This window comes from Pseudomonas sp. PS01300 (genome assembly GCF_029960155.1).
GTDB classification, from domain to species: domain Bacteria; phylum Pseudomonadota; class Gammaproteobacteria; order Pseudomonadales; family Pseudomonadaceae; genus Aquipseudomonas; species Aquipseudomonas palmensis.
This window is the reverse complement of the sequence record NZ_JASCPN010000004.1, coordinates 1-57,671: the sequence shown is the minus strand read 5'-3', so window position 1 is coordinate 57,671 and position 57,671 is coordinate 1. Positions and strand designations below refer to the sequence as shown.

General features: G+C 64.5%; 47 protein-coding genes and 3 pseudogenes (1 of these 50 running past the window's edge). 21 read left to right on the top strand and 29 right to left on the bottom strand.

Translation table 11 applies throughout. From position 1 onward, the window contains the following. Positions 1–69, bottom strand: partial view of a glutathione S-transferase gene (locus tag QMX96_RS03560; RefSeq protein WP_282361191.1) — the 5' end (the start) only. The gene continues 594 nt to the left of window position 1, outside the view; the window shows 69 of its 663 coding nt (coding positions 1–69); it begins with the start codon at positions 67–69; its stop codon lies beyond the left edge, outside the window. 145 nt (positions 70–214) lie between these two features. Here QMX96_RS03560 and QMX96_RS03555 point away from each other — a divergent pair, with 145 nt between their 5' ends. From QMX96_RS03555 to QMX96_RS03545, 3 genes are all read left to right on the top strand, one after another. Further along, a complete protein-coding gene (locus tag QMX96_RS03555) occupies positions 215–499 on the top strand; it encodes a hypothetical protein (RefSeq protein ID WP_043863366.1) in 285 nt (94 codons plus the stop codon). A gap of 88 nt (positions 500–587) precedes the next feature. Continuing rightward, a complete protein-coding gene (locus QMX96_RS03550; RefSeq protein ID WP_043863365.1) occupies positions 588–836 on the top strand; it encodes a TIGR02647 family protein in 249 nt (82 codons plus the stop codon). Positions 837–1,033: 197 nt separating this feature from the next. Continuing rightward, a complete protein-coding gene (locus QMX96_RS03545; protein ID WP_282361190.1) occupies positions 1,034–3,883 on the top strand; it encodes a class I adenylate cyclase in 2,850 nt (949 codons plus the stop codon). On the opposite strand, the gene rnk is transcribed toward QMX96_RS03545, so the two are convergent. The 3 genes from rnk to cyaY all read right to left on the bottom strand — a co-directional run bounded on the left by rnk (position 3,884) and on the right by cyaY (position 5,006). Then, complete coding sequence (gene rnk / locus QMX96_RS03540) at positions 3,884–4,303, bottom strand: nucleoside diphosphate kinase regulator (RefSeq protein WP_043863363.1); 420 nt, start codon at positions 4,301–4,303, stop codon at positions 3,884–3,886. It lies immediately after the preceding gene. Between the two features lie 153 nt (positions 4,304–4,456). After that, entirely contained in the window at positions 4,457–4,672 is a 216-nt protein-coding gene (locus QMX96_RS03535) for a DUF1289 domain-containing protein (protein ID WP_054915485.1), read from the bottom strand. A 1-nt stretch (position 4,673) separates the two neighbouring features. Then, on the bottom strand, positions 4,674–5,006 hold the full coding sequence (gene cyaY / locus QMX96_RS03530) for an iron donor protein CyaY (protein WP_043863361.1): 333 nt from the start codon (positions 5,004–5,006) through the stop codon (positions 4,674–4,676). Positions 5,007–5,201: 195 nt separating this feature from the next. On the opposite strand from cyaY, the pseudogene QMX96_RS03525 reads away from it, so the two are divergent. The 6 genes and pseudogenes from QMX96_RS03525 to QMX96_RS03500 all read left to right on the top strand — a co-directional run. After that, positions 5,202–5,333 (top strand): annotated as a pseudogene (locus QMX96_RS03525) (lipoprotein); the annotation flags it as partial. A 16-nt stretch (positions 5,334–5,349) separates the two neighbouring features. Further along, entirely contained in the window at positions 5,350–6,597 is a 1,248-nt protein-coding gene (gene lysA / locus QMX96_RS03520) for a diaminopimelate decarboxylase (RefSeq protein ID WP_210014705.1), read from the top strand. A 4-nt stretch (positions 6,598–6,601) separates the two neighbouring features. Further along, positions 6,602–7,432 carry a diaminopimelate epimerase gene (gene dapF / locus QMX96_RS03515; protein ID WP_058541735.1) on the top strand — a complete coding sequence of 277 codons (831 nt, stop codon included), beginning with the start codon at positions 6,602–6,604 and terminating at the stop codon, positions 7,430–7,432. A gap of 13 nt (positions 7,433–7,445) precedes the next feature. Beyond that, complete coding sequence (locus QMX96_RS03510; RefSeq protein WP_282361189.1) at positions 7,446–8,183, top strand: DUF484 family protein; 738 nt, start codon at positions 7,446–7,448, stop codon at positions 8,181–8,183. Beyond that, positions 8,183–9,082 (top strand): tyrosine recombinase XerC, encoded by a 900-nt coding sequence (xerC, locus tag QMX96_RS03505; RefSeq protein ID WP_078480655.1) that lies wholly within the window; start codon positions 8,183–8,185, stop codon positions 9,080–9,082. Before QMX96_RS03510 ends, xerC begins: the two co-directional genes overlap by 1 nt. After that, positions 9,079–9,774 (top strand): HAD-IA family hydrolase, encoded by a 696-nt coding sequence (locus QMX96_RS03500; RefSeq protein WP_043863355.1) that lies wholly within the window; start codon positions 9,079–9,081, stop codon positions 9,772–9,774. Before xerC ends, QMX96_RS03500 begins: the two co-directional genes overlap by 4 nt. Positions 9,775–9,934: 160 nt before the next feature. Here QMX96_RS03500 and sutA read toward each other — a convergent pair whose 3' ends face one another. The 3 genes from sutA to glnK all read right to left on the bottom strand — a co-directional run bounded on the left by sutA (position 9,935) and on the right by glnK (position 12,429). After that, positions 9,935–10,258 carry a transcriptional regulator SutA gene (gene sutA / locus QMX96_RS03495; RefSeq protein WP_043863351.1) on the bottom strand — a complete coding sequence of 108 codons (324 nt, stop codon included), beginning with the start codon at positions 10,256–10,258 and terminating at the stop codon, positions 9,935–9,937. 465 nt (positions 10,259–10,723) lie between these two features. Then, positions 10,724–12,049 (bottom strand): ammonium transporter, encoded by a 1,326-nt coding sequence (locus QMX96_RS03490; protein ID WP_043863350.1) that lies wholly within the window; start codon positions 12,047–12,049, stop codon positions 10,724–10,726. 41 nt (positions 12,050–12,090) lie between these two features. Then, a complete protein-coding gene (glnK, locus tag QMX96_RS03485) occupies positions 12,091–12,429 on the bottom strand; it encodes a P-II family nitrogen regulator (protein ID WP_002555808.1) in 339 nt (112 codons plus the stop codon). A 341-nt stretch (positions 12,430–12,770) separates the two neighbouring features. Between glnK and QMX96_RS03480 the strand changes: the two genes are divergently transcribed. Continuing rightward, the gene (locus QMX96_RS03480; protein WP_282361188.1) at positions 12,771–13,034 is read left to right on the top strand and encodes an accessory factor UbiK family protein; all 264 of its coding nucleotides are present in this window, start codon (positions 12,771–12,773) and stop codon (positions 13,032–13,034) included. A gap of 42 nt (positions 13,035–13,076) precedes the next feature. Here QMX96_RS03480 and QMX96_RS03475 read toward each other — a convergent pair. Continuing rightward, positions 13,077–13,190: pseudogene (locus tag QMX96_RS03475) on the bottom strand (GNAT family N-acetyltransferase); the annotation flags it as partial. A gap of 156 nt (positions 13,191–13,346) precedes the next feature. Between QMX96_RS03475 and QMX96_RS03470 the strand changes: the two are divergent. Further along, positions 13,347–14,837 (top strand): YifB family Mg chelatase-like AAA ATPase, encoded by a 1,491-nt coding sequence (locus QMX96_RS03470; protein ID WP_088514611.1) that lies wholly within the window; start codon positions 13,347–13,349, stop codon positions 14,835–14,837. 100 nt (positions 14,838–14,937) lie between these two features. Beyond that, positions 14,938–16,722: a monovalent cation:proton antiporter-2 (CPA2) family protein gene (locus QMX96_RS03465; protein ID WP_123753390.1), complete on the top strand. Its 1,785-nt coding sequence runs from the start codon at positions 14,938–14,940 to the stop codon at positions 16,720–16,722. Between the two features lie 3 nt (positions 16,723–16,725). Here QMX96_RS03465 and QMX96_RS03460 read toward each other — a convergent pair whose 3' ends face one another. From QMX96_RS03460 to QMX96_RS03445, 4 genes are all read right to left on the bottom strand, one after another. After that, positions 16,726–18,540 carry a M48 family metalloprotease gene (locus tag QMX96_RS03460; RefSeq protein ID WP_282361187.1) on the bottom strand — a complete coding sequence of 605 codons (1,815 nt, stop codon included), beginning with the start codon at positions 18,538–18,540 and terminating at the stop codon, positions 16,726–16,728. A gap of 5 nt (positions 18,541–18,545) precedes the next feature. Beyond that, positions 18,546–20,546: a DUF4034 domain-containing protein gene (locus QMX96_RS03455; protein WP_043863345.1), complete on the bottom strand. Its 2,001-nt coding sequence runs from the start codon at positions 20,544–20,546 to the stop codon at positions 18,546–18,548. Positions 20,547–20,791: 245 nt separating this feature from the next. Further along, positions 20,792–22,078 (bottom strand): FAD-binding oxidoreductase, encoded by a 1,287-nt coding sequence (locus QMX96_RS03450; RefSeq protein ID WP_255001351.1) that lies wholly within the window; start codon positions 22,076–22,078, stop codon positions 20,792–20,794. A 112-nt stretch (positions 22,079–22,190) separates the two neighbouring features. Next, on the bottom strand, positions 22,191–23,681 hold the full coding sequence (locus tag QMX96_RS03445; RefSeq protein WP_043863343.1) for an aldehyde dehydrogenase family protein: 1,491 nt from the start codon (positions 23,679–23,681) through the stop codon (positions 22,191–22,193). Between the two features lie 139 nt (positions 23,682–23,820). Here QMX96_RS03445 and QMX96_RS03440 point away from each other — a divergent pair, with 139 nt between their 5' ends. Then, positions 23,821–24,720 carry a LysR family transcriptional regulator gene (locus QMX96_RS03440; protein WP_282361186.1) on the top strand — a complete coding sequence of 300 codons (900 nt, stop codon included), beginning with the start codon at positions 23,821–23,823 and terminating at the stop codon, positions 24,718–24,720. Between the two features lie 95 nt (positions 24,721–24,815). Beyond that, entirely contained in the window at positions 24,816–26,216 is a 1,401-nt protein-coding gene (locus tag QMX96_RS03435; protein ID WP_088514606.1) for a VOC family protein, read from the top strand. A 62-nt stretch (positions 26,217–26,278) separates the two neighbouring features. On the opposite strand, the gene QMX96_RS03430 is transcribed toward QMX96_RS03435, so the two are convergent. Next, complete coding sequence (locus QMX96_RS03430; RefSeq protein ID WP_282361185.1) at positions 26,279–28,264, bottom strand: methyl-accepting chemotaxis protein; 1,986 nt, start codon at positions 28,262–28,264, stop codon at positions 26,279–26,281. Positions 28,265–28,417: 153 nt separating this feature from the next. Beyond that, the gene (locus QMX96_RS03425; protein ID WP_043863339.1) at positions 28,418–29,362 is read right to left on the bottom strand and encodes a LysR substrate-binding domain-containing protein; all 945 of its coding nucleotides are present in this window, start codon (positions 29,360–29,362) and stop codon (positions 28,418–28,420) included. Positions 29,363–29,512: 150 nt separating this feature from the next. Between QMX96_RS03425 and QMX96_RS03420 the strand changes: the two genes are divergently transcribed. Beyond that, positions 29,513–30,898: a NorM family multidrug efflux MATE transporter gene (locus tag QMX96_RS03420; protein WP_058541723.1), complete on the top strand. Its 1,386-nt coding sequence runs from the start codon at positions 29,513–29,515 to the stop codon at positions 30,896–30,898. Positions 30,899–30,957: 59 nt separating this feature from the next. On the opposite strand, the gene QMX96_RS03415 is transcribed toward QMX96_RS03420, so the two are convergent. Beyond that, on the bottom strand, positions 30,958–32,622 hold the full coding sequence (locus QMX96_RS03415) for a bifunctional diguanylate cyclase/phosphodiesterase (protein ID WP_058541722.1): 1,665 nt from the start codon (positions 32,620–32,622) through the stop codon (positions 30,958–30,960). A 265-nt stretch (positions 32,623–32,887) separates the two neighbouring features. Between QMX96_RS03415 and rep the strand changes: the two genes are divergently transcribed. Both rep and QMX96_RS03405 read left to right on the top strand, forming a co-directional pair. Next, positions 32,888–34,897 (top strand): DNA helicase Rep, encoded by a 2,010-nt coding sequence (gene rep, locus QMX96_RS03410; RefSeq protein ID WP_043863336.1) that lies wholly within the window; start codon positions 32,888–32,890, stop codon positions 34,895–34,897. 62 nt (positions 34,898–34,959) lie between these two features. Then, the gene (locus tag QMX96_RS03405; RefSeq protein WP_043863335.1) at positions 34,960–35,532 is read left to right on the top strand and encodes a xanthine phosphoribosyltransferase; all 573 of its coding nucleotides are present in this window, start codon (positions 34,960–34,962) and stop codon (positions 35,530–35,532) included. Positions 35,533–35,616: 84 nt separating this feature from the next. Here the strand turns inward: QMX96_RS03405 and QMX96_RS03400 are convergent, their stop codons facing one another. The 6 genes from QMX96_RS03400 to dadA form a co-directional block, all read right to left on the bottom strand. Further along, positions 35,617–37,476, bottom strand: a complete 1,860-nt coding sequence (locus tag QMX96_RS03400) for an acetyl-CoA hydrolase/transferase C-terminal domain-containing protein (protein WP_282361184.1) — start codon at positions 37,474–37,476, stop codon at positions 35,617–35,619. Between the two features lie 123 nt (positions 37,477–37,599). Then, positions 37,600–38,007 carry a c-type cytochrome gene (locus QMX96_RS03395; protein ID WP_043863333.1) on the bottom strand — a complete coding sequence of 136 codons (408 nt, stop codon included), beginning with the start codon at positions 38,005–38,007 and terminating at the stop codon, positions 37,600–37,602. A gap of 168 nt (positions 38,008–38,175) precedes the next feature. After that, on the bottom strand, positions 38,176–38,724 hold the full coding sequence (locus tag QMX96_RS03390; protein WP_043863332.1) for a cupin domain-containing protein: 549 nt from the start codon (positions 38,722–38,724) through the stop codon (positions 38,176–38,178). Between the two features lie 108 nt (positions 38,725–38,832). Then, positions 38,833–39,906: an alanine racemase gene (gene alr, locus QMX96_RS03385; protein WP_088514602.1), complete on the bottom strand. Its 1,074-nt coding sequence runs from the start codon at positions 39,904–39,906 to the stop codon at positions 38,833–38,835. A gap of 40 nt (positions 39,907–39,946) precedes the next feature. Continuing rightward, positions 39,947–40,300, bottom strand: a complete 354-nt coding sequence (locus QMX96_RS03380; RefSeq protein WP_043863330.1) for a RidA family protein — start codon at positions 40,298–40,300, stop codon at positions 39,947–39,949. Continuing rightward, a complete protein-coding gene (gene dadA / locus QMX96_RS03375) occupies positions 40,272–41,573 on the bottom strand; it encodes a D-amino acid dehydrogenase (RefSeq protein ID WP_043863329.1) in 1,302 nt (433 codons plus the stop codon). The genes QMX96_RS03380 and dadA overlap by 29 nt, the downstream gene beginning before the upstream one ends. Before the next feature lie 156 nt (positions 41,574–41,729). Here dadA and dadR point away from each other — a divergent pair, with 156 nt between their 5' ends. After that, positions 41,730–42,218, top strand: coding sequence for a transcriptional regulator DadR (gene dadR, locus QMX96_RS03370; RefSeq protein ID WP_042121505.1), 489 nt, complete (start codon positions 41,730–41,732; stop codon positions 42,216–42,218). 3 nt (positions 42,219–42,221) lie between these two features. On the opposite strand, the gene QMX96_RS03365 is transcribed toward dadR, so the two are convergent. Continuing rightward, positions 42,222–42,575: a YkgJ family cysteine cluster protein gene (locus tag QMX96_RS03365; RefSeq protein ID WP_043863328.1), complete on the bottom strand. Its 354-nt coding sequence runs from the start codon at positions 42,573–42,575 to the stop codon at positions 42,222–42,224. Between the two features lie 117 nt (positions 42,576–42,692). Between QMX96_RS03365 and QMX96_RS03360 the strand changes: the two genes are divergently transcribed. Continuing rightward, positions 42,693–43,970 carry an FAD-binding oxidoreductase gene (locus QMX96_RS03360; protein WP_043863327.1) on the top strand — a complete coding sequence of 426 codons (1,278 nt, stop codon included), beginning with the start codon at positions 42,693–42,695 and terminating at the stop codon, positions 43,968–43,970. Here the strand turns inward: QMX96_RS03360 and QMX96_RS03355 are convergent. Continuing rightward, positions 43,967–44,182 carry a DUF1127 domain-containing protein gene (locus QMX96_RS03355; RefSeq protein WP_282361183.1) on the bottom strand — a complete coding sequence of 72 codons (216 nt, stop codon included), beginning with the start codon at positions 44,180–44,182 and terminating at the stop codon, positions 43,967–43,969. The genes QMX96_RS03360 and QMX96_RS03355 overlap by 4 nt on opposite strands. Positions 44,183–44,359: 177 nt before the next feature. On the opposite strand from QMX96_RS03355, the gene QMX96_RS03350 reads away from it, so the two are divergent. Together QMX96_RS03350 and QMX96_RS03345 are read left to right on the top strand one after the other, a co-directional pair. Then, a complete protein-coding gene (locus QMX96_RS03350; RefSeq protein WP_054915471.1) occupies positions 44,360–45,790 on the top strand; it encodes a PLP-dependent aminotransferase family protein in 1,431 nt (476 codons plus the stop codon). Positions 45,791–45,883: 93 nt separating this feature from the next. Continuing rightward, positions 45,884–47,407: a phospholipase D family protein gene (locus QMX96_RS03345; RefSeq protein ID WP_058541849.1), complete on the top strand. Its 1,524-nt coding sequence runs from the start codon at positions 45,884–45,886 to the stop codon at positions 47,405–47,407. Between the two features lie 514 nt (positions 47,408–47,921). Here QMX96_RS03345 and QMX96_RS03340 read toward each other — a convergent pair. From QMX96_RS03340 to tssI, 6 genes and pseudogenes are all read right to left on the bottom strand, one after another. Next, positions 47,922–48,419 carry a hypothetical protein gene (locus QMX96_RS03340; protein ID WP_146095032.1) on the bottom strand — a complete coding sequence of 166 codons (498 nt, stop codon included), beginning with the start codon at positions 48,417–48,419 and terminating at the stop codon, positions 47,922–47,924. Positions 48,420–48,566: 147 nt separating this feature from the next. Next, positions 48,567–49,016, bottom strand: a complete 450-nt coding sequence (locus QMX96_RS03335) for a hypothetical protein (RefSeq protein ID WP_282361182.1) — start codon at positions 49,014–49,016, stop codon at positions 48,567–48,569. Positions 49,017–49,308: 292 nt separating this feature from the next. Next, positions 49,309–49,506 (bottom strand): annotated as a pseudogene (locus QMX96_RS26935) (RHS repeat-associated core domain-containing protein); the annotation flags it as partial. Positions 49,507–49,673: 167 nt separating this feature from the next. Beyond that, positions 49,674–50,291, bottom strand: coding sequence for a hypothetical protein (locus QMX96_RS03325; protein WP_146095031.1), 618 nt, complete (start codon positions 50,289–50,291; stop codon positions 49,674–49,676). Beyond that, entirely contained in the window at positions 50,288–54,934 is a 4,647-nt protein-coding gene (locus QMX96_RS03320; protein WP_282361181.1) for an RHS repeat-associated core domain-containing protein, read from the bottom strand. Before QMX96_RS03320 ends, QMX96_RS03325 begins: the two co-directional genes overlap by 4 nt. After that, on the bottom strand, positions 54,931–57,671 hold a 2,741-nt coding region (gene tssI / locus QMX96_RS03315), incomplete at its 5' end, for a type VI secretion system Vgr family protein (protein WP_282361180.1). The genes tssI and QMX96_RS03320, both read right to left, overlap by 4 nt.

Genomic DNA, 57,671 nt, shown 5'->3' with positions numbered 1-57,671 from the left:
CTTTTCCAGCAGCGCCAGTTTGACCATGTTGTAGTAGTTGCTGACTGCAAATTCGTGAAGCTTGAGCATGAAACATGCCTCCAGGCCGAAAGGGGTTGGCCTGGCCTTTATAGACGCTACCGCAGGCACTGACCAGCATCATGCAGTTGCTCGATAGCCAGGCATTGGCGTGCACTGCGTGGCAAACTGGATGCCCATTCCGAGGAGAGCGCCCATGAGCGAGCCCACCGATATCGACAATGACGAAGAAGCGTTCGCCGAATCGACCCTGATCCAGGCCATCGAGAACCAGATCGAGAACGACAACCCGCCAGCGGCCAAGGCCACGTTCAACAAGCTGACGCTGGTGGGCTACGAGCGCGAGGACATCCTCAACCTGATGGCCCACGTGCTGGCCTGCGAGATCGACGCCATGCTCGAGGACGACCGAGCGTTCGATACGCAGTGGTACGAAACCGCCCTGCGTGCGCTGCCTGAGTTGCCACCCGAAAAGGACTGAAGCAATTACCGGCTGGCGTGGCTACACTGCAACTTCATGTACCCCTGCAAGGGTGCTGCCCTCCACTTCAGGAAAGTCCGGAGTATCTATGTCGTTTACCCCCGAGCTGATTGCCGAACTGGAAATACTCGCGCTGTTCAACCTGGACAGCACGCAGGAAGGACTGAAAGTCCATGCCACCGCAGCACCCCAGGCGATTGCCGCCGCCAAGCGCCTGTTCTCCAAGGAACTGATCACCCAGGAAGACGGCGGCTACCTGACCCCGCTGGGCCGCGATGCGGCGCAGAACGTACAGCAGTTGCTGATCATCCTGAACACGGTCGCCGAGCCGGCTTGAGAGCTTCGCTGAAGCCTTCGCCGGCAAGGCCGGCTCCTGCAGATCGATACAGGAGCCGGCCTTGCCGGCGAAGGCCACACCCGGTCAATACGTCAGGCGCTGACAAAATGGCGCCAGAAATCAAATAGATTTCAGCCCCTCGCCCTGTAGCGGCTAAACTCGCCATTGCTCCCGTGATGGCCAGTTAGAGCCCTGCAATGAACCACCCCCACGAAATTCGACCCGACCTCGACGAAGGCATCGATCGCAAGGTGCTCAGCCAGTTGCGCAAGCGCTTCCTGGCCATCAACCAGGGTCGACTGGCACGCGCCATGGAAGGGTTGTCGAGCCGCCAGCAGCAGGTGCTCAACCTGCTGGCGCTGTTCTTCCACGTCAATCACCCGCTGCTGCCCGGCTACGTATCGGGCACCACTCCGGCGGGCATCTCGTGCTACGAGCCCGACGACGAGGCGCTGGCCGAGGCCCAACGCCTCACCCGCTCGTTCACCTACCGCAAGCGCCACGGCCAGCCACCGCGCCCGCTGCTGGGGCTGTACCTGATGGGCAGCCTGGGCACCCTGGCCCAGGCCGATGAAAGCGACATGGACGTGTGGCTGTGCCACGCCCCCGGGCTCAGCGAGGCCGAGCTGAGCGAGCTGCGCAGAAAGTGCGTGTTGCTGGAGGTCTGGGCCGCGTCCCAGGGCGCCGAACTGCACCTGTTCCTGATCGAGCCGGAGCGCTTCGTCACCGGCGAGCGCAATACCGCACTGAGTTCCGACGACTGCGGCACCACCCAGCACTACCTGCTGCTGGACGAGTTCTACCGCACCGCGCTGTGGCTGGCCGGGCGCACGCCGCTGTGGTGGCTGGTGCCAGTCTACGAGGAAGGCAGCTACGCGCATTACACCCAGACCCTGCTGTCCAAGCGCTTCATCCGCGCCGACGAGAACCTGGACCTCGGCCACCTGGCCCACATCCCGCCCGGCGAGTTCGTGGGCGCCGGGTTGTGGCAGCTGTTCAAGGGCATCGAGTCACCCTACAAGTCGCTGCTCAAGCTGCTGCTGACCGAGGTGTATGCCAGCGAACATCCGCACGTGCAGTGCCTGAGCCTGCAGTTCAAGCAGGCAGTGTTCGCCAACCGCCTCGACCTCGACGAGCTGGACCCGTACATGATGGTGTACCGGCGTATCGAGCAGTACCTGCTGCACCGCGGCGAGGCCCAGCGCCTGGAACTGGTACGACGCAGCCTGTACCTGAAGGTGAACAAGAAGATCAGCCTGCTGGCGCGCCAGCGCAGCGGCGGCTGGCAGCGCGACCTGCTCGAGCGCCTGACCCGCGAGTGGGGCTGGGACGAGCGCCAGCTGATGCTGCTGGACAGCCGCAGCCAGTGGAAGGTGCGCCAGGTGGAAGCCGAACGGCGCATCCTGGTGGCCGAACTCAACCACAGCTACCGTTTTCTCGGCCAGTTCGCACGCAACCCTCAAGCTGCCACGCGCCTCGACCAGCGCGACCTCAACGTGCTGGGCCGACGCCTCTACGCCGCCTTCGAGCGGCGCGCCGGCAAGGTCGAGTTCATCAACCCGGGCATCGCCCCGGACCTGGCCGAAGACACCCTGACCCTGGTCCAGGCACCCAATCGCCAGGAGCCTGGGCAAACCCACTGGAGCCTGTACAGCGGCAACCTGAACGCCCATGAGTGGGAGCAGTTCGTGCCGTTCAAGCGCTGCCGCGAATTGCTCGAACTGCTGGCCTGGGCGCACCGCAACGGGGTGATCGACAGCACCACGCGCCTGGCGCTCAACCCCGGCAGCAGCGACCTGAGCGAGTACGAGCTGTTCAACCTGCTGGGCAGCCTGCAGCAGAGCGTGGCCCTGCCGTTCAAGGAAGTCAGCGAGGCGCGCCTGCTGCAACCGAGCGTGGCGGACGAGATCCTGCTGCTGGTCAACGTCGGCATCGACCCGCTGCAGCATCACCGCGACCTCAACATCCTGATGACCACCGAGCGCACCGACTCGCTGAGCTACGCCGGGGTGCGCGAGAACCTGGTGCTGACCCTGGACCAGGTGACCCTCAACAGCTGGAACGAAGTGCTGGTGCAGCGGTATGACGGCGAGCACGCCCTGATGCGCAACCTGCGCGACTACCTCAACAGCCTGGGCAGCAAGGGCCACCTGCCTACGCTGAACGTGCGCTGCTTCTGCCACAACCGCGCCCAGGCCATCGCCCAGCGGGTCGAAGAGGTGTTCGCCACCGCTCAGGCGCTGCTTGCCGAAGGCCTGGGGCATCGCTACCTGATACAGGTGCAGCAACACACCCATGTACTGGAATTGCACCACGGGGCGGTCAACCTGGTCAGCCTGGACAGTCAGGATGCACTGTTGGCGTACCTGGGCGAGGAACGTGCCGAGTACACCCCGCTGCACCTGGACGCCAACGTGCTGGAAGACCACGACCTTGCGCTGGTGCTGCCCCAGGGCCAGCCGCAGTGCCTGCAGGTGTTCTACCGGGTGCAGGAGAACTGGGCCGACGTCTACGTGCTGGATGAATTCAATGCGCTGTGGCAGCAACGCCTGCCCTACCACGACGACAGCAGCCTGTTGCTGCCGCTGCAGCGCTTTCTGCAATCGGTGGTGTTCCGGCACAACGCACGGCTGCCGCTGGAAGAGCTGCCGGCACAGGGCGCGCTGGACATCCTCTACTATCAGCTGTCGCCCCCCGGTATCGGCCGGGCACGCCAGCTGGAGCCGCGCCAGGCACCGCCCACCACGCTGGGCAGCACCGCCTACGAAGTGCAGGCGATCATCCAGGCAGGCGTCGAAGACGCCCTGCAGGTGACGTTGTACTGCAACCAGAAGGAGTTTTCGGAGCTCGAGTATGGCGACCAGCTGTATGCGGTGGTCGCCCGCGAGATCGTCGGCCAGCGCCGTGACGCCCAGCGCTACCGCTGCTACATCACCGACCTGGACCTGTCCGACCTGCTTGCCGAAGGCCAGGGCTCGAGCATCCTGTACCTGCGCTACAAGCAGGAACTGGAGCGGGTGCTCAACCAGGCGCTGGAAGCGGCCTGATCAGAGGTCGAAGTCGCCTGCGGCTTCGGGCTGGTACTCGACTTCGAGCAGCTTGAGCTTGAGGGTCTTGCCGCCGGGCACCGGCCAGTCGATCTGCTCGCCCACCGACAGGCCGAGCAATGCGCTGCCCATCGGCGCCAGGATCGAGACCGTGCCTTCGGCGCCGGCGTCCTTCGGGTACACCAGGGTCAGGTGGTAGTCCTTGCCGCTGACTTCATCGCGGCAATGCACGCGCGAGTTCATGGTCACGACACCGGCCGGAACCTCCTCGTGGCTCACTACCTGCTCGGCGCGGTCCAGCTCGTCCTGCAGGGCGAGCACACCCGGCGAGTCCTGCGTCTTTTCATCGAGGCCATCGATCAGACGCTCGAGACGCTGTACGTCCAATCGGGTGAGGATAAGGGAAGGCTTGGTGCTCATGATCCAGTCAGACTCCTTGTTCATGGGTAAAAGTGCTGGGCGTTATAAAGCAAAACCCCGCCCAAGGGCGGGGTTTGCATGTTTTTCGGCCAGGCCGATCAACCTCGACACTACCACAGCACAATAAATACACAAGAGGCTCGCCGTCGCAGCCTAGCCGGCCGCCTGGCGTCGTGCCTGTGCCTGGGCGCAGATCTCGCGGCGGCGCTGGTCGTCGGCGCTGCGCCACTGGCGAATGTCCTCGACATGGCGAAAGCAGCCCAGGCACACCTTGGCCTCGTCCAGCCGGCAGAGGCTGATGCAGGGCGACGGCACCGCCGGGCTGACATTGCTGTACAGCGGCTTGGCCGGTTTGGCAGCAGTGCTCATCTCAGATCTCGTCGAAGTCGAGCTTTTCGCCGACCCGCTCCCAGACGATGCGCTCGAGCATCTCGCCGAGCAGTTCCTCGGTCTTCTCACAGGTCCATTTGCCGCTGGCTTCGTCATAGTCGAAATGGAAACCACCCGACTTGTCGGCCAGCCACAGCTGGCGCAGCGGCTCCTGGCGGCTGAAGATCAACTGGCTGCCGTTGTCGAACTTGATGGTCAGAACGCCCGCCGAGTTCTCCATGTCCAGGTCCAGGTCGGTTTCATCGAACAGGTCTTCCAGGGCCTGTTGGGTCGCGTCGACCAGGTCGTGAAAACGCGCTTCGCTCAAACTCATTGCAAGAACCTCGAAAATGTCTGCACACACGCAAGCCGGGCAAGATACGAGCGCCGCGCCACGAATGCAAAGGTTAACGCCCGCAGCCGACACCCTGCACGGGCGCCTGTCCGACGGCGCAGCGGCTACATAGGCAAGGCGCCGGGCGCTCGGTATACTCGGGCGCAATACTGCTTAAATTCAAAGGATTTCGCCATGAAGCGCCTGATTTCCTCCCTCGCGGCGCTAGTCGCGATTGCCTGCCTCGTCTCCGCTTGCGGTCAGAAAGGCCCACTGTACCTGCCTGAAGACGGTAAAGACGGCAAAAAGTCGCAATCGCACCAGCACTGATTAAGGGATCCCCATGGACGCTTTCAACTACCGCGACGGCGAGCTGTTCGCGGAAGGCGTGGCGCTGTCGGCGATTGCCGAACGCTTCGGCACGCCTACCTACGTGTACTCGCGGGCGCATATCGAAGCCCAGTACCGTAGCTACTCCGATGCATTGCAGGGTGTTTCGCACCTGGTGTGCTTCGCCGTAAAAGCCAACTCCAACCTCGGCGTGCTGAACGTGCTGGCACGACTGGGCGCAGGCTTCGACATCGTCTCGGGCGGTGAACTGGAGCGTGTGCTGGCCGCCGGCGGGCGCGCCGACCGTGTGGTGTTCTCCGGCGTGGGCAAGACCCGCGACGACATGCGCCGCGCCCTCGAAGTGGGCGTGCACTGCTTCAACGTCGAGTCCACCGACGAGCTGGAGCGCCTGCAGGTGGTTGCCGCCGAAATGGGCGTACGCGCGCCGATCTCGCTGCGGGTCAACCCGGATGTCGATGCCGGCACCCACCCGTACATTTCCACCGGCCTCAAAGAGAACAAGTTCGGTATCGCCATTGCCGATGCCGAAGAAGTCTACGTGCGCGCCGCGCAGCTGCCGAACCTGGAAATCGTCGGCGTCGACTGCCACATCGGTTCGCAGCTGACGACGCTGGAGCCCTTCCTCGATGCCCTCGACCGCCTGCTGGCGCTGATCGACCGCCTCGGCGAGTGCGGCATCTACCTGCGCCACCTGGACCTGGGCGGCGGCGTGGGCGTGCGCTATCGCGACGAAGAGCCGCCACTGGCCGGCGACTACATCAAGGCCATCCGCGAGCGCGTGGGCGACCGCGACCTGGCGCTGGTATTCGAACCGGGCCGCTACATCGTGGCCAATGCCGGCGTGCTGCTGACCCGCGTCGAGTACCTCAAGCACACCGAGCACAAGGACTTCGCCATCGTCGACGCGGCGATGAACGACCTGATCCGCCCGGCGCTGTACCAGGCCTGGATGGACGTGACCGCCGTGCAGCCGCGTGATGGCGAGCCGCGCAGCTATGACGTGGTCGGCCCGATCTGCGAGACCGGCGACTTCCTGGCCAAGGACCGTGCGCTGAACCTGGCCGAGGGCGACCTGCTGGCCGTGCATTCGGCCGGTGCCTACGGTTTCGTCATGAGTTCGAACTACAACACCCGTGGTCGCTGCGCCGAAGTACTGGTGGATGCCGATCAGGCCTTCGAAGTGCGCCGTCGCGAAACCGTGGCCGAGCTGTTTGCCGGCGAAAGCCTGCTGCCGGAGTGACCCCATGCTGCTGCGTTTTACCAAGATGCACGGCCTGGGCAACGACTTCATGGTCCTCGACCTGGTCAGCCAGCACGCGCACATCCTGCCCAAGCACGCCAAGCAATGGGGTGACCGGCACACCGGCATCGGTTTCGACCAACTGCTAATCGTCGAGGCGCCGAGCAATCCGGACGTGGACTTTCGCTACCGGATCTTCAACGCCGACGGGTCCGAGGTCGAGCAATGCGGCAACGGTGCGCGCTGCTTCGCGCGCTTCGTGCTGGACAAGCGCCTGACGGCGAAAAAGCGCATCCGCGTCGAGACCAAGAGCGGCATCATCGAACTCGATGTGCGCGGCGACGGGCAGATCAGCGTCGACATGGGCCCACCGCGCCTGGTGCCGTCCGAGATCCCCTTCGACGCCCCCGCCCAGGCCCTGAGCTACCCGCTGGAAGTGGCCGGTCGCACGGTCAACCTGGCTGCCGTGTCGATGGGCAACCCCCATGCGGTGCTGCGCGTCGACGACATCAATAGCGCCCCGGTGCACGACCTCGGCCCGCAGATCGAGAACCACCCGCGCTTCCCGCAGCGGGTCAACGTCGGCTTCCTCCAGGTCATCGACCGCCACCGCGCCCAGTTGCGCGTGTGGGAGCGCGGCGCCGGGGAAACCCAGGCCTGCGGCACCGGTGCCTGCGCCGCGGCGGTGGCTGCCATCAGCCAGGGCTGGATGGATTCGCCGCTGCTGATCGACCTGCCCGGAGGGCGCCTGTCCATCGAATGGGGCGGCCCGGGCCGGCCTGTAGTGATGACAGGCCCTGCCGTACGCGTGTATGAAGGACAGGTTCGCCTATGAGTGAGTACCAGCCATGACCGACCAGCCCCACACGCCCACCGCAGAGCCCGAAGCCTCCGACGCCCAGGGCTCGACGCCCAGCGTCGGGGCCCAGGACGTGGTGGCTTACCTGCGCGCCAACCCGGCGTTCTTCGCCGAGCATGACGACTTGCTGCTGGAGTTGCAGGTCCCTCACCAGCGCGGCGACAGCGTGTCGCTGGTGGAGCGCCAGCTCAAGCTGCTGCGCGACCGCAACATCGAGATGCGCCACCGCCTCTCGCACCTGATGGACGTGGCCCGCGACAACGACCGGCTGTTCGAGAAGACCCGCCGGTTGATCCTCGACCTGCTCGACGCCGATAGCCTCGAGGCCGTGGTGATGGCCGTCGAGGACAGCCTGCGCCAGGAGTTCAAGGTGCCGTTCGTGAGCCTGATCCTGTTCGGCGATACCGTGGCCCCCGTGGGCCGCTGGGTCAACCCGACCGAAGCGCAACAGGCCATCGGCGGCCTGCTGTGCGCGGGCAAGACGGTCAGCGGCACCCTGCGCGACCACGAGCTGGACTTCCTGTTCGGCGAGGCCCAGCGTCCCGAAGTCGGCTCCAGTGCCGTCGCCGCGCTCGACTATCAGGGCCTGCATGGCGTGCTCGCCATCGCCAGCCACGACCCGCAGCACTACAAGAGCAGCGTCGGCACCCTGTTCCTGAGCTACATCGCCGAAGTGCTCGGCCGCGTGCTACCGCGCTTTATCCAGACCCTGCGCCCGGTACGCTGATGGAGCGCCAGCTGGACGCGTTCATCGCGCACCTGCGCAACGAGCGCCAGGTGTCGGAGCATACCCAGCTGGCCTACCGGCGTGACCTGGCCAACGTGCTGGCCTACTGCGAGAAAACCGGCATCGCCAGCTGGAGCGCCCTGCAGATCCAGCACCTGCGCCAGTTCGTGGCGCGCCAGCACCATGCCGGGCAGTCGTCGCGCAGCCTGGCGCGCATGCTTTCGGCGGTGCGCGGCCTGTACCGCTACCTGAACCGCGAAGGCCTGTGCGACCACGACCCGGCCAACGGCCTGGCCGCGCCCAAGGGCGAGCGCCGGCTGCCCAAGACCCTCGATACCGACCGCGCGCTGCAATTGCTCGAAGGCGCGGTGGACGACGACTTTCTCGCCCGCCGCGACCAGGCCATGCTCGAGCTGTTCTACTCCTCGGGCCTGCGCCTGTCGGAGCTGACCAGCCTCGATCTCGATCAGCTCGACCTGCCAGCCGGCCTGGTGCAGGTGCATGGCAAGGGCAGCAAGACCCGCGTGCTGCCGGTAGGCCGCAAAGCCCGAGAGGCATTGGAAAAGTGGCTGGCGCTGCGCGGCATCAGCGCCCCGCAGGACAACGCGGTGTTCGTCAGCCAGCAAGGCCGGCGCCTGGGCCCGCGGGCGATCCAGCTGCGGGTCCAGGCGGCGGGCAGCCGTGAGCTGGGGCAGAACCTGCACCCGCACATGCTGCGCCACTCCTTCGCCAGCCACCTGCTCGAATCGTCCCAGGACCTGCGTGCGGTACAGGAAATGCTCGGGCATGCCGACATCGCCACCACGCAGATCTACACTCACCTGGACTTCCAGCACCTGGCGAGCGTCTATGACAGCGCCCACCCAAGGGCCAAACGCAGCAAGGACAGTGACTCATGAGCATTCAGCTGATCACCTTCGACCTGGACGACACCCTGTGGGACACCGCCCCGGTCATTGTCAGTGCCGAGGCCGTGCTGCGCGACTGGCTGGCGGCGAATGCACCCGACCTGGGCGCGGTGCCGGTGGAGCACCTGTATGCCATTCGCGAGCGCCTGGTGCAGGCCGAGCCGGGCCTGCGGCATCGCATCAGCGCCTTGCGGCGCAAGGTGCTGTTCCATGCCATGAGCGACGTCGGCTACAGCGAAGCCAGGGCCCACGCCCTGGCCAACGAGGGCTTTGAAGTGTTCCTGCATGCGCGCCACCAGGTGGATATCTTCCCCGAGGTGCAGCCAGTGCTGGAGGTGCTGCGCCATCGCTACACCCTGGGCGTGGTCACCAATGGCAATGCCGACGTGAGGCGCCTGGGGCTGGCCGACTATTTCAGGTTCGCCCTGTGCGCCGAGGACCTGGGCATCGGCAAGCCCGACCCGCAACCGTTTCTCGAAGCATTGCGCCAGGGCCAGGCCGAGGCCGGCAATGCCGTGCATATCGGCGACCACCCGGGCGACGACATCGCCGGGGCCCAGCAGGCCGGCCTGCGCGCGATATGGTTCAACCCGCAGGGCAAGGCGTGGACGGCCGAGGGGCAGCCGGATGCCGAGATCCAGCGCCTGTCGCAGTTGCCTGAGCTGTTGCTCAGTTGGCGTTAGCCCCGCTGGCCCCATCGCGGGTCAAGCCCGCTCCCACAAGGGTTGCGGTGATCGTTGTAGGAGCGGGCCTGCCCCACCATAGCGCCAGCAGCGGCAACCCGTAACGCCACCCACAAAAAAGCCCGCAGCGACGGCGGGCTCTTCTGTTCGACGGCACCCCTCAGATAGGACGGCTACCGTACTTGTTGTCTGGCTTCTTGGGCGGATCGGCGACCACGTTGGCCTCCACTTCCTGCACCTTGCCGCCACGCGACAGGAACTCTTCCATCGCCTTGGCGAGCGCGTCGCGCTCCTTCTGCTTGGCTTCCATGCTGGGCATTTCGTCGACCGAGACCGCAGCCTTGGACTTGCCCTTGGCTACCGGTGCGGGGCTGTCGTCACCGCTGTCATCGGCAACGTCGTCGGCAGCCGCTTCCAGGCCTTCATCGGTATCGTCTTCGTCGCCCACTTCGAGGTCGTCGTTTTCCAGATCATCGTCGCTCATGTTCTACCTCATGACTTGCGAAAAGCAGATAAGTTATAGACCAACAGCGCCAGGTGCGGCCACTGCCGGAAAAATCCAGGGCCACGGGTAGCCCGCGGCCAGCGGCGCCCGCCCTACCACCTGGCGAGCACCGTGCGGGCCCGTGCAGGGCCCGACAAAAAGAAAGAGCTGCCGGCATTGCTTCACCAGCTGACCCCGCCGTGAGCGGCCTGTTCAATGCCAAGCCTAGCAAAGGGTATCGAAGTGCGCGGACAGGTCATCCGCACCCTACGGCGCGCATTCTAGCGTGATGTGTGAAAAAGCAAAGTGCCTAAATATCCTTGTTCGCTGTAAGTTTTATGCTTGATGGCCATTACAGCGTCAAGCGCCTGCAAATGCCCCCGTGGAAACCGTTTGCGTGCCCTTGGATGGACAAAATCCAGGCAAAAAAATGCCCGGCAAGCCGGGCATGTTTTTTCGAGCATGTTACAGGTTGTAGCCACGCTCGTTGTGCTGCGCGAGGTCGAGGCCGACCGCTTCTTCCTCTTCGTTGACCCGCAGGCCCATCACCAGGTCCAGCACCTTCAGAATCACGTAGGTGACGATGGCGGTGTAGATCACCGTGAAGCCCACGCCCTTGGCCTGCACCCAGACCTGTGCGCCGATATCTTCGACGGTACCGAAGCCGCCCAGTGCAGGGGCCGCGAACACGCCGGTGAGAATCGCGCCGACGATGCCGCCGATGCCATGCACGCCGAAGGCGTCCAGGGAGTCGTCATAGCCCATCTTGCGCTTGAGGCTGGTGGCGCAGAAGAAGCACACCACACCCGATACCAGGCCGATCACCAGCGCGCCCATCGGGCCTACGGTGCCCGCAGCCGGGGTGATCGCCACCAGGCCCGCCACCACACCGGAGGCGATGCCCAGGGCGCTGGGTTTGCCGTGGGTGATCCACTCGGCGAACATCCAGCCCAGCGCAGCGGCGGCCGTGGCGATCTGGGTCACCAGCATGGCCATGCCGGCGGTGCCGTTGGCAGCGGCTGCGGAGCCGGCGTTGAAGCCGAACCAGCCGATCCACAGCATGGCCGCGCCCATCAGGGTGTAGCCCAGGTTGTGCGGGGCCATCGGGGTGGTCGGGAAACCCTTGCGCTTGCCCAGCACCAGGCACGCCACCAGGCCCGCGATACCCGCATTGATATGCACCACGGTGCCACCGGCAAAGTCCAGTACGCCCCAGTCCCACATCAGGCCGCCGGCACCGGACCAGACCATGTGCGCGATCGGTGCGTAGACCAGGGTGAACCACACGGCCATGAAGATCAGCATGGCCGAGAACTTCATGCGCTCGGCAAAGGCACCGACGATCAGGGCCGGAGTGATGATGGCGAAGGTCATCTGGAAGGTGATGAACACCGCCTCGGGGAACAACGAGGTCAGGCTTGCGGGGGTGACGCCGGCCAGGAAGGCCTTGGAGAACCCGCCGACGAAGGAATTGAAGTTGACCACGCCCTCTTCCATACCCGTGGTATCGAACGCCAGGCTGTAGCCGTAGACCATCCACAGAATGCTGATCAGGCCGGTGATGGCGAAACACTGCATCATCACCGAAAGCACGTTCTTGGAACGCACCATGCCGCCGTAGAACAACGCCAGGCCCGGGATGGTCATGAACAGCACCAGCGCGGTGGCGGTCAACATCCAGGCGGTGTCGCCGGAGTTGAGCACGGGGGCGGCTGCCTCCTCTGCCATGGCCATGCCAGGCATTACGAGGGACAAAAGGGCTCCTAGCCCTGCGAACTGACGCAGAGTCATATTGTTATCTCCTGGGGCGTTGGGGTTTGGGGCGGCGTTACTTAGATCGCGTCGGTATCGGTTTCACCGGTACGGATGCGGATGGCCTGTTCCAGATTGACCACGAAAATCTTGCCGTCACCGATCTTGCCGGTGTTGGCCGCCTTGGTGATCGCCTCGATGACCCGGTCCAGGTCCTTGTCGTCGATGGCGACATCGATCTTCACCTTGGGCAGGAAATCGACTACGTATTCAGCACCGCGATACAGCTCGGTGTGGCCTTTCTGCCGTCCGAAGCCTTTGACTTCCGTGACGGTAATGCCCTGCACGCCGATTTCGGACAGCGACTCGCGCACGTCGTCCAACTTGAATGGCTTGATGATGGCAGTGACTAGCTTCATGAAACTCTCTCCCGAATTGGTGGACTTGCCCCAGGAAAACAAACCCGTCTCAAGTCTAAGCGCAGTGCCTGGCTTTGTAACGCTTCGTCGGCCTCAATCCAAAGGCCCGACACCAGTGCATGAGTCACTTGGCTCTAAGCAGAAACCTTGCCATGTCTGCCAAAGCCACCAATTACAACGGCTTGCGTGCCTTGCGTGGAATTGGCCAGTCGCCAGCAGCGCAAACACGCACAAAAACGGTGCGCTACCGATCGGGGGAATGCGCGAAAAGCGTGCGGGGCGAGCGGGCGTGGGGTGCGTGTTACACTGGCCGCCTCTTTGCATTTACCGGACGGACCAACATGCTCGCGCCCAAAGCCTTTCTCGATGCCCTGAGCGACCAGGCCTCGCGCCTGTTCAGCGGTGACACCGCGCAGCCGCGCAGCGAACTGGAAAGCCAGTTCAAGGCGCTGCTGCAAAGTGGTTTCAGCAAGCTGGAACTGGTCAGCCGTGAGGAGTTCGACAGCCAGATGGTAGTGCTGGCCCGCACCCGCGCACGCCTGGAGGCGCTGGAGGCCAAGGTCGAAGAGATGGAAGCGCGGTTGAGCCCGGCGGCTGCCGAGTAGAGCGCAGCGCAGCCTTCGTCGGCAGGGCCGGCGCCTGCAGGGTCATGCAGGGGCCTGCCTCACCTTCTCATACCGCACATCCCCCTCCTCCAACTGCGCCACCACCTCCCACCCCAAGCGGCGATAGAAGCCATTGGCACGCACGCCGTCGCGGCCCGAAGGCTGCACCGGGGCGCCGTGATCTTGACCAGCGCCCCTGGCCCCGTCAACCGCTGCAAAACCTCGACTCACTCTCCCCCGCGCACCCTGCGCGCGCACCACTATCCTTGCCCCAGCCGCAGGACGCGGCATTGTCCCGATCATGGAGTGTGCATGTCCCTCGCCCTTGTCCACAGCCGCGCCCAGGTGGGCGTACTGGCCCCTGCGGTCACCATCGAAGCGCACCTGGCCAACGGCCTGCCCAACCTGACCCTGGTCGGCCTGCCCGAAGCCACGGTGAAGGAAAGCAAGGACCGTGTGCGCAGCGCTATCCTCAACTCCGGCCTGGAGTTCCCCGCGCGGCGCATCACCCTCAACCTCGCCCCCGCCGACCTGCCCAAGGATGGCGGACGCTTCGACCTGGCCATAGCCCTGGGCATCCTGGCCGCCAACGGGCAGATGCCGATCGCCTCGCTGCACGCAGTGGAATGCCTGGGCGAGCTGGCGCTGTCGGGGGCGGTGCGCTGCGTGCAGGGCGTGCTGCCGGCCGCGCTTGCGGCCCGCGAAGCCGGGCGCGCGCTGGTGGTGCCACGGGAGAATGCCGAGGAGGCCTGCCTGGCTTCGGGCCTGGTGGTGTACGCCGTAGACCACCTGCTGGAACTGGTCGCGCACCTCAACGGCCAGCAGCCCCTCGAACCCTACAAGGCCAACGGCCTGGTCCTGCACAGCCAGCCCTACCCCGACCTCAACGAGGTGCAGGGCCAGCTTGCCGCCAAGCGTGCCCTGCTGGTCGCGGCGGCCGGGGCCCACAACCTGCTGTTCAGCGGGCCACCCGGCACCGGCAAGACTCTGCTCGCCAGCCGCCTGCCCGGCCTGCTGCCACCGCTGAACGAGCGCGAAGCGCTGGAGGTGGCGGCCATCCAGTCGGTCGCCAGCCCGCTGCCGCTCAACAGCTGGCCGCAGCGTCCGTTTCGCCACCCGCATCACTCGGCGTCGGGGGCCGCACTGGTCGGCGGTGGCAGCCGCCCGCAACCCGGCGAGATCACCCTGGCCCACCATGGCGTGCTGTTTCTGGATGAGTTGCCGGAGTTCGAGCGGCGCGTGCTGGAAGTGCTGCGCGAGCCCCTGGAATCGGGCGAAATCGTGATCGCCCGGGCCAAGGACAAGATCCGCTTCCCGGCCCGCTTCCAATTGGTGGCGGCGATGAACCCCTGCCCCTGCGGCTACCATGGCGACCCCACCGGTCGCTGCCGATGCAGCAGCGACCAGATCCAGCGCTACCGCAACAAGCTCTCCGGCCCGTTGCTTGATCGCATCGACCTGCACCTGACCGTCGCCCGTGAAGCCACGGCGCTCTCGCACTGCACCGACAACGGCCCCGCCAGTGCCCACATCGCAGGGCAGGTGGCTGCCGCACGCGAACGACAACAACAGCGCCAGGGCTGTGCCAACGCCTTTCTCGAGCTGCCCGGCCTGCGCCAGCACTGCGCGCTGTCCGCTGACGATCAGCACTGGCTGGAAACCGCGTGCGAACGACTAACCTTGTCGCTACGGGCGGCGCACCGCCTGCTCAAGGTGGCGCGTACGCTGGCCGATCTGGAACAGGCCGCACACATCGCACGCGTGCACCTGGCCGAGGCCCTGCAGTACCGCCCCGGGCCTTAGGTGCCTTGACGCCCATCGGTTTGTGCAATGCCGGGCGCAGCCTCATCATGCGCCCTCACTGTTCAACGCTGCCGCCGTAGCAGCCCCCTGGAGCCGAGCGATGCCACACGAAGGCAGCCTTTTGCAAACAGCCGTCATCTTCCTGCTTGCCGCGGTCATTGCGGTGCCCCTGGCCAAGCGTTTGCAACTGGGCGCCGTGATCGGCTACCTGCTCGCAGGCGTCGCCATCGGCCCCCAGGTCCTGGGGCTGATCCGCGACACCGAAAGCGTCGCGCACATTTCCGAGCTGGGTGTGGTGCTGTTGCTGTTCATCATCGGCCTGGAGCTTTCGCCGCGCCGCCTGTGGCTGATGCGCAAATCGGTGTTCGGCGTGGGGCTGGCGCAGGTGCTGCTGACGGGCGCCGTGATCGGCGCCATTGCCCTGTTCGGCTTCGGCCAGCCGATGCCCGCCGCCGTGGTCGTCGGCCTGGGCCTGGCGTTATCGTCCACCGCCCTTGGCCTGCAGAGCCTGGCCGAAAGCAAGCAGCTCAACGCCCCCCATGGACGCCTGGCCTTCGCCGTGCTGCTGTTCCAGGATATCGCGGCCATTCCGCTGATCGCCCTGGTGCCCCTGTTGGCCGCCAGCGGCCCGGACACCAGCCACGGCGACAGCCTGGCACATGGCCTGAAGGTGTTCGCCAGCATCGCGGTGGTGATCGTCGGCGGCCGCTATCTGCTGCGCCCGGTGTTTCGCATCGTCGCCCGTACCGGGCTGCCGGAAGTCTCCACCGCCACCGCGCTGCTGGTGGTGATCGGTACTGCCTGGCTGATGGAAGAAGCCGGCATCTCCATGGCACTGGGCGCCTTCCTCGCCGGCCTGCTGCTGGCTGACTCCGAGTACCGCCATGAGCTCGAATCGCAGATCGAGCCCTTCAAGGGCCTGCTGCTCGGGCTGTTCTTCATCAGCGTGGGCATGGGGGCCAACCTGGGCATGCTGCTGCAGAGCCCGGGCCTGCTGTTGGGCCTGACCCTGTTGCTGGTGGCAGTCAAGTTGCCACTGTTGATGCTGGTCGGCCGCATCGGGGGGCTGAACAAGGGCAATGCATTGCGCCTGGGGGTGGTACTGGCGGCGGGCGGCGAATTTGCCTTCGTGGTATTCAAGCTGGGCAAGGATCAGGGCCTGTTCGACACCTACACCTATGACCTGCTGCTGATGACCATCACCCTGTCGATGGCCGTCACGCCTCTGTTGCTGCTGGCCTGCACGCGCCTGCTCAAGCACCGCCAGGCACCCCGTGAAGTGCCCGAGCAGTACCGGCAGATCCAGACCGACGCGCCGCGCGTGGTAATCGTCGGCATGGGGCGCATGGGCCAGATCGTCTCGCGCATATTGCGTGCCCAGAAGATTCCCTTCGTTGCCCTGGACACCTCGGTGGACGCCATCGAGCTGACCCGCACCTTCGAGCAGGCACCGGTATTCTACGGCGACCCGCTGCGCGCAGAAGTGCTGCATGCCGCCAAGGTGGGCGAGGCCGAGTACTTCGTGATCACCACGGATGACCCCGAAGTAACGACTCGCACGGCTGAACGGGTCAAGCGCCTGTACCCGCACCTCAAGGTGCTCGCCCGTGCGCGTAACCGCCAGCATGTGCACAAGCTGACCGATGTGGGCGCGGTGCCGATCCGCGAGACGTTCTACTCAAGCCTGGAAATGACCCGTCGCGCCCTGGTGGGGCTGGGGCTTTCCGAAGCGCAGGCAGCAGACCGTATCCAGCGCTTCACCGAACATGACGAGCAGGTGCTGGAAACCCAGGGCCTGGTGCGCAATGACCGCGCCAAGGTCATGCAGAACGCCAAGGAAGCACGGGCGGAGTTGGCGCGGCTGTTCGAGTCGGATGCAGACTGAGCGCTACAGCAACGCGCTCAAGCGCAGCTGCGACGCCTGCGAGCAGAACACCAGCCGCGCATCCCCGGCCGACATCACCACGGGCACCAGATCCAGGCGAATGCGCGGCAGCAGGCGGTTGAGCATTTGCTGGCAATCCCGGCGCAGGTAGCTGTCTTCGCCGGTCAGGCGACTGACCAGGCGGAAAGTCAGCGAGTCCCGCGCCAGTACCAGCAAAATGTAGCGCCGTGTGCCGGTCTCGCGCAGCAGCCACACGCCGGTCGCCAGTTTCAGCAGCGGCGTGAGCGTCTCGATCAGCTTGTTGCGCTCCACGGGCACCAGGTCGTGGGGCACCCACTCGCCTTCTTCACCGTCATCGTCGCTATCGGCACGCTGCAGGGCATCGGCCTCGCGCCGATAGTGCTCGGCCGCGCCGCGGTCATCGCTGCGCAGGGCCAGCACGCTGAGCTTGCGCAGGCTGTACAGCTGCAACGGCCCGCGCTGCTCGGCCACCTGCCGCCACAGTGCTGCTGCGGCGTCCGGGCGCCCGGCCTGGGCATGACACTCGGCCAGCTGATAGCGCACCGCCGCGTCCGGCGCCTGCTGCAGTGCGTCTTCCAGCAAACGCAGCGCCTCATCGCCCGCCTCGCCAAGGGTGCGGTACAGCCAGGCCAGCCGGGCAATCTCGTGGCCCGACAGCGCACGGATACGCCGTTTGCGCTGCAGGTCGTGCTGCTCGGCCACCAATGCCTCGCGCTCGTCACGGGCGCGCTGGCAATGCCGGGCATTGTCATCGGCCTGCTGTTCGTCCAGGCGCTGCGCCAATGGCAGGTGCTGCTCGCCCAGCCAGGCCTGCGCCGCGCTGGGCTGGCTGCGCTGCCACACCAGTGCCGCGTCGGGCTGATCGGGTGCCCCTCCCAGCGCCGCCAGGCGGTCGGCCAGCGCCGGGTGGGTATCGCTGTCGTCGGTCTCGTTGCACAGTGCGCCATGCAGCCAGCTGCGGGCCTCGGCAATGTCCTGCGGCAGGCTCGGCGCACCGCTGCGGGCCAGGTCGGTCAATGGCGTGGCGCTGCCGGCAAGAAACACCTTGGGCCAGAACGCCTGCTCCAGTGCCCGCCCCTGCAAGGCCAGGCCGACCAGCGCCTCGCGCATCGCCTCGACCCCGCCTACCCGCGCCGCCTCGGCGTCGGCCTGGTACTCGCAGCGCCGCGCAAAATCCATGCTCACGGCCAGAAAACGCGGCACGTACCAGCCCACGAACAGACGCAGCGGCGCGCTCGACAACGAGCGATGGCGCTCCAGCCGCTCGCTCGCCGCCTGCCATTGCAGCCGTGCGAAATACACGCGGCTGGCATAGCGGCCATGACGCTGGGCGATGTGCGCGCACTCATGCGCCAGGATCGCCGCACAGGCCCGCGGCGACAGCGTGTCGAGCAAGGGCAGGCCCAGCCACATCACGTTGCGCGTCCTGCGAAACAGTACGTGGTGCTGGCGGATACTGGCGTTGAAGTCGTCGTTCAGGTACACCGCATCCAGCGCAGGCGCGCCGAGTGCCAGGCGCAACCGCTCGATTTCCTCGAACAGCTGCGGCGCGTCCACTACCTGCAGGGCGATGCCGTCCTCGCTGGAATCGGCACGCGTCGCAAAGGGCAGCTTGAGCATGCTGTAGCCGAACATGCCCGCTGGCAGGGTCACGAACCCGGCCAGCAGCCCCGCAGCACCGGGCAGCCACATGCACATCGCCAGCGGCAGCGCGCACAGGGCCAGCCCGCCCACCAGCAGAAAGCCGTTGCCCAGCAGCAGCCAGGCACGAAGTCGCAACCGTTGCAGTGCGGCCATGGGCGTTACTGCGCCGGCTTGGGCGGCAGGTCGTCGGCGCCGACCTTGCCACGCCCCAGGAACGCACCGAACACGCTGGTGACACTCTTGAGCAGGCTGTGGGAGTTGAGCACCTCGTACTGGACTTCTTGGATGCCTTCGTTGTCGGGCAACTGGGTCACGGCATGCTGCGCCCACTCGATGGCAGCGAAGCGGCTTTGCTGAACGCCCTGCCCGCGCAGGTAGGCCAGTGCGATCTCGGCACTGGTACGCGCCGAGACCCAGTCATCGTCACAGTCGACCAGCGAACGCAGGTACTTCACGCCGGTTTCCTGCTCTTCGGCAGTGCCGAAGTCGCGCAGCAGGATGCCGATGCGGATGCGCGCGCGCTGTTCTGCCCGCGACGATTGGCGGGCGCCTTCGAACAGGCGCAGCACCTCGTCGAGGTTGGCACGCACACGCATGTCCAGCTCGTCGTCGAAAAGCTTTTTCCAGGCCAGGTTGAACATGCTCTGCGGGCAGCCGTCCTGGGCACCGCGCTCCAGCCAGCGCAGGCTTTCGCCCTCGTCCACATAGCGTTGCGGGGCCTCTTCACGGGCACCGGTGTGTACCTCGTGCAGGAAATAGGCCGCGCCCGGCAGGCCACGCTCGCCCCATTGCACCGCCAGGAAGTAACCCTCGTCGTGGCGCCCACCGTCCCACAGGAATGACGGCAGGCTGACGATGTCCAGGCCCGAGTCCCCCAGGTCGTGTTCGCCCAGCACCCGCGCGCGGTCCAGCAAGGCCGGCACACACTGCGGGTCCTTGTCGAAACCCCACAGGCCGAACTGGTGACCGACAGCCTTGATCGCCACCGGCACGCCCAACTCGTTCATCGCGCACATGCGCTCGACCGCCACCTTGAAGGCACCGGTTTCGTCGGCCATGTTGGCCACCATGGTGAGGTAGACGAAGCTGTGGAACGGCCCCTCGACATGGCGGAAGTACTCGCCTTCGGGGAAGGCCTGCACGCTCGCGACCTGCATCGCCATCGCACGTGGCTGGTTGTCCAGCGAATAGCTGCAGAACTGGCCGAAGTAACCCAGCGCATAACCGCGGTAGGCTGGCAGCAGGTCGCGCTGCAGCCAGGCCTCGAAGTGCTCGAGGTACTCGCGTGCAGCGTTGAATTCCTCCTTGGCGGGGTAATCCTCGTGGATGTCGTAGAACGCCAGCCAGCGGATCGCATTGCGCTGCGCTTCGCTCAGCGCGGCGCACAGCGGCCCGCTGGCAAAGCCTTCGATGTCTTCGTAGCTGCCGCCCCAGCGCGGCAACAGGTAGTTGGCATAGTTGAGCAGCGCTTCCAGGCAGTCCGGGCGCCACTCCATCACGCGGTGCAGCCAGTAATCCTGCCCCTGGTCCATCTCGTGCGCCTGGCGTTGCGGCAGGCCGGCCGGCAGCGCCGTGGGGGCCTGTTGCAAGGGCGTCAGGCCGTAGTGGGCCAGGTGTTCGACCGCCATCTCCAGCAGTTCGGGGTCCTGGTTGTCGCTGGCCATGCCCTTGGCAGGCTCGCCACCGAACAGCGCGTTCAGCCACGCCGGCTCGTGGAAGTGCGCGCACAGCTCCATCAGGGTGACGCCTGCAGCCACCGGCTGCGGCGAACGTTCGAGCGCCGCCAGCAGGTGCACCGCCGACAGTTCACAAGCCAGCGCCGCGCCCAGCCAGCAGTCGTCGGTCACGCTGTTGGCCCAGCCGTTGCCGCGGATATTGCCGGCGCGGCCATAGCAGTAGTTGCCCAGGAACAGGCGCGGATGGAAGGCATCCGGGCAGGCGGCGACCCAGGCCTGCAGAAAGCGTGCGATCTCCGGCGCCGGGGTCACACTGAAGTCGAACAGCGTGCCGGTGCGGGCGGTGTCCAGATAATGGTGGGTGCCAGGCTCGGCGCTGCTCCACTCGGCCTGCAGGGCATCGAAGTAGCTGTTCAGCTCGGCGAAGGACTCGGTACGAACCAGGTCACGCAGGTGGAGGCGAATATGGGGAATGTTGTGCAAGTGGCACCCTTCAAGTCCGTTTTAGCGAGCGCGTTCAGCGCAAAGGCGCTCATGATGGCGGCGAAGGCTAAACGACACTACCGATTGGATCCAGTCCAATTGAAAAAATCGCGGGTGTTAATGATTCTCGACCGGGCGCGAACGGTACGGGGCATTGAAAATGCGGGCAGGTGGACGGCATGCGGGCAATGCCGAAGGCCATCGACCAGGGCATCCCTGTCGATGGCCGCGCACTGGAGCGGGGGTTACAGCAGCACGCGCAGGCACTGCCCGGCGTGGTACAGCGAAAAGCCGGTTTCGTAGAAGCCGGTGCGCAGCAACGGGGCCGATACCGGTTTCATCGGGGCGAACGGGATCGGCAGTGCATCCGGATCGTCCTGCAGCAGGTACTGTGCGAAGGCCTTGCCGATCACAGTACCGGTGGTGTTGCCACGGCCGTTGTAACCGGTGACCGCAACGATGCCCGGGGCCGGTTCGAACAGGCGCATCAGGTGGTCCGGGGTGAAGTCGATACAGCCGGTCCAGTGCATTTCCCAGTCGACCTTGCCCAGTTGCGGGAAGTAGTGCCCCTGGATGCGGTCGGCCCAGCTGCGCACGAACCACGCCGGCTTGTTGTCGACCCGGCCCATGCTGCCCAGCAGCAGGCGGCCCTGGTCGTCGCGACGGATGCTGCTGAGCACCGTGCGCGTGTCCCACGAGCCCTGGCCGTGCTTGAGCACGTTGTCGGCCGCAGCGCCCTGCAGGGGCTTGGAAGCCACCTGGTAGTAGTAGCCGCGAAAGTACTGCTTCTGCAACGCGGTCCAGTCGCCCTCGGTGTAGGCACCGGTGGAGATCACCACCTTGTCGGCGCTGACCGCGCCATGGGCAGTCTTCACCAGCCAGGCGCTGCCTTCGCGGGTGAGCCCGGTGACAGCGGACTGTTCGAACACCTGCCCACCCAGACGGCGTACCGCAGCGGCCAGGCCACGGGTGTAGCCCATGGGGTTGATGGTGCCGGCGCGGCGGTCGAGCAACGCGGCGGAAATCTTGTCGGTACCGCAGTATTCCTGGCACTGCGCACCGGTCAGCAGCTCGACATCGGCACCGCGTCGGCTCCATTGCTGGTGACGCGATTGCAGGTCGGCTACGCCGTTGGCGTTGTGCGCCATGTGCAGGGTGCCTTCGTTGCGTGCCTGGCAGTCGATGCCCAGGCGTTCGATCATGGCGAACACCTCGGCCGGGGCTTCACCCAGTACCTTGTTCAGGCGGCTGCCCTGTTGCTGGCCCAGGGTGGCCTCGACATCGTCGGGGCGGATCCAGGTGCCGGCATTGACCAGCCCGACGTTGCGCCCCGAGCCACCATGGCCGATGACACGGGCTTCGAGCAGCGCGACGGACTTGCCCTGCTCGAGCAGGTTGATGGCCGTGCACAGACCGGTGATACCCCCGCCGATCACGCACACATCGGCCTTGATCTGTGCCGTCAGTGCGGCGGCAGGCGCCGCAGGCGGAGTGACGAACTCCCACAGACATTCTTGACGCAGGTCGGTCATGGCCGCCTCCGTTGGTTGGCCTTGGAACGGGAAGTACCCTTCACCGGCAAGGCCGGCCCCTACACGGTTGCGGTAGGAGCCGGCCTTGCCGGCGAAGGGGCCGACGCGGTTATCAGTCGAACACGATGCCCTGCGCCAGCGGCAGCTCGCGCGAGTAGTTCACGGTGTTGGTCTGACGACGCATGTAGGCCTTCCACGAATCGGAACCCGACTCACGGCCACCGCCGGTCTCTTTCTCGCCACCGAACGCGCCACCGATCTCGGCACCGCTGGTGCCGATGTTGACGTTGGCGATGCCGCAGTCGCTGCCCGCCGCGCTCTGGAAGCGCTCGGCCTCACGCAGGTCGGTGGTGAAGATGCACGAGCTCAGGCCCTGTGGCACTTCGTTGTTCAGGCGCAGCGCTTCGTCGAACTCGTCATAGGCCAGCACGTAGAGAATCGGCGCGAAAGTTTCATGGCGCACCACCTCGCTCTGACCAGGCATCTCGACGATCGCCGGGCTCACGTAGTAGGCATCCGGGTACTGCTGCTGCAACTGGCGCTCGCCGCCGAACACGCTGCCGCCTTCATCACGGGCACGGGCCAGGGAGTCCTGCATGGCGGTGAACGAACCCTTGTCGATCAGCGGGCCGACCAGGTTGTCCTGGCGCGGGTCGCCGATACGTACCTTGGCGTAGGCGGCTTTGACGCGGGCCACCACTTCGTCCTTGATGGAGCGGTGCACGATCAGGCGACGCAGGGTGGTGCAGCGCTGCCCGGCGGTACCCACGGCGCTGAACAGAATGCCGCGCACGGCCAGGTCCAGGTCGGCGCTCGGGGCCAGAATCATTGCGTTGTTGCCACCCAGCTCGAGGATGCTGCGACCGAAGCGTGCCGCCACGCGTGGGCCGACTTCGCGCCCCATGCGGGTGCTGCCGGTGGCGCTAACCAGCGGTACGCGCGGGTCGTCGACCAGTGCCTGGCCGGCGTCGCGGTCGCCGATGATAAGCTGCGCCAGGCCTTGCGGCGCTTCGCCAAAGGCTTTCAGGGCTTTTTCGAACAGCGCCTGGCAGGCCAGTGCGGTCAGCGGGGTCTTTTCCGATGGCTTCCAGATCACGGCGTTGCCGCATACCAGCGCCAGGGTGGTGTTCCACGCCCACACGGCCACCGGGAAGTTGAAGGCGCTGATCACGCCAACCACGCCCAGCGGGTGCCAGGTTTCACGCATGTGGTGGCCCGGGCGCTCGGAGGCGATGGTCAGGCCATACAGCTGGCGCGACAGGCCGACGGCGAAGTCGCAGATGTCGATCATTTCCTGCACTTCGCCCAGGCCTTCCTGGGTGATCTTGCCGGCTTCGATGGATACCAGTTCGCCCAGTTGCGCCTTGTGCTCACGCAGCACTTCACCAAACAGGCGGATCAGCTCACCGCGACGCGGCGCCGGCACGTTGCGCCAGGCCAGGAAGGCCTGTTCGGCCTGTTCGATCTTGCCCAGTACCTGAGCCTTGGACTCCAGGTGCACCGAGGCAATCGCGCTGCCGTCGATCGGGGTGTGAACGGGATGGTTGCCATGGGTGTAGGCAGAGGCCGGTACACCCAGGCGGTCGAGCAATCCATCAACCATTATTCTTCTCCTGCAAGGCGGTGAGTGGTTGTAATTGGTGATGGGATCAGTATTAATCCGATCACTCTGGCGCTACAAACGACCTTTATTCTGCACATCATTCCGCCAGGTAATGATTCGACGGGTGAGTGATACCGCTATGTCCAAACGTCTGGTGCCGTCGATGGCCGCCCTGCAATGCTTCGAGGCGGCCGCCCGACACCTGAGCTTCACCCGCGCTGCGCAAGAGCTGCACCTGACCCAGAGCGCGGTGAGCAAGCAGGTGGCGCAGCTCGAAGACATGCTGCGCCATCACCTGTTCCTGCGGATCCGCCGACGCCTGCAGCTGACCCCGGCGGGCGCGCTGTACCTGGCCGAGGTGAACAAGATCCTCACCCAGGTCGACATGTCCAGCCGCTACATCCTGTCCTACGGTCAGCAGACCGAAGTGCTCAAGGTGGCCACCCAGCCGAGCTTCGGCGTGCGCTGGCTGATCCCGCACCTGAAGGGTTTCGGCAAGCGCTACCCGAATATACACCTGGATATCTGCAACGAGATGGAGCCTTTCGCCCTGCTGCAGAACACCGCCGACGTGGTGTTCTTCTATGGCCAGGGCACCTGGCCGGGGGCCACGTGCATCGAGCTGTTCGGCGACGAGGTGGTGCCGGTGTGCGCCCCGGAACTGCTGCAGGGGCACACCCTGACCGAGGCCGGCGAGCTGGCCGAGCGCGTGTTGCTGCAAAGCACCTCGCGCCCGGAGGCCTGGCACGAGTGGTTTCTGGAGCAGGGCCTGCACTCGACCAACAGCTACCACGGCCCGCGCTTCGATACCTTCTATATGTGCGTGGGCGCCGCGTTGTCGGGCTGCGGCGTGGCGCTGGTGCCGCGCTATCTGGTGGAGCAGGAACTGGCCGAGGGCAAGCTGGTGATACCGTGGCCCTACGCGATGCGCAGCAGCGGCGCGTACTTTGTGGCGTTCGCCGAGCATGCCGCCGAGGTACCCAAGGTGCGCAGCCTGGTGGAATGGATCCGTGAACAGGCGACCGCGCCGAGGTCCTGAATTACAGGAATGATCCCTCGAATTTTTTTCGCTTGTGCCCGGCCTGCATTCCTCGCTTTCATGTAAGGGTGACTTTTACCACCAGGAAGCTTTCGATGCCCGCTCAAGATTTCGTCAGCCCGGACAGCATTCGCGCGCAGTTTTCCGCGGCCATGTCGCTCATGTACAAGCAGGAGGTGCCGCTCTACGGCACCCTGCTGGAACTGGTGAGCGAGATCAATCAACAGGTGATGACCCAGCAGCCCAAGGTGGCCGAGGCGCTACGCTGGACCGGCGAGATCGAACGCCTGGACCAGGAACGCCACGGCGCCATCCGCGTCGGCACCGCCCAGGAACTGGCGACCATCGGCCGCCTGTTCGCGGTGATGGGCATGTACCCGGTGGGCTACTACGACCTCAGCTCGGCCGGCGTACCGGTGCACTCCACCGCGTTTCGCGCGGTGCACGAGCAGTCGCTGCACATCAGCCCGTTCCGCGTGTTCACCTCGCTGCTGCGCCTGGAGCTGATCGACAACCCGGCCCTGCGCGAGCTGGCCGCATCGATCCTGGCCAAGCGGCAGATCTTCACCCCGCGTGCCTTGCAGCTGATTGCCCAGTTCGAAGCCGACGCAGGCCTGAATGCCGCCGACGCCGAGGCGTTCGTCAATGAAGCACTGCACACCTTCCGCTGGCACCACGACGCGACGGTCACGGCCGAGCAGTACCAGCAACTGCACGACCAGCACCGCCTGATCGCCGATGTGGTGGCCTTCAAGGGCCCGCACATCAACCACCTGACGCCGCGCACCCTGGACATCGATGCGATCCAGGTCGGCATGCCGGCCAAGGGCATTCCGCCCAAGGCCGTGATCGAGGGCCCGCCACCGCGTCGTTGCCCGATCCTGTTGCGTCAGACCAGCTTCAAGGCCTTGCAGGAGCGCGTGGCATTCACCGACCAGCAGGGCAGCGAAGGGGGCAGCCATACCGCACGCTTCGGCGAGATCGAGCAACGCGGCGCGGCGCTGACCCCCAAGGGTCGCGTGCTGTATGACCAGTTGCTGGACGCAGCGCGGGCCGACCTGGGCGGCGTGCCGGCCGAGGCCAATGCCGAGCGCTACATGAGCCTGCTGGGCAAGCGTTTCGAAGCCTTCCCGGACGACCTGGCGCAGATGCGCGAGCAGGGGCTGGCGTACTTCCGCTACTTCCCGACCGAAGCCGGCCTGAGTGCCCGCGACCAGGCGCAGCGGCCGACCTCGCTGAGCGCGTTGATCGAAGCCGGGCATGTGCACTTCGAAGCCCTGGTCTACGAGGACTTCCTGCCGGTGAGTGCGGCGGGGATCTTCCAGTCCAACCTGGGCGAAGGCGCGCAGAGCGAGTACGGCAGCAATGCCAACCGCGACGCGTTCGAGCAGGCGCTGGGCAAGTCGGTGCAGGATGAGCTGGCGCTGTATGCCGAGAGCGAGCGGCGCTCGCTGGCAGCGTGTGCGCAGGCGTTGAACCTGCCTGGGCTGATTTAACAGCTTCGCCGGCAAGGTCGGCTCCTACACTGCAGGAGCTGGCCTTGCCGGCGAAGGGGCCCTCAATGCCCCACCTCAAACCGCCCCACTTCTGCCCGCAGCTGCCCCGCCAAACCCTCCAGCTCCCGCGCCGTAGCCGCCAGGTTGGCTGCCACCTCGCGCTGCTCGCTGTTGGCCAGCGCAATACTCTGCAAGTTGCTGCTCAGCAACGTCGCCGTGCTGCTCTGCTCCTGAGTCGCGGTGGTGATCGCGGCAAACTGCTGCCCCGCCGCCCGGCTCTGCTCGTCGATGCGCGCCAAGGCCTCGGCGACCTTGGCATTGCGTTGCAAGCCGTCCTCCATCAAGCGGTTGCCCTGCTCCATGGTGCTGATGGCGTTGCCGGTCTCCTGCTGAATGCTGGCGATCATGCCGGAGATCTCGTCGGTGGCTTCGCGGGTGCGCGCCGCCAGGTTGCGCACCTCGTCCGCCACCACGGCGAACCCGCGCCCCTGCTCGCCCGCCCGTGCCGCCTCGATGGCCGCGTTCAGCGCCAGCAGGTTGGTCCGCTCGGCAATCGAGGTGATGGTGCCGACAATGCCGCCAATCTCCTTCGAGCGCACCCCAAGGGTATCGATCACTGTCGCGGTGCTGCCCAGCGCCTGCGCGATCTGCTGCAACGAGGTGGACGCTTCGTCCATCGACGCACGGCCAATGCGCGTCTGCTGCGCGTTGTCCTGGGCCATGCGTTCGGTGCTGCCCATGTTGTCAGCGATGTTCAGGGAGGTGGCGCTGAACTCCTCGACTGCACCGGCCATGCTGGTGATTTCGCCCGACTGCTGCTCCATGCCCTCGCAAGCACCCGACGACAGCCCCGCCAGCGCCTGGGCACGCTGGCTGACCTGCTGCGAGGCATCACGAATGTGCAGCACAGTGCTCGCCAGCGCTTCGCTCATCTGATTGAAACTGCGTGCCAGTTGGCCGATTTCGTCGTGGCTGGCCACCGCCAGGCGGGCACTCAGGTCGCCCGCGCCCAGGGCCTGGGCCTGACGCACCAGGTCGGCCAGCGGCCGCAGCTTGCGGCGCAGCAGCCACAGGGTGGCGCCCACCGCCAGCATCATGGCCAGCAGGCTGCCAATGGCCAACCTTGCGCCCACGCTCCAGGTCGCGGCACGAATCTCGGCCTTGGGCATGCTTGCCAGTACTGTCCACGGGCCGTCGGCAAAGGGCATGGCCACGCTATAGAGGGTTTCGACCCCATCGTTCCAGAAGCGCCCTTCCCCTGCATGCGCAGCAAACCCGCCCAGTTGGTGGGCAGCCAGTGCCGTGTCGCTGACACCTGCCGGCGCTACCAACCAGTGTTGCTGTTCGTCCAGCAGCGCCAGCGACCCCGTCTGGCCGATACGGAAGCGCCGGAGGTTGTCGAACTGGGCGTTCTGCGCGTCGGTATAGTCGAAGCCGACGAACAGGACCGCGATGACCCGTCCCGACACGTCACGCACCGGTGTGTACTGGGTCATGTACGAGCGCTCGAACAGCACGGCACGCCCCACGTAGGGCTGCCCGGCCATCAGCCGCGCGTAGGCCGGGTGCTGGTGATCGAGCTGAGTGCCGATGGCGCGGCTGCCGTCCTGCTTGGTCAGCGATGTGCTGATACGAATGAAGTCCTCACCGCTGCGCACGAACACGGTGGCAACACCCGCCGTCATCTGGCGAAAGTCGTCAACCTCGCGAAAATCGTTGTTCAGCGCATGGTCCGCCAGGTACAGCGCCGGCGTGGCCACTCCGGCCACGCTGAGTGACTGGTCGGAGGCAAGCCGCAGCCCGCCGGCAAAGCGTTTTTCGAACAGGCCACTGAGGCGCTGGGTACTCTCGCGCAAGGTGCTGTGGAACGTGTCGAGCTGGTCGGCGAGCAGCCGTGCCTCGCTGGCCAGGTGTTCCTGGCGGGTGATCAGGTTGGCGCTGTCGAGCGAGCGCAGGGCAAACAGCGTACTGCCGGTAATGACGACCGCCAGCACGGCGGCCAGGGCAATACCGAGTTGCGAGGCAATTCGGGCACGGGGTTGGGACATGGAAGCTCCTGGCAATGGGGGCCGGATCATCCTGATCACGCTGCACCGTCGGCATGGGGAAGTGGAGCCATTCTGGTTGTGGCTCTCGACCCTACTGATTCGGCGGCGTCATCGATTACTTGAGTGCATCACAGGGATATTCTGCGCAAACGTTCAATCGCCGATGTTGGGCTCATTTGCCCCCAGTATCTGCACCTTGGGCAGGTCCATCGCACGGGCCTCGCCCTGCAGGAAGTCGCTGAGCCGGCGCAGACGCTCGCCACCGGGACGCGTGCGTGGCCACACCAGGTAGTAATTCAGCCCGCTGGCCACCGCCGTCGGCCAGGGCAGGCTCAGGCGCCGCTGGGCGACATCCTCGGCCACCATCAGCAAGTCCCCCATCGACACACCATACCCTCGCGCGGCAGCGATCATGCCCAGCTCGAGGGTATCGAACACCTGGCCGCCCTTGAGCGAGACCTGTTCGGTCAGCCCCATCTGCGCCAGCCAGCTGCGCCAGTCGCGCTTGTCGGGCGTGGGATGCAGCAGTTCGCAGGCCTTCAACTGCTCCACGTCCCAGGGTGTCTGATCAAGCAGCGCGGGCGCACCCACCGGTATCAGCAGTTCAGGGAACAGCGGGCTGACCTCCCAGTCCGGCGGAAAATGCCCGTCGCCCAACAGCACTGCGCAATCGAAGGGTTCATGGTTGAAATCCACATGGTCGACGTCCATCCAGGCACTGGTGAGCTGCACCTCGTTGCCCGGCTGCAAGTGGCGAAAACGGCTCAGGCGCGCCAGCAGCCAGCGCATGGTCAGGGTCGAAGGGGCCTTCATGCGGATCACCCCATCTTCGCTGTGCAGGGTGTTGCAGGCACGCTCAAGTGCGGCGAAACCCTCGCGCACACCGGGCAACAGCAGGCGCGCCGCCTCGCTCAACTGCAGGGTGCGGCCATTGCGCAGAAACAGCCGGCAGGCGAAGTGCTCCTCCAGCGTGCGGATGTGCCGGCTGACCGCGCTCTGGGTTATCGATAACTCATCGGCGGCACGGGTGAACGAACTGTGCCTGGCAGCGGCCTCGAACGCCCGCAAGGCGTAGAGAGGCGGTAAACGGCGTGACATGCGGGCGTGCTCCAGCAATGAAATACGGGTTGGCACGGATCATACTCACATGAGTTTTAATCATGCCAATGATCGTTTTTATCCTTTTGTGCAATGGCCCGCAAAGGCCGAGAATCCACGGCTCACCCTTCCCTTTTCAGGAGCTGCATCATGCAGGCTGCGCCCGTTACCGAACTCAAGGCATTGCTACGGCTGGCCGGGCCGCTGATCGCCTCGCAGTTGGCGCACATGCTGATGCTGCTCACCGACACCCTGATGATGGCCAAAATCAGCCCCGAGGCCCTGGCTGGTGGCGGGCTGGGCGCGGCCAGCTATTCCTTCGTGTCGATCTTCTGCCTGGGAGTGATTGCCGCCGTCGGTACCCTGGTCGCGATTCGCCAGGGTGCGGGCGACAACCCCGGTGCCACGCGCCTGACCCAGGCCGGGCTGTGGCTGGCCTGGGGCATGGCCATCGTCGCCGCGCTGGTGCTTTGGAACCTGTCGCCGGTGCTGCTGATGCTGGGCCAGACACCTGGCAACGTGGCTTTTGCCAGCCAGTTCCTGCTGGTGCTGCCGCTGGCCCTGCCCGGCTACCTGAGCTTCATGGCGTTGCGCGGGTTCACCAGTGCACTGGGGCGTTCGACGCCGGTGATGGTGATCAGCCTGGTCGGCACCGTGGTCAATTTCCTGCTCAACTACGCCTTGATCGAAGGCATGTTCGGCCTGCCGAAGCTGGGCCTGATGGGCATCGGCCTGGTGACCGCGCTGGTGGCCAATGCCATGGCCATCGCACTGGCGCTGTACATCCGCCGCCACCCGGCCTACGCGGACTTCCCGATACGCCAGGGCCTGAGCCGCCCGCACCTGCCGGCGTTGCGCGAGCTGTGGCGCCTGGGCCTGCCGATTGGCGGCACCTACACCGTGGAGGTCGGGCTGTTTGCCTTCGCAGCGCTGTGCATCGGCACCATGGGCACCACCGACCTGGGCGCGCACCAGATCGCCCTGCAGATCGTCTCGACCGCGTTCATGATCCCGGCGGGCCTGTCATACGCGGTGACCATGCGTGTGGGCCTGCATTACGGCGCCGACCGCCTGCTGGCGGCGCGTCAGGCCGGGCGCGTGGGCATCGGTTTTGGCGCGGCGATGATGCTCGGTTTCTCGCTGCTGTTCTGGCTGATGCCCGAGGCGCTGGTGGGGCTGTTTCTGGACCGCCAGGACCCGGCCTTCGCCGATGTGATCCGGGTGGCGGTGAGCCTGTTGATGGTGGCGGCGTGGTTCGAGCTGTTCGACGGTATTCAGACCATCGCGATGGGCTCGATTCGCGGGCTCAAGGACGCCAAGACCACGTTCCTGGTGGGGTTGGCCGGGTACTGGCTGATCGGCGCACCGGCGGCGTGGGTGTTCGCGTTTCCCATGGGCGGCGGCGCGGTAGGCGTGTGGTGGGGGCTGGCGCTGGGGTTGGCGTGTGCGGCAATCGGGTTGACGGTGGCGTTCGAGTGGCGGATGCGGCGGTTGCTGGGCAGTTCGCAGATGGCACAGGTTTCTGTACAACCTTGAGGGCCTGTTCGCCGGCAAGGCCGGCTCCTACCCTGTTTCGCGCATGCCGGCGACGGGGGCTACAGCGCCACTGCGCCCTGCCCCGCCCCCTGCACCAGATACTCGACCAGTTGCTCGATCGGCAACGGCCGGCTGATCAGAAAGCCCTGCACCTGGTCGCAGCCAAAGCTGCGCAGCAACGCCAGCTGTTCCTCGGTCTCCACGCCCTCGGCCACCACCTCCAGGTTCAGGTTGTGCGCCAGGTTGATCATGGCGTGCACCAGCTTGCGGTTCTCTTCGCGCTGCTCCATGCCACCGACAAAGCTGCGGTCGACCTTGAGCAGGGCGATCGGCAGGCTGTTCAGGTGCACGAACGACGAAAAGCCGGTGCCGAAGTCATCCAGCGAAAACCGCACCCCCAAGCGTCCCAGCGCGTCCATGGTCTGCTTGACCAGGTCGTTGCGCCGCATCACTGCGGTCTCGGTCAGCTCGAACTCCAGCCAACCCGCATCCACACCGTGCTCGACGATCAACCGCCCCAGCGTTGCCAGCAGTTGGCTGTCCTGAAACTGGCGAAATGACAGGTTGACCGCCATGTGCAATGGCGCCAGCCCCTGCTCGCGCAGTGCCTGCATGTCGCGCAGGGCACGCGAGATCACCCAGTAGCCCAGCGGCACGATCAGCCCGCTCTGCTCGGCCAGCGGCACGAACTCGCTCGGTGGCAGCAGGCCACGCTCGCTGTGGCGCCAGCGCACCAGTGCCTCCAGGCCGACGATGCGTCCGTCGCTCAGGTCCAGGCGTGGCTGGTAGTGCAGTTCCAGTTCGTCGCGGCGCAGGCCTCGGCGCAGCTCGCTTTCCAGGTCGGCCAGGCTGCGTGCGTTGCGGTTGATGCGCTCGTTGAAGATGTGAAAGGTGCAGCCCTGGGTGCTCTTGGCCTGCTGCATGGCGATGTGCGCGTGCCACATCAGCGGGTCGGCACCAGCCTGCGCACGGGCATGCGCCACGCCCAGGCTGCACCCCAGCAGCAGGCTTTCGCCGTCGATCCAGTAGGGTTCGGCTAGGGCCTCGGTGATGCGCTCGGCCATCCACTCGGCACGCTGCGGCTCGCGCCGGGTGTCGATCAGCAGGGCGAATTCGTCGCTGCCCAGGCGCGCCACCTGATCGCCTGCCTCGAGCTGGCGCTTGAGCCGGCTGACCACCTGCAGGATCAGGCGGTCACCGGCCTGGTGGCCGAGGGCATCGTTGGCGTGGCGGAAGTTGTCCAGGTCCAGGTGCCCGAGGGCCACACCGCGCCCGTCGTTTTCGGCCAGGCGTGCGGCCAGCAGGGTCTGGAAACCCTGGCGGTTGGCAATGCCGGTCAGCGGGTCCTGCTCGGCCAGGCGCTGCAGGGTGGCTTCGAGCACACCTCGCTCGCGCACATGGCGCAGGCAGCGGCGCAGCATGTCGCCGCTCAACTGCTCGAACACCAGCCAGTCGCTCACACCCGGCGGCGCCTCGGGCGGCTCCTGCTCCAGCAGCAGCACCATGGGCAGGTCGCAACGCCCGGGCGCCGGCTGCAAGCCCGGGGTGGCCAGCACCAGCGCGTTGCGGTCGCGGGCGAACAGGCTGTCGACCGCGTCCCAGCCGGGTGCGGTCACCAGCACCGCGCCACCGCCCAGCGGCAGCAGGCATTCACCAAGGGCAACGGCCCAGTGCGGCCCGTCCGCCAGCAGAAGCAGACGCAACGGTTCGACAAGCGTAGACAAGCTGGCTCCTTAGCACGAGAACGCGGTCAATGACGATGTGGGCGGGATGCTCGATCCTGAACCATCAAATGTAAATGGTTTTCACTTTAACTCACGACATTCCTTCGTCCTGATCCCGCGGTATTTCGCCACGCATCCTGCGGGAAAGTATCAAAAGCGGCAAATTAAGATCGCGTGGTACGTCACACTGTCAGACGGTCGCGGCACAATTGCTCTGCGCCTGCTAAAATGCCCGGCTATTTTTCAGCGACCCCCGGTTAACGTCATGTCCCGACTCAACCCCCGGCAACAGGAAGCCGTGAGCTACGTCGGCGGCCCTCTTTTGGTGCTCGCCGGTGCTGGCTCCGGCAAGACCAGCGTGATCACGCGCAAGATCGCCCACCTGATCCAGAACTGCGGCATCCGTGCCCAGTACATCGTGGCCATGACCTTCACCAACAAGGCGGCGCGCGAGATGAAGGAGCGCGTGGGCACCCTGCTGCGCGGCGGCGAGGGGCGCGGCCTGACGGTATCGACCTTCCACAACCTTGGCCTGAACATCATTCGCAAGGAGCATGAACGGCTGGGCTTCAAGCCGGGTTTCTCGATTTTCGACGAAACCGACGTCAAGGCCCTGATGACCGACATCATGCAGAAGGAATACTCCGGGGACGATGGCGTCGACGAGATCAAGAACATGATCGGCGCCTGGAAGAACGACCTGATCCTGCCGCCCGAGGCCCTGGAGAACGCGCGCAACCCCAAGGAGCAGACCGCCGCCATCGTGTATGCGCACTATCAGCGCACGCTCAAGGCGTTCAACGCGGTCGACTTCGACGACTTGATCCTGCTGCCGGTCAAGCTGTTCCAGGACCACCCCGACATTCTGCAGAAGTGGCAGAACAAGGTGCGCTACCTGCTGGTGGACGAATACCAGGACACCAACGCCAGCCAGTACCTGCTGGTGAAGATGCTGATCGGTACGCGCAACCAGTTCACCGTGGTGGGTGACGACGACCAGTCGATCTATGCCTGGCGCGGCGCGCGCCCTGAAAACCTGATGCTGCTCAAGGACGACTACCCGTCCCTGAAGGTGGTGATGCTGGAGCAGAACTACCGCTCCACCAGCCGCATCCTGCGCTGCGCCAACGTGCTGATCTCCAACAACCCCCACGCCTTCGAGAAGCAGCTGTGGAGCGAGATGGGCCACGGCGACGAGATCCGCGTGATCCGCTGCAAGAACGAGGAAGCCGAGGCCGAGCGCGTGGCCATGGAGATCCTCAGCCTGCACCTGCGTACCGACCGCCCGTACAGCGACTTCGCCATCCTCTACCGCGGCAACTACCAGGCCAAGCTGATCGAGCTGAAGCTGCAGCACCACCAGATCCCCTACCGCCTGTCGGGCGGCAACAGTTTCTTCGGCCGCCAGGAAGTAAAAGACCTGATGGCCTACTTCCGCCTGCTGGTGAACCCGGACGACGACAACGCCTACCTGCGCGTGATCAACGTGCCGCGCCGCGAAATCGGCTCCACCACCCTGGAAAAACTCGGCAACTACGCCACCGAGCGCAAGGTGTCGATGTATGCCGCCAGCGAGGAGCTGGGCCTGGGCGAGCACCTGGACAGCCGCTTCACCGATCGCCTGCAGCGCTTCAAGCGCTGGATGGACAAGGTGCGCGAGCAGGTCGCGCTGGAAGACCCGATCGCCGCGCTGCGCAGCATGGTGACCGACATCGACTACGAGAACTGGATCCGTACCAACAGTTCCAGTGACAAGGCCGCGGACTTTCGCATGGGCAACGTCTGGTTCCTGATCGAGGCGTTGAAAAACACCCTCGAGAAGGACGAGGAAGGCGGCATGACCATCGAGGAAGCCATCGGCAAGCTGGTGTTGCGCGACATGCTCGAACGCCAGCAGGAAGAGGAAGAAGGCGCCGAGGGCGTGCAGATGATGACGCTGCATGCCTCCAAGGGCCTGGAGTTTCCCTACGTGTTCATCATGGGCATGGAAGAGGAAATCCTCCCGCACCGCTCCAGCATCGAGGCCGACACCATCGAGGAGGAGCGGCGCCTGGCCTACGTGGGCATCACCCGCGCACGCCAGACCCTGGCCTTCACCTTTGCCGCCAAGCGCAAGCAGTACGGCGAGATCATCGATTGCGCGCCAAGCCGCTTCCTCGATGAATTGCCCGATGACGACCTGGCCTGGGAAGGCCTGGACGATACACCCACGGAAGTCAAAGCCGTGCGTGGCAATACGGCCCTGGCCGATATCCGCGCCATGCTCAAACGATAGATAATCCACCTTTGCCCTGGCTTGTTGCCGGGGCCTTTTGGCTACATCGAGGAATTACACCAGTGGAAGCACTGCACCAGAAGATTCGCGAAGAAGGCATCGTGCTTTCCGATCAGGTTCTCAAAGTCGATGCGTTTCTCAACCATCAGATCGACCCTGCGCTGATGCAACTGATTGGCGACGAGTTCGCCCGTCTGTTCGCCGATGCGGGCGTGACCAAGATCGTCACCATCGAGGCCTCGGGGATTGCCCCGGCGGTGATGACCGGTTTGAAGCTGGGCGTGCCGGTGATCTTCGCCCGCAAGCACCAGTCGCTGACCCTGACCGAGAACCTGCTGGTGGCTTCGGTGTACTCGTTCACCAAGCAGACCGAGAACACCGTGGCGATTTCGCCGCGTCACCTCAACAGCAGCGACCGCGTGCTGGTGATCGACGACTTCCTGGCCAACGGCAAGGCGTCGCAGGCGCTGATCTCGATCATCAAGCAGGCCGGCGCAACCGTGGCCGGGCTGGGCATCGTGATCGAGAAGTCGTTCCAGGGCGGGCGTGCCGAGCTGGACAGCCAGGGCTATCGCGTCGAGTCGCTGGCCCGGGTGAAGTCGCTGGACGGTGGTGTGGTCAGCTTTATCGAGTAAGGCTTAGCGACCGCTTCGCCAGCAAGGCTGGCTCCTACAGGTGCTCCACCGCCTGCAGGAGCCGGCCTTGCCGGCGAAAGCGCTCTACGCGGTAGCCTGCAAAGCCGCCAGCAGCAACCGCTGGTACAGGTCCTCCTTCAGCCCGTCCGGCTCGCTCAGGCCCATGCGCCGCAGATGCTCGGGATACCGCTCCGGCCCCGGCGCATCCAGTGCCGCCTTGCCCAGCTCCAGCGCCTCGCTCAACTTGAACTTGCTCTTGAGCCAGTTCAGCGCGCGCAGCAGGTCCTTCTCTTCAGCGGTGAAATCGCTGCCCAGCGGATACTCGGCAAACAACCGCGCATGCCGCCCACGCAATGCCTCCAGCCGCTGCGGCGTGTTCTGCGTGAAGCGCGCATCCAGCTCGAAATCCTGCGCCAGCTTGCCGGCCTTTTTCGCCTGCTCCATCAGCCCGGGCTGGAACCGCGAATCGCTGATCGCCAGCAACCGCGCAATCACCTCGGCGTCGGTCTGCCCGCGCAGGTCGGCAATGCCGTACTCGGTCACCACGATATCGCGCAGATGCCGCGGGATGGTGCAGTGCCCGTAGGTCCACAGCAGGTTGGAACTGACCTCCCCGCCGGCTTCGCGCCAGCTGCGCAGCAGCAGGATGGAACGCCCGCCTTCCAGCGCATGGGCCTGGGCGACGAAGTTGTACTGCCCGCCCACCCCGCTCAGTACGCGACCGTCCTCGAGCTGGTCGGCCACCCCCGCTCCCATCAGGGTCATGGTGAATACCGTGTTGATGAAGCGTGCATCGCGGCGCTGTTCGCGCTTGAGGGCCTCGTCACCGTACAGCTCGTTGATGAAGCTGATCGCGTGCATGGCAAAGGATTTGCGCTGCGCCAGCGGCATCTCGCGCAGGCGCTGGTAGAACGCCTGCGGCCCGAGGAAGAAACCGCCATGCACCAGCACCCCGTCGGCCACCGGCCGGCGCACCACGCCCGCCTCCGCCAGCGCGAGCAATCCGTTCACGAACATCTCGCTGCAGCCATACAGGCCCTGGGCAAACGGCGCAGTGCCGCCTTCACGCTCGATCAGCACCCGCCAGGGCGCCAGGTCGAGGTCGGCGAGCAGCGCCTGGTACTCCGGCGCATCCCCCTGGCGCGCCAGCAACGCGGCGGCCAGCGCATCGCCCATGGCGCCGATGCCGATCTGCAGGGTGCCGCCGTCGCGCACCAGGGTGCTGGCGTGCACGCCGATGAAGTGGTCCTGGGTGGTGACGGGCATGTTCGGCGTGGAGAACAGCCGAGTGGTTTCCGGGGCGTCGATCAACAGGTCGAAATCGTCCTGCGCCAGTTCGCTGTCGCCCGGCATGTAGGGCAGCTCGTCGTGCACGTGCCCCAGCATCAGGATGGTTTCGCCGGCTGCACGCCGGCGCGCGATCATTGGCAGCAGGTCGAGGGTGATGTCGGGGTTGCAGCTCAGGCTCAGGTGCCCGGGGCGCTCGGGGTGGGCGGCAACGATCTGCGCCACCAGGTTCAGGCCCTTGGCATTGATGTCGCGGGCCGCATGACTGTAGTTGCTGCTGACGTAGTCCTGCTGGGCCATGTGGCTGTGCAGCATGCTGCCCGGCTGCATGAAGAACTGCTCGACGCGGATGTTGGCCGGCAACCGGTCGCGGCGCAGGTCCTGCAGGTAGTCGAGTTCGGGGTAGTCGGCGAACACGCGCTCGACGAAGGGTTCGAGAAAGCGCCGCTGCAGGCCGTCACCCAGGTCCGGGCGGCCCAGGCTCAGTGCGGTGTAGATGGTCAGTTGCCGCTCGGGCAGCTCACGCACCCGTGCATACAGCGCATTGACGAAGCGGTTGGGCTTGCCCAGGCCCAGTGGCAGGCCCATGTGGATGTGCGCCGGCAAACGCGCCAGCACTTCGTCCACGGCGATCTCGATCGAACAGCGGTGCGCCATCTCGGCCTCCTAGGCATCCGTGATTCCAGGGTTGGACCGAGCATGCCCCGCGTTTGCTGCAATGGCCAGCGTCAGAAACGACAAAGCCCGCACGTGGCGGGCCTTGTAGCTGCAGCGTCGGGCTTACTTGAGGCCGGACATCTTCTCGATGGCGGCCTTGAGGTCGTCATCCGAGCAGTCGGCACAGGTGCCTTTTGGCGGCATGGCGTTGATGCCGGTGATGGCCTTGGCCAGGATGCCGTCCAGGCCGCCCTGGTGGTCGGCGCGCTCTTTCCAGGCGGCGGTATCGCCGATCTTCGGTGCGCCCAGCAGACCGCTGCCATGGCACGCGTTGCAGTGCTTGGCGATGACTTCATCCGGGGTCTTGGCACCGCCACCGCCGGCAGTGGCGGCCACTTCCATGCCCTTGCATTCCTGCCCTTGTACACACACCTGACCGACCGGCTCCAGCCGCTTGGCGATGTCGTCATTGGTCACAGCCTGGGCGTTGACGGCCCATAGGGCTACTACGGCTGCTGGTACGGCCAGCATTGTCTTGATTAGATTCACGCGTACACCCTCATGGTGGCTAGTCACGCCCGCGGCCACGGTTTCGCAGGCCGCGCAAGTATAGCGGGAACCCCGCCTCACCGAAACAACCCTAAAGACCAAAGGGGTTTAGCCGCGACAATCCGCCGCGCATTGGCGACACGCGTGGGCTCAGAAGTTGGCCGGGGTGGCGGCACTGATCAGCCGGGCCGGCTCATCGTAGGGATTGCGGAATCGATGCGGCTTGGTGCTCTCGAAATAGTAGCTGTCGCCCGCCTCGAGGATGAAGGTTTCAAGCCCCACCACCAGCTCCAGGCGCCCTTCGAGCAGAATGCCGGTCTCTTCGCCGTCGTGGGTGAGCATCTCTTCGCCGGTGTCGGCACCGGGTGGGTAGATCTCGTTTAGAAAGGCAATGGCGCGGCTGGCGTGGGCCTTGCCGACCAGCTTCATGGTGACTGCGCCGTCGGATATATCGATCAGTTCGTTGGCCTTGTACACGATCTGGGTCGGGTTCTCGGGCTGCAGCTCTTCGGAAAAGAACTCCACCATCGACATCGGAATACCGCCCAGCACCTTGCGCAGCGAGCTGATCGAAGGGCTCACGCTGTTCTTCTCGATCATCGAGATGGTGCTGTTGGTCACGCCCGCCCGCTTGGCCAGCTCGCGTTGAGACAGGCCTTTGAGCTTGCGAATGGCTTGCAGTCGTTCACCGACGTCCAAGGCCTGGGCCCTCCTAAACGAACACGTGGGGTCGAAATTGAACGGTATCATCGCAACAGCGTTCAGTATTTACAACACTTCGACCCGCAGCCCGTCCGCTTTGGCGCCTCAATTGCCGCTGTACACCATCGGCACCCGACGCAGGTTGCAGAAGATCTGATACGGGATGGTGCCCGCCTGGATCGCCACGTCGCTGGCCAGCACGTGCTTGCCCCACAACTCCACCGGGCTGCCCAGCCCGGCCTCGGGCACATCGGTGAGGTCGATGCACAGCATGTCCATCGACACGCGGCCAATCAGCTGGCTGCGCTTGCCGGCCACCAGCACCGGGGTACCGGTGGGTGCCAGGCGCGGGTAGCCGTCGGCGTAGCCCATGGCGACCACGCCCACGCGGGTGGGGCGCGGGCTGATGAATTTCGCGCCGTAGCCCACCGGTTCTCCGGCCGGCAGTTCGCGCACGCAGATCACTTTGGATTCCAGGGTCATCACCGGCTGCAGGCGCTGAGCCTGGGCCTGCGGCACCTCGAAGGGCGTGGCGCCATACAGCATGATGCCCGGACGCACCCAGTCGCTGGGCACCTGCGGCCAGCCCAGCACCGCCGGCGAGTTGCGCAGGCTGACCTCGGCACTCAGGCCCTGGCGCGCGGCTTCGAACACCGCCACCTGCTCGCTGCTGGCCGTGCTGTCGAGTTCGTCGGCACGGGCGAAGTGGCTCATCAGCACGATGCGCGCCACCTTGCCGCTGGCCAGCAGACGCTGGTAGGCGCCGTGGTAGTCCTTGGGGTGCAGGCCGACGCGGTGCATGCCGGTGTCGAGCTTGAGCCACACGGTGATCGGGCGGGTCAGGCCGGCCTGTTCGATGGCTTCGAGCTGCCACAGCGAATGCACCACGCACCACAGGTCCTGCTCGGCAATCAGGGGCAGCTCGCTGGCTTCGAAAATGCCCTCGAGCAGCAGCACCGGGGCCTTGATGCCGGCAGCACGCAGCTCCAGCGCCTCTTCGATGCAGGCCACGGCAAACCCGTCGGCCTCGCCCTCCAGCGCCTGGGCGCAGCGCACCGCGCCGTGCCCGTAGGCGTCGGCCTTGATCACGGCCAGCGCCTTGGCGCCGGTCAGTTCGCGGGCGAGTTGATAGTTGTGGCGCAGCGCTTGGAGATCGATCAGGGCACGGGCGGGACGCATGACGGCAGCCTTCTGGCAGTCGGGTGAGTTGGGAAACGGATTACGGCAGGGCGGCGACGATCGAGATCTCGACCAGCATCTGCGGATTGCACAGCCGGGCCTGAACGGTGGCGCGGGCCGGGGCATTGCCTTTGGCCAGCCACTGGTCCCACACCGTGTTCATGGCCTGGAACTGGGTGTCGATGTCGCTGAGGTAGATGGTCGCCGACAGCACGCGGCTCTTGTCGGTACCGGCCAGGTCCAGCAGCCGCTCGATGTTGGCCAGCACCTCGCGGGTCTGCTGGCCGACGTCGCCGTTCAGGTCATTACCCACCTGGCCCGACAGGTAGACGGTGCCGTTGTGGGTAACGATCTGGCTCATGCGCTCATTGGTGAGCTGGCGCTGGATTGACATGCTTTGCAGTCTCCTGACTGTTGCTGTAGCGGGAAATGTCGAGGCCTTCGGCGCTGATCTGCGGCTTCTTGCGCGCCATCAGGTCGGCCAGCAGGCGACCCGAACCGCACGCCATGGTCCAGCCGAGGGTGCCGTGGCCGGTGTTCAGGAACAGGTTGCGAAACGCCGTGGCGCCCACGATCGGCGTGCCGTCGGGGGTGGTCGGGCGCAGGCCGGTCCAGAAGCTGGCCTGGCTCAGGTCGCCGCCGCGAGGATAAAGGTCGTTGACGATCATCTCCAGCGTTTCGCGCCGACGCGGGTTGAGCGACAGGTCGAAACCGGCGATCTCGGCCATGCCGCCGACGCGGATGCGGTTGTCGAAGCGGGTGATCGCGACCTTGTAGGTCTCGTCGAGAATCGTCGAGGTCGGGGCCATGGCCGGGTCGGTGATCGGCACGGTCAGCGAGTAGCCCTTGAGCGGGTACACCGGGGCCTTGATGCCCAGCGGCTTGAGCAGTTGCGGCGAGTAGCTGCCCAGGGCCAGCACGTAGCGATCGGCGGTTTCCAGCTTGCCGTCGATCCATACGCCGTTGACCCGGTCGCCCGCGTGATCGAGGCGCTCGATGTTCTGCCCGAAGCGGAATTCCACGCCCAGGTCGCGCGCCATTTCGGCCAGGCGCGTGGTGAACAGCTGGCAGTCGCCGGTCTGGTCGTTGGGCAGGCGCAGGGCACCGGCGAGGATGTCGGTGACATTGGCCAGGGCAGGCTCCACGCGGGCAATGCCGTCGCGGTCGAGCAGCTCGTAGGGCACACCGGACTGTTCCAGCACGGCGATATCCTTGGCCGCGTTGTCCAGTTGCGCCTGGGTGCGGAACAACTGGGTGGTGCCCAGGGTGCGGCCTTCGTAGGCAATGCCGGTTTCGGCACGCAGCTCGTCGAGGCAGTCGCGGCTGTACTCGGACAGGCGCACCATGCGCTCCTTGTTCACCGCATAGCGGTTGGCCGTGCAGTTGCGCAGCATCTGCGCCATCCACAGGTACTGGTCGATGTCGGCGGTGGCCTTGATGGCCAGCGGGGCGTGGCGCTCGAGCAGCCACTTGATGGCCTTGAGCGGCACACCGGGTGCAGCCCAGGGCGAGGCATAACCCGGCGATACCTGGCCAGCGTTGGCGAAGCTGGTTTCCATGGCCACCGCCGGCTGGCGATCGACCACCACCACTTCAAACCCCTGACGAGCCAGATAGTAGGCACTGGCGGTCCCGATGACGCCGCTACCAAGTACCAGAACGCGCATGTTGTTATCCCTCGAGGCGGCGTACCGCACACATTTGTTGTTTAAGGCATGGATGGGCGCAGTATAGGAAGGTAGAGGCAGTGCTTTTCACTATATAAAAGCCTATATTTGGCGAGAATTCTCGGCAGGGTCGGCTTTTACGGAGGGGCATCCACTATGAGAACCCAGCATCAAAGCAAACGTGAACTGGACAAGATCGACCGCAACATCCTGCGCATCCTGCAGACCGACGGGCGCATCTCGTTCACCGAACTGGGCGAGAAGGTCGGCCTGTCGACCACCCCGTGCACCGAGCGGGTCCGGCGTCTGGAGCGCGAAGGCATCATCATGGGCTACAACGCCCGGCTCAACCCGCAGCACCTCAAGGGCAGCCTGCTGGTGTTCGTCGAGATCAGCCTGGACTACAAGTCGGGGGACACTTTCGAGGAGTTTCGCCGCGCGGTGCTCAAGCTGCCCCACGTATTGGAATGCCACCTGGTATCGGGCGATTTCGACTACCTGGTGAAGGCCCGCATTTCGGAGATGGCCTCGTACCGCAAGCTGCTGGGCGACATCCTGCTCAAGCTGCCACACGTGCGCGAATCCAAGAGCTACATCGTGATGGAAGAGGTGAAGGAAAGCCTCAACCTGCCGATCCCGGACTGAGCCTTACACCAGCACCTGGCGGGTGCTGGCGATGTACTGGTGCACCAGGCGCTCGGCCTGCGGGTCGATCATCTCGGCAGGGCCGCGACCATTGGGGCACGGCAGGCGCGGGGTGGTGCCGAACAGGCGGCAGATCAGCGGCCGCTCCTCGTACACGGTGCAGCCCTCGGGGCCCAGGTGCACACAGTTGAGCTCATCCAGCGCGGCCTGTTGCTCGGCCGCGCTCTTGCGTGGCAGGCGCGCCATTTCCTCGCTGGAGGTGGTCACCGGGCCGCAGCAATCGTGGCAGCCCGGCACGCAGGCGAACGACGGGATCTGCTCACGCAGGAAGCGGATCTTGTGACTGTTGCAACTCATGGCAGACTCGTGGCGGGAAAGGCTGAAGCGCCATTTTGCCCCACGGTTGCCTGCCGATCAAAGCACCGCCTATGCTGTGTCAAATTTTCCACACAGCCCTACCAGGATCCTTCAAACGTGCATACCACTTCCTACTACGCTGCCCACAGCGCCGGGCAACCGGCGTACCCGCCCCTGCAAGGCGAGCTGAACTGTGATGTGTGCGTGGTGGGCGGCGGCTTTTCGGGCCTCAATACCGCCATCGAACTGGCCGAACGCGGCCTGAGCGTGGTGCTGCTCGAAGCGCACAAGATCGGTTGGGGCGCCAGTGGACGCAATGGCGGGCAGCTGATTCGCGGGGTCGGACACGGCCTGGACCAATTCACCCCGGTGATCGGCAGCGAGGGAGTGCGCAGCCTCAAACTGATGGGCCTGGAGGCAGTGGACATCGTGCGCCAGCGCATCGAACGCCATGCCATCGACTGCGACCTGACCTGGGGCTACTGCGACCTGGCCAACAAGCCACGGGAATTCGAGGGCTTCAGCGAAGAGATCGACGAGCTGCGCGGACTGGGCTACACCCATGAGCTGCGCCTGGTGCAGCCCGACCAGATGCACACGGTGGTCGGCTCGCGTCGCTACGCCGGCGGCCTGGTGGACATGGGCTCGGGGCACCTGCACCCGCTGAACCTGGCGCTGGGCGAGGCCGAGGCCGCGCGCCAGCTGGGCGTGCAGGTGTTCGAGCATTCCCGTGTCACCCGCATCGAGCACGGCCCGCAGGTGCATGTGCACACCGCCAAGGGCTCGGTGCGGGCGAACACGCTGGTGCTGTGCTGCAATGCCTACATCAACGACCTGGACCGCGAGCTCAGTGGCAAGGTGCTGCCGGCCGGCAGCTACATCATCGCCACCGAACCGCTGAGCGAAGCCCTGGCCAACGAGTTGCTGCCGCAGAACATGGCGGTGTGCGACCAGCAGGTGACCGTGGACTACTATCGCCTCTCGGCCGACCGACGCCTGCTGTTCGGTGGCGCCTGCCACTACTCGGGGCGCGATCCGCAGGACATCGGCGCCTACATGCGGCCAAAGATGCTCAAGGTGTTCCCGCAACTGGCCGACACCCGCATCGAATACCAGTGGGGCGGCATGATCGGCATCGGCGCCAACCGCCTGCCGCAGATCGGCCGCCTGCGCGACCGGCCCAACGTTTACTACGCCCAGGCCTATGCCGGCCACGGGCTCAACGCCACGCACCTGGCCGGGCGGCTGCTGGGCGAGGCGATCAGCGGCCAGCAGAGCGGGCGCTTCGACCTGTTCGCCCAGGTGCCGCACATCACCTTCCCTGGCGGCAAGCACCTGCGCTCGCCGCTGTTGGCGCTGGGCATGCTGTGGCACCGCCTCAAGGCACTGGCCTAGGGTCTCCAGAATGGCCTGAGACCTTCCTTCACGGCCTGTCCGCGGGTCAGGCCGATATCGCGCAGCTGCTCGGCATCGAGCTGCAGCAGCGCATGGCGTGAACGCCACCGCCGCATCATCACAGCCCAGCGACTCGGGCTGGCGGGCGCCTCATGTCGCGCCACCTCGCCTTTGGTGCACAGTGGCAGGCCTGCATCGCTCGCGCCGTTCATCGCTTCATTCCTCCAGGGTGGGTAACCGTGCAGCCATGATGCGCGGGTACTGCAAGGCATTACAGATTCAACCGCCAGGTATTATTTCCATACAGATCTGTCGATAACGGCGCTGAATGCTGTATTTTTGCCCAATCTGTACCGGTTGCCAGCCGCTTGCCCGCCCAGGAGTACGCCATGACCCTCTACGTCAACCTCGCCGAGCTGATTGGCGCACGCATCGAGCAGGGCCTCTACCGCCCCGGCGACCGCCTGCCGTCGGTGCGGGCCCTGAGCGTCGAGCATGGCGTGAGCCTGAGTACCGTGCAGCAGGCGTATCGGGTGCTGGAAGACCACGGGCTGGCGGCGCCTAGGCCCAAGTCCGGCTATTTCGTGCCTGACCATCGCCCACTACCCGCCCTGCCCGACGTCAGCCGCCCGGCCCAGCGCCCTGTGGATATCTCGCAATGGGACCAGGTGTTCGAGCTGGTGCGCAGCGTGCCGCGCAAGGACGTGGTGCAACTGGGCCGCGGCATGCCCGATGTCGGCAGCCCCACCCTCAAGCCGTTGCTGCGCAGCCTGGCGCAACTGAGCCGGCGCCAGGACATGCCCGGCCTGTACTACGACACCGTCGCCGGCACCGAAGCCCTGCGCGAGCAGGTGGCGCGGCTGATGCTCGATTCGGGCTGCAGCCTGAGCACGGCAGACCTGGTGATCACAACCGGCTGCCAGGAAGCCCTGTCGATCAGCGTGCGCGCGGTGTGCCAGCCGGGCGACATCGTCGCGGTCGAATCACCGAGCTTTCACGGCGCCATGCAGACCCTCAAGGGCCTGGGCATGAAAGCGTTGGAGATCCCCACCGACCCGCTCACCGGCATCAGCCTCGAAGCCCTGGAGCTGGCCCTGGAACAGTGGCCGATCAAGCTGATCCAGCTGACCCCCAGCTGCAACAATCCATTGGGCTACATCATGCCCGAGGCGCGCAAACGCGCCCTGCTGACCCTGGCCCAGCGCTTCGACGTGGCGATCCTGGAGGACGACGTGTATGGCGACCTGGCCTACACCTACCCGCGCCCACGCACCATCAAGTCGTTCGACGACGACGGCCGCGTGCTGCTGTGCAGCTCGTTCTCCAAGACCCTTGCGCCCGGCCTGCGGGTGGGCTGGGTGGCGCCGGGGCGCTACCTGGAGCGGGTGATTCACATGAAGTACATCAGCACCGGCTACACCGCTACCCAGCCGCAGCTGGCGATTGCCGACTTCATCGAGGGCGGCCACTACCAGCCGCACCTGCGCCGTGTGCGCGGCCAGTACCAGCGCGCCCGCGATCAGATGATCGACTGGGTGAGCCGCTACTTCCCCGCCGGCACCCGCGCCAGCCGGCCCCAGGGCGGCTTCGTGCTGTGGGTGGAACTGCCGGAAAGTTTCGACACCTTGCGCCTGAACCGGGCTTTACTAGAGCAAGGTGTGCAGATTGCGGTGGGCAGCATCTTTTCGGCGTCGGGCAAGTTCCGCAACTGCCTGCGCATGAACTTTGCCGCCCGCGCCACTGCCGAAATCGAAGCGGCCGTGCGCAAGGTCGGCGAAACCGCCATTCGTCTACTGGCCGAGGATGAGCGCGGCGGGTAACGTTGCGCCGCCCCGCGTGGTCCAACCCCCAACTGCCTTCCTGCTCAAGGACATGCCCCTTTGACCAAACCCAGGGCCTTCGCGCTGTTACTGATGCTGGCGCTCACCCTTGCCGGGTGCGCCACCTCCAGCACGCCCCGTACCGTGACCCAGGCCCTGCCCGCCAGCGACTCGGCCTTTGGCCGTTCGGTGCAGCGCCAGGCCAGCGCTCATGAGGGGCGGTCCGGCTTTCGCCTGCTGCCCAACAGCACCGAGGCGTTCCACGCCCGCGCCGAGCTGATCCGTAACGCCCAGAGCAGCATCGACCTGCAGTACTACATCGTGCATGACGGGCTCAGCACGCGCGCGCTGGTGCACGAACTGCTGCAGGCTGCCGACCGTGGCGTGCGCGTGCGCATCCTGCTCGACGACACCACCAGCGACGGCCTGGACGAGGTCATCGCCACCCTGGCGGCGCACCCGAAGGTGCAGATTCGCGTGTTCAACCCGCTGCACCTGGGGCGCAGCACCGGCGTGACCCGTGCCCTGGGCAGGCTGTTCAACCTGTCGCTGCAGCACCGGCGCATGCACAACAAGCTGTGGCTGGTGGACAACAGCATGGCCATCGTCGGCGGGCGCAACCTGGGTGACGAGTACTTCGACGCCGAGCCCAACCTGAACTTCACCGACATCGACATGCTGGGCGTGGGGCCGGTGGCCGAACAGCTGGGGCACAGCTTCGACCAGTACTGGAACAGTGCCCTGAGCCGACCCATTGGAGACTTCATGTTCAGCACCCCGAACGCCGACGACCTGCGTGTGAGCCGCGAGCGCCTGGAGGCTTCGCTCAGCGAGGCCAGGGTAAAGCGCAAGGCACTGTACGACCGCCTGATGGCCTACAAGACCCACCCGCGCCTGGATTCCTGGCGCAACGAGTTGATCTGGGCACACAACCAGGCGCTGTGGGATGCGCCAAGCAAGGTGCTGGCCCAGGCCGAGCCAGACCCGCGGTTGCTGCTGACCCAGCAGTTGGCGCCCGACCTGAACGACGTGCACCATGAGCTGATCCTGGTATCGGCCTACTTCGTACCTGGCGAGACCGGCCTGCTGTACCTGACCAGCCATGCCGACGCCGGGGTGTCGGTAAGCCTGCTGACCAACTCGCTGGAGGCCACCGACGTGCCGGCGGTACACGGCGGCTATGCGCCGTACCGCAAGGCGCTGCTGGAACACGGGGTAAAACTGTACGAACTGCGCCGCCAGCCCGGCGACCCCAGCAGCGGGCGTATCCATCACTTCGGCAGTGCATCGGACTCGAGCCTGCACAGCAAGGCGATCGTGTTCGATCGGCAGAAGACCTTCATCGGCTCGTTCAACTTCGACCCCCGCTCGGTGCTGTGGAACACCGAGGTCGGCGTGCTGGTGGACAGCCCGCAACTGGCCGAGTACACGCGCGACCTGGCACTGCAGGGCATGGCGCCGGCGCTGAGCTACGAGCCGCGGCTGGTCGACGGCAAGCTGGTGTGGGTGACCGAGGACAATGGGCAGTTGCACACGTTGACGACAGAGCCAGGTGGACTGTGGCGACGGTTCAATGCGTGGGTGAGCAAGGCGGTGGGGTTGGAGAGGATGTTGTAGGGTGAAGCTATGCGGCTTGTTCGCTGCGGTGATCGCTTGGGTTAGCTTGCCGATACCGTTGCGGTCGTAGGCAGAGCGATAGGTTTGCGACTGGCCACTCAGGTTGGCCGTAAGCTCGGCCAAATGACCCATGCTGTCGAACGCAGAGTCGATGCGGAGCTAGGGACCTGCGTGGAGGCAGTTCGTCAAGGGTTACCGGCGAGCCAATTTCTTGGTCTGGATGCGTATTCGAACACGTTCAATCCACCTGAAAACCCGATCGGATGCTGCCCAATAAACCGCCCCCGGATCATAGTACCCGTACCGGTTTTGGTGCCGCTTCGCCTCACGATCGTGATGCTGCCTCTGAATCCGTATCGGATTAATCAGATAAATATATTTCGCCCAGTTCGATCGTTGCCTGCAAGTAGCTATAACAACCATAGTTTGCTGAACTGCTGCGGCACTGCACCTATAGCGTGGCGCCTAAAGAGGTTTACCGCCACATAACCACTCAATAGAGTCAGCTCTAAACCTACCTTTGACTTAGATTTTTTGATATTTTTTCAATTTCATTCATTGTATTAGAGTCTCGCTTGGATTGTTTTGCTATCGCATCAAGACCCAACGCGATACCTTTTCTGCCTTCAGAAGTTACATCATTAACCAAATCTCCAAATGCTTTTAGTGCAACAGAGCGTTCATAATTCCGAGCTACGATGTCACACAGCACCCAGCAAAACTCCAAATCAGAGTATCGTGAGTAGTTCAATTGCACAGCACTAAGCATTTGCGCCTTTTGAGTCAATGAAAACTTATTCATATCGAATGATATGTTCACTAGGAACGCACTCATTCCAGGCCGATTGAATAGCTCTTCGTTGGACAACAAGTCTAGGATAAACTCAAAAGCTTCATCTGAAATATCACTCGACATTAACTCTGCCATTTCAAATTCAGCAGCAAGATTTAAAAGCGTTTTTCGAGATCCTTTGCCCACAGCCTCACATATTGATTGCCTTATGTTTTTCATACTGCCTCCGCCATGATAGCTCAATAAAAACAACAACCCACATGCTACTTAACGTTTGAACATGAGCATTTAGAGGATACGCTATCCTCCCTCCACTCATATACTGCGAGTAAAGTCACACAAAGACAGTCAATATCTACCTAACAATCAGAATCGAGAGCCGATAGTAACGAAGACCTCTCCAGCCTCTTCATCATATATACGTCGCGCTACTGCATACTCCGCACCAAATTCTTTAAATATTTTAGAGTTCCAGCTTTCAGAAATTATTAGGGCAACTTCCATGGCTTGCTTCGTAGGAAGCTCATCAAAAACTCCCGTTATCTCTAGCAGGTTCATCCAGAACTGAGCCTCCTCAAGATTTTTGCTCAAACTCAAGTGACGCTCAAACATCTCAGGATCGAACAGCTCAGTAACAAAAACCTTATCATTCAAAATATTGAAACTTGGCCATAAAAGTCTTGCAAACCAAACAATGAAGTCCGACGCCAACTCGTGGTTCACATAAATTGCCCTTACATAATCAATACCGGTTACAGCGTGATCCTTATTGGCATCCACAAAAGAAGAGTAATCAAATGATTTAATACTATCCACGTTATTCACCTTTGGGATATTCGTCTGGTACTGGATGGCGCACGCGCCCTTTGTCTATGAATACACGACCGTCTGGCCTAGTATTTTTCGTCGCTTCTTTTATGTTCGGCCTAGCAATATTTCCGTGATCTTTGCCCGACCCACGGTGCTCCTTCCACGTACCATCCCCATAGTGTGTCGTGTACTGACCATCAACACCCGGACGCTCAATAATTGAGTGCGGCCTTCCTTCTGCTGCTTCCATTGGCGGCGGCGGTTTGTTTCGAGACTTACATGCCTTTTCACAACCTTCCAACCCCAATGGGTCTACCCAACCCACAGGTTTTGGCGCGTACTGGTGCAGATTCAGCCCACCCGCATAACTAATGGGGTCGTTGCTAACGAACCGCCTCACCCCAGGATCATAGTACCGATACCGGTTGTAATGCAGCCCGGTCTCCCGGTCGTGATACTGCCCCTGAAATCCAGTAATGCGCGGTGGATTGCCCACCTCGTCATGGAACCACTAAAGCTTGCTCGCCGCATTGAGCGTCTGGATCAGATTGCCATTGCCGGCATAGACAAAGCGCTCGGTCTGCGACTGGTTACCCTGGCTGGCGGTACGCTCGCCAGCCGCCCCATGGGGTCAAAACGCAGGTCATCACAACGCTGGCCACCCTACCAACAGGGCATCTCTCGCATCTTTTCGATGAACACTAGGCGTCCTTCATCGCCTACTAAGCTTTCTAACTTAGTCAAGAAACCATCCATGTCCCTGGAAATCAAATCAAATGCTCCCCAACCGTGTTCTTGAGCACGTTGAGAAATCCCAAAATACTCGCAAGAAGACAACAGACTTTCATACAACGGGCTTTCAATCCTGCTTTCATTTTGCAAGAAGTGAGATAGCTCAGAAGGTTCAGGTTTTTTAATGCATCTATGCCGGGAAATAATACTATACTTTTTCATATCTAGAACATAACGCTCATGCATAGCAACCATCCTAGCAAATGCACCGCCTTTATCTTTAAAGAAAAAATTCGGCATGCGCCCCTTGGGGAATGCTCTTGGATGATTAATACTGCCAGAGCCGCGCAAGCAGTAGCATTCTCCTAGCAGATCATCCAAAATATTTTGTGAAATCGGGTTTGCATTGAACCCTAGCGTACCATTTAGATCGCGAACCATCACAGCAGAAAAATCATCGTCATCACTTGCTGGCAAAGACGAGATAAACCCATCAGCTCCTTTTTTGAAATATTCAAATTTCGACCTATGAATCAATACTTCAATCATTTCAGCAACCCCGGATAAGTAAATATTATGCCTTCACCCTTCTTGTTTTTCGCGTGCACATGCGGCCCGTCATGGTGAGCAGGGAATCCTTCACCTACCAAATGAGGATGTCCGTCTGGATGATCAAAAACTTGCGCCTGACCGCCTATTTCCTCCCGCCCTAGCGTACTGTCTCTAGCGCACAGGCATGCATAATTCTTACCTCTGCTCTCAACTCTAAGTTGCTGAGTAGTAATGTCTTCGCCTCCTCGACCTACTCTCGGAACTTGAGCATGCTGTTGTGCTAGCCTCAAGGCTTGCACACGACTCTTAGCTGCAACGACTTTCTCCAGCCCGAGTGGATCAACCCATTCGATAGGATTTGGTGCGTATAAGTGGAGATTCAACCCACCCGCATAACTAATCGGGTCCTTGCTAACGAACCGCCCAACCCCCGGATCATAGTACCGATACCGGTTGTAATGCAGCCCAGTCTCCCGGTCGTGATACTGCCCCTGAAACCGTAGCGGGTTACTCAGCCCTACCTGCCTTGCCCAAACCGACCGCTCCTCACGCACCTCCCCCCACGCCTTGTACTGCCCCGCCCACGCCACCGCCCCATGGTGGTCAGTCAGTTCCATTGGCGTGCCCAGGTGATCGCACTGGTACCACGCAAGCGCATCAAACGCCTGCGGCGGCATGTGCGTTTGCCACAGCGGGTCCTGGTCGAAGTCGTAACTGCGCTGGCTCCAGTCCGGCTGCTTGTGCAGCCGCACCGGCCCCCTGCGCAGGGCCTGGGCCACCGGCACAAAGCTGCCCGGCTCATACAGGTAATGCACCGTACGGCCCGTATCGCCTTCATCACGCGGCGGGGAGCTTTCCCACGCCAGCGTGTCGCCGTCCCAGCCAAACAGCGTGAAGCCACAGTCCAGCTCACGCTGGCGCTTGGCCCGTTCAAGCTGATTCCAGCCCGTGCCGGCCTGCGGCTTGTTCGAATAATGCGCAACCGAGTGTTTGTGCAGTCGCCGGCCGAGTGCGTCATAGCTGTACTCGACCTTGAGCTTGTCGTCGCTGTAGCTCTGCAGCCGATCGACCAGGTCCCAGTTGAACTGCGCACGCACGCCGTTGTGCAGCCGTTCGGCCAGGTTGCCGCGCGCGTCGTAGGTGTAATGGGTGCCGGCGTACTCGCGCAGCAGGTTGTCCATCAACCTGTTGCGTTTCGGGGCCTGGTCCAGCGGGCGGTTGAGCTGCTGCGTCTTCTCGTCCAGCAGGTTACCGGCCGGGTCAAACGCGAATGTCTCCACCCCCAGGCGACTGGTGGCCTGCAACAGGCGACCGACAGGGTCGTACTGGTAGGCCAACTGACCACGTCGGCTGTCGTGAATGTCGGTGAGTTGCCCGGCGCCATCGTACTGGTACTGACGCTTGAGCAACGTGGACTTGCCGTCGTGGCTGCCTAGCAGTTGCTCCTGCAGCCGTCCGGCCGGGTCCCAGGCCTGGGTCTGCATCAGCTTGTTGCCCTGACGGCGCGCCACTTCACGGTGCAGGTCATCGCGCTCGTAGCTGAGCATGTCGTGCTGGTCGAGCTTCATGCCCAGCAGGTGGCCGCTGCCGTAGGTCAGCCAACTGACCGTATGGCCATCGGGGCGCACGGTCGCGATGCGCTGGTTGAGCACGTCGTACTTGTGCGTCCACACCGCCACCATCGGCTGCTGCAACCCCAGGTAATGCTGATGCTCGCGGGTCAGATTGCCCGCCTCGTCATGGAACCACTGCAGCTGGCTTGCCGCGTTGATCGCCTGGATCAGCCTGCCGTTGCCGTCATAGGCAAAGCGCTCGGTCTGGGACTGATCACCCAGCCTGGCGGTACGCTCGGCCAGCCGACCCATGGGGTCGAAACGCAGGTCGATGCGGCGCTGGCCGACCTGGGTCGAGGCCAGGCGACCGCTGTACGGGTCGTATTGATAGCGGGTGGTCAGGCCATCGAAGCCGGTCTCCTGCAACAGGCGACCGACCGGGTCGTACACGAAGCTCGCCTGGCTGGTGTTTTCGTTTTCCAGGCCAATCAGCCGGCCCAGTTTGTCCCAGCGGTAGCGCAGGGTGTGCTCGTTGGCGTCGACGCGCTCGGCCAGAAGCCCGGCGCCGGAATAGGTCCAGGTGGTGCAGCGGTCGAGCGCGTCGAGGTACGCCAGCAGACGGCCCTCGGCATCACGCTCGAAGCGCTCTTCGGTGTTGTCGGGGTGGGTGACCCTGGACAGTTGCCCGGCCTTGTACTCATAGGCGGTCTTGTTGCCCGCTGCGTCGGCGAACTGCACCAGCTGGCCGAAGTCGTTGTAGGCCCACTGGCTGGTCTTGCCGGAGCAGTCGACGTACTCGAGTAGTTGCCCGGCGTCGTTGTAGGCCAGCGCCTTCTGGTTGCCGTTGGCGTCCTTGATCGCACTTACCAGGCCGCTTGGGGTGTAGGCAAATTCGGTCTTGTTGCCCAGCGGGTCGACCGTCTCTACCAGGTTGCCGCGCTCGTCGTAGTCGCGCAGCCAAAGGCCACCCTCGGCATCGCGGATCTTAATCAGCTGGTCATGGTCGTCGTAGGCGTAGTGCAGCGTGCTGTGGTCGGGACGGATGTGCTGCAGCAGGTTGCTGCGCTCATCAAAGCTGTAGCGGTCCTGGCTACCGTCGGGGTGCACGTGGCGGATGACGTTCTTGCGCTCATCCCGGAACAGCCACTCCGAATTGCCGTCCGGATGACGGATGCGGTAGGTGTAGCCCTGGATGTCGTAGTAGTGCCAGGTTTCCTGGCCATGGGCGTCGGTCACATAGGTGAGGCGGATACGCTCATCCCACTCCAGGTGCACTTCGAAGCTGCCGTCATCTGCCCACTCATGGATGGCCCTGGCATGCGGGCCGTTGCCGTCCCACTCCAGGTTGAAACCGCGCCCGGTGCGGTCGGTGTAACGGGTGATCAGATGATGCTGGTACTCATAGTGCCAGGCGGCACCGTTTTCATCCTGAGCCGCCACCAGGTCACCCGCGCCGTCATAGTGATAGGCGCACAGTTGGCGCAGCGGCTTGCCGTCGACCACGTGCCAGAGACCCTGGATATGCCCGTGCGCGTCGAGCCGCGTTCCCAGTTGCAGGTGTACCTTGCTGGGGTCGTCGTCCTGGTAGGTGTTGATGTCGGACAGCACCGGCTGGCCGTTGTGGCGATGCTCGTAGTGCAGCATGGCGCCCGCGCCGCTGCGTAGCTGAATGTGCGTCAGATAGAAACGATCGCCATGGCGCGCATAGGTCTCCCGGCGATCCAGGCCACGCAGCAGTACCAGTTGCTGTTCGCCGGTGCGCACCAGGGTGAGGTACTCGACAGCGTCGTAGTGGGGCTTGCCCTTTTCGGGCATTGGAAAATCGTGACTGCGCCCATCGAAGTCAAGCAGCACCAGGCCCTGGCCGACCACGTCGATGCAGGTGGTGAACTCGGTGAGCCAACGGGCACCGAGGCTGGGGTTGTCGAGGCGCTCGAGACGCGAATTGTAAGTACGGGTCCAGATGACGGGAAACGGGCCTGGCAGGCTGAAGTCGGTGTGGTCCAGCGACTCGCTGCCAAGGGCGAAGTTGATACGGTTGCAACTGCTGGCACAGGTGCCGTTCTTGCTGTCGTTGGCCGCTTGTTTGGCCGACGCCTGCCGGGTAATGGCCTCGGTCTCGCCCTTGGCATCCTGATGCCTGGCCTGGGTGGTCTTGTCGCCCTTGACCGTGCTGCCGAGTGCCTTGGGATTGCGCTTGTGCCAGAGCACACTGCTGTTGTGCAGGATAAGGCGCATGCTCTCGATGGATTGCGGGTTGGCTGCACTGGTCATGCTCATCAGTTGCGTACGCATCTGTGGCGCCAGGCTACGCAGGGCCCGGGTACGGGCCAGCACTTCATGCTGTACCCCCTCGGGCACGGCATTGCGCATGATCATGTTGGCGGCGCCCTTGCCCATCGCGGCGTAGGCATCGCTGAGGGCGGCGAAGGCGTTTTCGAAGACCACCGAGGGGTCGGAACGCAACGCGTTCTTTGCTGCAATGGCGCTGCGCCCGGCAGCCTCCAGATTCGCGGCGCTGTCGAGCTTGCCGGTAATCACGGCATCGATCGCGTTGGCCGTGTTGTTGACCAGCTTCTCACCGACGTCGGCGCACTCCTTGAGGATCGCCTCCAACTGCCCTTCTGCGTCAGCCAGAAAGGCATCGATTTCGCCAAGCAAGGTGGCATTGAGGTGGCCGACGATGATCTCGATCAACGAGTCGCCGAGCATCTGCTTGCCTTCCTGACGGGCCAGCACCAGCATCGGCCGCAGGCTCTTGCGCGCAGCCGCCATGGTCGGTGGCGTGGGAATCACGCCGATCAGGTTGATGCCCAGGCTGACCCAGTCGAGCGGGTCGGGCTTGTCGCTGGAGGCCAGGTTGACAACGTCGCCGACCGCATCGACCAGGGCGATGATGTTGCCGATGACCGGCAGCACCTCAGCCACCTCTTTGAGGCGCTCGAGGTTGACGTAGCCACCGCTGATATCCCGCAGCCAGGCGTCGAACACGGCGGCGCCGCTACTCACGTCCTCGATGCCGATCTGATCCAGGGGAACGACTGCGGCCTGTGGTGGCCGTTGTTTGGCGGGGGTGTTGTCGCTCATGAGATCAGTTCACCTGGCAGCAGATCGGTAACGGTATTCAGGCCTGGAGCCTTGAGGTCGGTCAGTGAGAGGGCCGGCAGCGTGGGCAGGCTGGCCCTGGCGCCCTTGAGTGCAGCGCCCGCCTGGTCGGCCTCGCCCAGGGCGACCGAGGCAGCAGGCAGGGCAGAGCTGGCGGCACTGACCAGTTGCCTGGCACTGCCAAAAAGGCTGCCCTTGCCATCGTTGGGCAGCACCAGCTTGTCGACCAGCGTTGCCACTACCGTGGGCGAGTGGCTGGGGTCAGGTAGCTGCAACGGCCAGTTGACCAAACCGATGTAGCTGCTCGGTGTCCACGGCGGGGTCGGGTCGCGTCCGAACCTGACCCACGCCGGCCCCGGTGCCACCCCCGACACGGCATTGAACCCCTGGCCATCGAGGCTGCCCTTGAGCACCGTACCCAGCGCATCGGTCACTTCGTAATCGCCGGCCTGGATGCCCTTGGCATTGGCGTACAGGTTGAACAGCTCCAGGCTGCCCTTGCCCGGCTTGGGCGGCTCGGGGAAGGTCCCGGCCAGGCTCTTGGGCCCCACATGGGCGAAGTTCGCCGCGTGCGCGGTGTACGGCCCGGTGGTCACGTGGGTGATGCCGCTGGCGTTGTAGGTGGTGGCACTGCCGCCGCCCTGTACCACCAGTTCGGTCTTGGCTGTCAGCGTGATGCGGTCGGCATTGGCAGTGATGTCGAGCTTGGCCAGCAGGTTGATGTTGTCTTTCAGCGCTTTGATATCGATGTCGCCCGACGCCGCCACCAACCGCCAGCCCATGTTCTGCACGAACATCCGCATGCCCTGGCTGGCACTGGCCAGCAGCCGCTTGCCGATCGATAGGCTCGTATGCCCGGTGCTGCTCAACGCCAGGTGTTCACCGGTCGCGACATGCGTCGAGCGCGGCGTGGTCAGGGCGATGCCCGCCGGGCTGGCCAGCACCAGGTGCGGTTCGCTGAACTCGGGAAACTCGTTGGCGCTCTGGTTGGTCGGGCCGCTGCCGACGATGCCCTGGTGCTGGGCATGCAGGGCCTTGGCCACCTCGTCCTGATCGCCCGAATCCTGCGCCTGCACCTCGCGCGCCTGCTGGCCGAAGCCGTCCTGCTGCTCGCTGGCGGTGGCCAGGCGTTCGGCGGTCTCGGGCAGGTCCTTGTGGTGCTTGGCTTCGTGATGGCGCGGCTCGGTGGTCAGCAGCAGGCCCGCCGCCGCGCGGATCGCCCCATGCCGGTCGGTGCGCAGTTCGAAACCCTCACCGCGCGGCTGGCCGCCCGAGGGGCGCGGGTGGGTCAGGTAGCCCAGGTTGATCGCGCTGGCGCCGTGGTCGCTGCGCAACGCGATGCTGATCTCGCTGGTGGTGTCGTCGATGCGCAGCTCGTTGCTGCGGCTGCCCTTGTATTCCTTGCTCTTGACCGTGGCCAGGGTCTTGAAATCGGGCAGCCGGTACGGCGGCAGGTTGGCGCCGTGGTACAGGCAACCGGTGATCAGCGGCTGGTCGGGGTCGCCTTCCAAAAAGGTGATCAGCACCTCCATGCCCACACGCGGCAGCGAGATGGCGCCGAAGCTGCTCTGGCTGGCCCAGCTGGAGGCCACGCGCATCCAGCAGGTGGTCTTGTCGTCCGACTGGCCTTCGCGGTCCCAGAAGAACTGCACCTTGACCCGGTCGTACTCGTCGCAATAGATCTCTTCGCCTTCCGGGCCGGTCACTACAGCACGTTGCGCACCCAGCACTTTGGGCTTGGGATGCCTCAGCGGCGGACGGTACGGCACGTCCCACGGCGTGGCGTAGAAGCGGTTGCGATAGCCCTGGTGAAAGTCGTCCTTGAGGTCGGTGACGTCGCTGCTGATCACCTCCTCGAGCACCTGCGGCTGCTTGCCTTCGTGCAGCACTTCGGTCAGAAGCCACAGGTCGTTCCACGCCGGGTTGGCATGCTCGGTCAGGCTCAGAAAATGCCCGCTGACCAGGCTCGGCTGGTCGCTGCGGCCCTCGGCCAGGCGGTAGTCGCTGCGGTGGCGCTCCAAGGCGCGGGTGGCCAGGTGCTTGCCGCGCGCGCGGTCGCTGAAGCGGGCCGGGTAGTCGTAGTCTTCCAGGTCCGGTGCGGCACCGCTGTCGGCGTCGCTTTCGAGCTGGATGCGCGGTTTGGTGAAGTCGTAGTCGCGCCGCGTGGTGCGGCTGGTGCGCGTGGCCAGGCGCAGGCCGAAGCGCTTGATCACCGCCACGTCGGCCACCAGCCCGGTGTCCTGCTGGTAGGCCACCGGGGCCAGGGTGGGGAATACGGTCTGGTCGTCGCCGAACACCAGCGCATGGCCCTGCGGGCTGTGCTGGAAGTGGTAGTGGATGCCCTCCTCCTCGCACAGGCGCTGGATGAAGTGCAGGTCGGACTCGTCGTACTGCACGCAGTACACCCGCTCGGGGTACACCGCGCCAAGCACGAAGCGGTGGTCGCTGGCGAGGATGCCGTGCTCCTCGAGCACCTGGGCGATGATCTGCGGCACCGTCTTGTGCTGGAAGATGCGCTGGTTGATGCGGTGTGCCAGGTACGCCAGCTGCGGGCGCAGCACCAGCCGGTAGCGCGACAGGCGCTGCCCCGCTTCGCCCTGCGCGGCGCTGTAGACCAGCCCGTGAATGCCGCTGCCGCTGGGCGACAGCTGCAGGAAGGCGAGCGTGTGCAGGAGGGATTCGAGGTTCAGCGACGCCCGTTCACTGACCAGCTCCAGTT

Coding starts and splice junctions, on each gene's coding strand:
- QMX96_RS03460 (WP_282361187.1), bottom strand. CDS start 18,540: ATGGCCGCACTGCAACGGTTGCGACTTCGTGCCTGGCTGCTGCTGGGC.
- QMX96_RS03450 (WP_255001351.1), bottom strand. CDS start 22,078: ATGACCGACCTGCGTCAAGAATGTCTGTGGGAGTTCGTCACTCCGCCT.
- QMX96_RS03425 (WP_043863339.1), bottom strand. CDS start 29,362: ATGTCACGCCGTTTACCGCCTCTCTACGCCTTGCGGGCGTTCGAGGCC.
- QMX96_RS03355 (WP_282361183.1), bottom strand. CDS start 44,182: ATGAACGGCGCGAGCGATGCAGGCCTGCCACTGTGCACCAAAGGCGAG.
- QMX96_RS03510 (WP_282361189.1), top strand. CDS start 7,446: ATGACCGACCAGCCCCACACGCCCACCGCAGAGCCCGAAGCCTCCGAC.
- QMX96_RS03325 (WP_146095031.1), bottom strand. CDS start 50,291: ATGATTGAAGTATTGATTCATAGGTCGAAATTTGAATATTTCAAAAAA.
- QMX96_RS03440 (WP_282361186.1), top strand. CDS start 23,821: ATGTCCAAACGTCTGGTGCCGTCGATGGCCGCCCTGCAATGCTTCGAG.
- QMX96_RS03320 (WP_282361181.1), bottom strand. CDS start 54,934: ATGAGCGACAACACCCCCGCCAAACAACGGCCACCACAGGCCGCAGTC.
- alr (WP_088514602.1), bottom strand. CDS start 39,906: ATGCGTCCCGCCCGTGCCCTGATCGATCTCCAAGCGCTGCGCCACAAC.
- QMX96_RS03470 (WP_088514611.1), top strand. CDS start 13,347: ATGTCCCTCGCCCTTGTCCACAGCCGCGCCCAGGTGGGCGTACTGGCC.
- QMX96_RS03445 (WP_043863343.1), bottom strand. CDS start 23,681: ATGGTTGATGGATTGCTCGACCGCCTGGGTGTACCGGCCTCTGCCTAC.
- QMX96_RS03545 (WP_282361190.1), top strand. CDS start 1,034: ATGAACCACCCCCACGAAATTCGACCCGACCTCGACGAAGGCATCGAT.
- QMX96_RS03500 (WP_043863355.1), top strand. CDS start 9,079: ATGAGCATTCAGCTGATCACCTTCGACCTGGACGACACCCTGTGGGAC.
- lysA (WP_210014705.1), top strand. CDS start 5,350: ATGGACGCTTTCAACTACCGCGACGGCGAGCTGTTCGCGGAAGGCGTG.
- dadR (WP_042121505.1), top strand. CDS start 41,730: ATGAGAACCCAGCATCAAAGCAAACGTGAACTGGACAAGATCGACCGC.
- dadA (WP_043863329.1), bottom strand. CDS start 41,573: ATGCGCGTTCTGGTACTTGGTAGCGGCGTCATCGGGACCGCCAGTGCC.
- QMX96_RS03400 (WP_282361184.1), bottom strand. CDS start 37,476: ATGGCGCACCGCTGTTCGATCGAGATCGCCGTGGACGAAGTGCTGGCG.
- QMX96_RS03465 (WP_123753390.1), top strand. CDS start 14,938: ATGCCACACGAAGGCAGCCTTTTGCAAACAGCCGTCATCTTCCTGCTT.
- QMX96_RS03480 (WP_282361188.1), top strand. CDS start 12,771: ATGCTCGCGCCCAAAGCCTTTCTCGATGCCCTGAGCGACCAGGCCTCG.
- xerC (WP_078480655.1), top strand. CDS start 8,183: ATGGAGCGCCAGCTGGACGCGTTCATCGCGCACCTGCGCAACGAGCGC.
- QMX96_RS03535 (WP_054915485.1), bottom strand. CDS start 4,672: ATGAGCACTGCTGCCAAACCGGCCAAGCCGCTGTACAGCAATGTCAGC.
- QMX96_RS03340 (WP_146095032.1), bottom strand. CDS start 48,419: ATGAAAAACATAAGGCAATCAATATGTGAGGCTGTGGGCAAAGGATCT.
- glnK (WP_002555808.1), bottom strand. CDS start 12,429: ATGAAGCTAGTCACTGCCATCATCAAGCCATTCAAGTTGGACGACGTG.
- QMX96_RS03420 (WP_058541723.1), top strand. CDS start 29,513: ATGCAGGCTGCGCCCGTTACCGAACTCAAGGCATTGCTACGGCTGGCC.
- QMX96_RS03490 (WP_043863350.1), bottom strand. CDS start 12,049: ATGACTCTGCGTCAGTTCGCAGGGCTAGGAGCCCTTTTGTCCCTCGTA.
- sutA (WP_043863351.1), bottom strand. CDS start 10,258: ATGAGCGACGATGATCTGGAAAACGACGACCTCGAAGTGGGCGACGAA.
- QMX96_RS03430 (WP_282361185.1), bottom strand. CDS start 28,264: ATGTCCCAACCCCGTGCCCGAATTGCCTCGCAACTCGGTATTGCCCTG.
- rnk (WP_043863363.1), bottom strand. CDS start 4,303: ATGAGCACCAAGCCTTCCCTTATCCTCACCCGATTGGACGTACAGCGT.
- cyaY (WP_043863361.1), bottom strand. CDS start 5,006: ATGAGTTTGAGCGAAGCGCGTTTTCACGACCTGGTCGACGCGACCCAA.
- QMX96_RS03395 (WP_043863333.1), bottom strand. CDS start 38,007: ATGCTGGCCGTACCAGCAGCCGTAGTAGCCCTATGGGCCGTCAACGCC.
- QMX96_RS03365 (WP_043863328.1), bottom strand. CDS start 42,575: ATGAGTTGCAACAGTCACAAGATCCGCTTCCTGCGTGAGCAGATCCCG.
- QMX96_RS03555 (WP_043863366.1), top strand. CDS start 215: ATGAGCGAGCCCACCGATATCGACAATGACGAAGAAGCGTTCGCCGAA.
- QMX96_RS03380 (WP_043863330.1), bottom strand. CDS start 40,300: ATGTCAATCCAGCGCCAGCTCACCAATGAGCGCATGAGCCAGATCGTT.
- QMX96_RS03350 (WP_054915471.1), top strand. CDS start 44,360: ATGACCCTCTACGTCAACCTCGCCGAGCTGATTGGCGCACGCATCGAG.
- QMX96_RS03550 (WP_043863365.1), top strand. CDS start 588: ATGTCGTTTACCCCCGAGCTGATTGCCGAACTGGAAATACTCGCGCTG.
- dapF (WP_058541735.1), top strand. CDS start 6,602: ATGCTGCTGCGTTTTACCAAGATGCACGGCCTGGGCAACGACTTCATG.
- QMX96_RS03435 (WP_088514606.1), top strand. CDS start 24,816: ATGCCCGCTCAAGATTTCGTCAGCCCGGACAGCATTCGCGCGCAGTTT.
- rep (WP_043863336.1), top strand. CDS start 32,888: ATGTCCCGACTCAACCCCCGGCAACAGGAAGCCGTGAGCTACGTCGGC.
- QMX96_RS03345 (WP_058541849.1), top strand. CDS start 45,884: ATGCTGGCGCTCACCCTTGCCGGGTGCGCCACCTCCAGCACGCCCCGT.